We start from the raw sequence: 57253 nt of genomic DNA on the forward strand, positions 1-57253 counted from the left end.
CCCGTCCACATCCACGTCGCCGAACAGGTCAAGGAGGTCGAGGATTGCCTCGCCTGGTCCGGCAAGCGTCCGGTCGAGCTGCTGCTGGATCGCCTGCCGGTCGACGAACGCTGGTGCCTCGTCCACGCGACACATGTCACCGACGCCGAGAGCACCGGCATCGCCGCGCGTCGCGCGGTCGTAGGCCTCTGCCCCATCACCGAGGCCAATCTCGGCGACGGACTGTTTCCCGCGCAGTCCTTCATGGCGCGCGGCGGCCGGTTCGGCGTCGGGTCGGATTCCAACGTCCTGATCGATGCCGCCGAGGAGCTGCGTCTCCTCGAATATGGACAGCGCCTCGCCTTGCGCACGCGCAACGCCCTGGCCCGGGCTGCGACGCCCTCCGTGGGACGCACCCTGTTCGACGCGGCGCTTGCCGGTGGCGCCCAGGCGCTCGGAGCACCGTCCACGATCGCCGTCGGACAGTCCGCCGATCTGGTGAGCCTTAGAGCCGACGCCCCGGCGCTCGTGCATCGCCAACACGATCGGTGGCTCGATGGCTGGATCTTCGCAGGCGGACGCCAGACGGTGGACTGCGTCTGGCGGGCCGGTGCCAGGCTCGTGAGCGACGGCCGGCACATCCATCGCGAGGCGGTCGGCCGGCGCTACCGGCAGGCGCTGAACAAGGTGCTGCACGCTTCATGACGACCGCGCCCCAGTCGCTTCATCAGAAGATCCTCGGCGACCTGCAAGGCAAGATCCTCTCGGGCAAGCTGGCGCCCGGCGCCCGCATCGCCACCGAGCACGAGCTGGCCGAAGCCTACGACTGCTCGCGCATGACGGTGAGCAACGTGCTGGCCAAGCTGGCGCGCGCCGGCCTGGTCGAGCGCCGCCGCAAGGCCGGCACCTTCGTCACGCGGCCGCAATCGCAGGCGGCGGTCCTGGAAATCCACGACATCAAGGCGGAGGTGCTGGCGCTGGGCCAAGCCTATCGCTTCGAACTGGTTTCCCGCGACACAAGGCGAAGCACCGCAGCGGATCGCGAGCGCCTCGGGACCAGGTCGACCGGTCGGGTCGTCGATCTCGTCGTCCGCCATTTCGCCGACGACAGTGTCTTCTGCCTGGAAGAGCGTCTGATCAATGCAGAGGCAGTGCCTGAGGCGGCCCAAGAGCGCTTCGACGACATCGCCCCGGGACGGTGGCTGCTCGACAGTGTCCCCTGGACCGCGGCGGAGCATCGCATCGGCGCCAGCAGCGCCGGTAAGGAGCGGGCTGCACTCCTGTTGGTGGCCGCTACGACGGCCTGCCTGATCGTCGAACGCCGCACCTGGCGCGCCGCGGTGACCGTCACCCACGTCCGGCTCACCTATCCCGGCGATTCGCACCAGCTGGTCGCCCGTTTCACGCCCACATCCGTGTAACGCCGGCGGGAAATGGCCCGTATCCTGCTCCGGCGGCGCCAAGGAGCGTGACATATGTCGGAAAGTGGCTGGCAGGTCGGGATCGACATCGGAGGAACCTTCACCGATCTGGTGGCCCTGCTGCCGTCGACCGGCGACGTGCGCTCGATCAAGGTGCCGACCCAGCGCAACGATCCCGTCGCCAGCATCCGCGCCGCCCTCGCGGCCGCCGACCTCTCCGCAGAGGCCGTTGACGATCTCGTCCATGGGACGACGCTCGTCACCAATGCGATCGTCGAGGACAGGGTCGAGCCCGTCGCCCTGGTGGCAACCGCGGGCTTCGAGGATGTGCTCGATATCGGCCGGGCCGGGCGCCAGCATCTCTATCGGCTCGACCTGCCGCCGCGACGCGAGGCGCAGGTGCCGCCGGAACGACGCATCGCCCTGGCCGAGCGCATCGACTTCACCGGTGCTGCGGTCCTGACGCCCGACGCCACCGCGATCGACGCGGTGGTGATGCAGGCAAAGGCGATGCGCATCGAGAGCATCGCCGTGTCGCTGCTCCACGCCTATGCCAATGCCGACCATGAGCGCGCCGTCGGTGCCGCACTGGCAAAGGCCTTTCCCTTCGTCTCGCTATCGCACCAGGTCAATCCGGAGACGCGCGAATTCGAGCGCACGGCAACCACGGTCCTCAACGCCTCCGTCATGCCCATCGCGGCGCGCTACCTCGATCGCCTGCAACGCGACGTAACGGGCGCCCGGCTCCACGTGATGCATTCGGCCGGCGGCATGGCCTCGCCCGAGGCCGCTGCGAAGCGGCCGCTGTCGATGGCGCTGTCCGGCCCGGCGGGCGGCATCTCGGCGGCGGCCAGCGTCGCGTCATCACTCGACCTGGAGAAGGCGCTGACCTTCGACATGGGCGGCACGACGACCGACGTCTGCCTCATCCTGAACGGCGCGGCCGAGATCTCCACCGATTCCAAGCTCGCCGGCCGGCCGGTGCGACAGCCCATGGTCGCGGTCGAATCGATCGGCGCCGGCGGCGGATCGCTGGTGACGCTCGGGACTGGCGGCCTTTCCATTGGCCCGCAAAGCGCTGGTGCGGAGCCAGGCCCAGCCGCCTACGGGCGCGGCGGAACCTTGCCGACGGTCACCGACGCCAATGCGGTCCTGGGCTATCTCGATCCGACGCGACGCCTGGGCGGCGCCATCTCGCTCGACGTCGCCGCGGCCGAAGCCGCTCTCGCGCCGCTCGCCGCACGGCTGGGCGTCGGCATCGTCGAGCTGGCGCTGGGCGTGCAGCGCGTGGCCAACGCCGCGATGGTGCGGGCGCTGGCAAGGGTCACCGTGGAACGCGGCGTCGACGGGCGGCAATGCACGCTTCTCGCCTTCGGCGGCGCGGGGCCCATGCATGCCGTGGGCCTCGCGCGCGAATTCGGCATCGCCGAGATCGTGGTGCCGCGCTTCTCCTCGGGCTTCTCCGCCCTCGGCTGTATCGTCGCCGACATGAGCTACACGCAGCAGCAATCCGTGCGGATGCTGAACATCGGCTGGGAGGCGGCCCGCTTCACCGCGCTCCATGACGACATGCTCGCCACGTTGATGGCGCCGCTGCACAGCCACGGACATGGCGCCGACGAGATCGACGTGGAGCGCACCGCCCTCGTCCGCTATGTCGGCCAGAGCTACGCCGTCGAGGTGCCCTTCGCCCAGCCGCTCGACCTCGAACGCCTCGGCCGCGATTTCCGCCAGCGCCACCACGAGATCTACGGCTACGCGACCGAAGAGCATTGGGAGATGCAGAGCCTTCGGATGCGCGCCCTGGTCGCGCGACGCACGACCTTCGCGCCGCTCGGCATCCCGGGCGAAAGCGCCGTACCGACCTCGATCGCTCCCTGCTGGTTCGAGCCCAGCGCGCCGCATCAGACTCCGCGTTACGATCGCGACCGACTGCCGACCGGCACGCGCATCGCCGGACCGGCGATCGTCGAGGATGCCTGGTCGACCATCGTCGTACCGCCCGGTTACACGCTGAACCCGGATGCGATGGGCCATCTCTGGATTCGCGAGGATGCACGATGAGGAACAGCGTCGATCCCTTCACCGTCGAGGTGATCCGGCATGCGCTGACGGCCGCCGCCGAGGAGATGTCGTTCGTGGTCATGCGCTCGGCCCGCTCGCCCCTGCTGCGCGAGGCCGGCGACCTGTCGTCGGCCCTCACCGACCACAAGGGCGACCTGATCGCCCAGGGTCGCGACATTCCGATCCATCTCGGTGTCATGAGCTTCACGGTGAAGAAGTTCCTGGAACGCGTGCCGGCCGAGCGGCTGCGGCCGGGCGACGTGTGGTTCCTCAACCTGCCCGAGGTCGGCGGCAATCATCTGCCCGACGTGAAGGCGATTCGGCCGATCTTTCTCGAAGGCCGCCTCTTCGCTTTTGCCGTCAGCCTCGCCCATTGGGGCGACATTGGCGGCGCCTGGGCCGGCAGCTATTTCGCCGCCGCCACGGAGACCTGGCAGGAAGGCGTGCGGATCCCGCCGCTGCGCCTGTTCACCGCCGACGGTATCGACGAGGAGAAGCGCGACTTCCTGCTCGCCAACCTGCGCGGACCGGCCGAGCGCGAGGGCGACCTGATGGCCCAGATGGCCTCGACGCGTGCCGCCGAAGGACGGTTGCTGCGGCTGGGCGAGGAACATGGTGCCGCCACCCTGCGCGCCGCCCTGGACCGGCTCGACGATCTCTCGGAGGCGCAGATGCGGGAGGCGATCGCCGGCCTGCCCGATGGCATCTACGAGGGCGAGGATTTCCTCGACGATGACGGACCGGGCGGACAACCCGCGGCCATTCGTGTGCGGGTGGAGATCGCGGGCGAAACGGCGAAGTTCGATTTCTCCGGCACCGACGACGCCGTCGCGGGGCCGCTCAACACCACGCCGTTCGTGGCGATGGCGGCGGTCTACTATGCGATCAAGGCGGTGGCCGGCCCGGAGATCCAGCCCAATGGCGGCTGCTATCGTCCGCTGGAAATCCTCACCCGACCGGGCTCCATCCTCGAACCCGGCATCGACAAGCCGGTGGTCGGCGGCAACCACGAGACCTCGCAGCGCGCGGTCGACGCCATCATGCGGGCGTTCGAGAAGGCAGTCCCTGAGCGTCTGACCGCGGGCGGCTCGACCACCGCGGGCCTGCTGATCTTCGGCGGCACGCGGCGCGACGGCGCCATCGGCACCTTCTACGAGACACATGGCGGCGGCGAGGGCGCCCGCACGGACCGCGACGGGGCGCCGGTGGTGCGCGTCCACCTCACCAACACGATGAACACGCCGGCCGAGATCGTCGAATCGGAATACATGATCCGGGTTGACGAACAACGGCTGAGGCGCGGCTCCGGCGGCACGGGCCGTCATCGCGGCGGCGACGGCATGCGCCGTGCTTATACGGTGATGGAAGACGGGCTTTCACTCACCACCATGTTCGAACGGCGCGTGATCGCGCCCTACGGGCTGCAGGGCGGCGCCGACGGCGCGCCGTTCCGGGTGACGCTCCATCGCGCCGCGGGCGGCAGCCGCGAACTTTCGGGCAAGGAGAACCTCACCCTGGCCAAGGGCGACCGGGTGGTTATGGAAACGTCGGGCGGCGGCGGCTACGGCACGCCTGCCGGGGAGTGAAAAGATGACCTCCGTGAAAGAAGAGTTGCTGTTGCGGCGTGCCATCGACTGCCGCGTGTCGCGCATCTCGCCCGCCGATACCAACAAGTTCGCGATGCTGGTGGATCCGCTTTCCGACCGGACGCCCTTCGTCTCCGCCGTCGAAATCTTCGAGGTCGGCGGCAGGACACCGCCGCACTTCCATGCGACGGCGCACGAGATGTTCTACGTGCTGAGCGGGACCGGCTGCTGCCGCTGCGACGACGGCAGCGTCCGCGAGATCGCTCAGGGCGACGCGCTGGTGCTGCCGCCCGGCCGCGAGCATGTGATCGAGAACACCGGCGCCGAACGGCTCTATTGCCTCACGGTCATGGTGCCCAACGAAGGGTTTGCCGAGATGATCCGCAACGGCCAGCCGATGGCGCTGGACCAGACCGATCGCGCCGTCATTACTGGCCTTTAGGCTAGAGTCTCTTCGTCTTGAATTGCCAACATCCCTCATTCTGAGGAGCCGTGCGCAGCGCGGCGTCTCGAAGGATGGGCAAGAGACGCGGTGCGCGTGCCCACCCTTCGAGACGCGCTCCTGCGGAGCGCTCTTCAGGGTGAGGTTGTTCTTGAGATGGTCAGTGTGATTCTTCCTCGGCCGGAAAAATTCCAGTCTCCTCGCCCGTCGCCATCCGGCTCCAGTCCAGCTCGACCTGTTTGACGTCGTAGGCCAGCAGCGATTCCCAGTGGCGCTGAAGGTCGCCGGCAAACAGGCCGCGCGTGACGCCGGCCACCACCTTCGGCACGGCGGTCGTCATGGCGTTGATGCTGCTGCCCGAGGGACCGAAGCTCAGGGTCGAGCCGATGCCGAAGACATGAATGTCTGCCAGCCACGGCGCCTGGCCGGGCCTGCGTTCCAGCAAGGCATAGTCGGGGCCGAGATAGGGATAGGCTGCGAGAAGCTCGTCCTCCTCGCCCGGCGGCGGCGTGTAGCGATCCTTCCACAGCGCGATCTTATCGGCGAAGGCAGCGAGTTCGGGACGCTGCGCCACATCCTGGCGGATACCGGTGCCGCAGATCGCATAGTCCGCCACGAACGGGCCGCGCGTCGTTTCGAGACGGATGCGGTCGCCTTCCATGCGGGCATCGGTCCAGGCGCGACCGAGTTCCATGGTGAAGTTCGGGAAGGCCATGACGCGCTCATAGGTGCCGGCCGGGAATCCTTCGCGGGCGGTCAGGATGTTGCCCATGATCCGCCATCGCCATTCGTCGGGCATCTCGCCGATATGCTTTAGGAAGCCGGCGAAGGTGAGCCAGCGATAACGCTGCACGACCGACGGCATGGCGCGGCGCACGAAGAGATGCACGTCGGCGCCGTGCTCGAGCGCGACCGCGGCATTGTCCATGGCGGAGGCGCCGGAGCCCAGCACGGCGACGGTCTTCCCGCGCAGGCGCTCGAAGTCGATCATCTCGCAGGTATGGGCGCGGCGGTCCGGCGGCAGCGCCCGCACGAAATCGGGCATCCACCATTCACCGGTGCCGTCCTGGCCGGTGGCCAGCACCAGCTTGCGCGCCGCCAGCACTTCGCCGGTCGATAGCGTGACCAGCAGGCAGTTGCCGCCATCGTCGAGCCGGCCGGGTTCGATTGCCGTGGCGGCCACGTCGTTGCGCACGGGAATGTCGAGCACGTGGCGATACCATTGCAGATAGTCGTGCCACGCGCCGCTCGGGATGAGATGCAGGCCCGCAAAGCTGCCGGGACCCTTGAGCGCATCGTACCAGGCCTCGAAGGTGAGGCTGGGAATGCCGAGGTCGGGGCCGGTCTGGTCCTTGGGGCTGCGCAGGGTCGGCATACGGGCGAAGGTGACCCACGGCCCTTCCTTTCCCGCCGGCGCGCGATCGATCAGCAGGATGTTGTGCACCCTGTCGCGCATCAGCGCGAAGCCGATGCACAACCCGGACTGGCCCGCGCCGACGATCAATACGTCGAGCGCCGGCTTGCCTCGGTGGAATCGTGGCGTCATCCACTCCGTACGGGGATGTGCGGTCATTTCGAGGTCGCGCTTCACGCGGGCTTCGAGGGAAGAGAGATCGCCTGCTGTCATGACATCACGCCGTCTTCAAGAGCTCCGTGCGCTGCGGATCGAAGTAGGGCACCGCGTCCAGCAGAGTGCGCGTGTAAGCCGCCTGCGGCCGCTGGAAGACCTCCTGGCTGCGCCCCGCTTCGACAACCCTGCCAGCCTGCAACACCACGAGGTCGTCGCACAGCATCCGCACCACGTTCAGGTCATGGCTGACGAACAGCAGTCCAATCCCATCCTCCCGGCGCAACCGGTCGAGCAATTGCAGGATCACCGCCTGCACCGACACGTCGAGCGCGGCCGTCGGCTCGTCCAGGAGCAACAGGCGCGGGCGTGGTGCAACGGCCCGAGCGATGCCCACCCGCGCCTTCTGGCCGCCGGAGAGCTGGTGCGGAAACCGCTCGAGCAGGTCCAGCGGTAGCCCGGCCCGGCCGGCGGCCTCGCGCACCCGCGTCTGCAGCGCCGGCCCGTCGCGCAGCCCTTCGAGCCGGCGCAGCGGATGGGCGATGCTGTCGAACGCCGTGTAGCGCGGATTGAGACTGTCGTTGGGATCCTGGAACACGATCTGGATGTCTCGGCGGCGTGGCGAGAGATGGAACTCGCGCGCTGGGATGCGCGCGATCGATTCGCCGTCGAACACGATGTCGCCGTCGTCCGGATCGATCAGCCGGCAGATCAGGCGCGACAGGGTGCTCTTGCCCGAGCCGGATTCGCCCACCAGGCCCAGGGACCCTCCGGGCGGAATCTGGAACGAGACGTCGTCGACCGCCCGGGTCGGGCCGCCGAACGACTTCACGACATGCACCAGTTCGAGCAGCGGCGGTGTGCCCGGCTTGCGCTCGCGCGGCGCCGCGACGACCGGCGGCGTATCCCGCGCCAGGCCGGGCGGCGCGAGATCGGTCAGGGTCGAATCCCGGGTCGGCGAGGCGGCCACCAGGCGCTTCGTATAGGGATGGGCCGGCGCCTCGAACAGCGCCACAGTCTCGCCCTGCTCGACCACGCGACCCGCTTCCATCACCGCGATCCGGTCGCACCAGCGGGCGGCGAGGCCGAGATCGTGCGTGATGAGGATCATCGCCATGCCGCGTTCGGCCTGGATGCGGGCCAGCAACTCCATGACCGTCTGCTGCGTCGTCACGTCGAGGCCCGTCGTCGGCTCGTCGGCAATCAGCAGCACGGGCTCGCAGGCGATGGCCATGGCGATCATGATCCGCTGGCACATGCCGCCCGACAGTTCGTGCGGATAGGCGTTGAGCCGCGCCTCCGGATCGCGGATCAGCACCGCGCGCAGCAGGTCGAGCGCCTGAGCCCGCGCATTGGCGCGCGACAGCTTGCCGTGGGCGGCCAGCACGTCGACGATCTGCTGCTCCACCGTGCGGATCGGATTGAGCGCCGCACGTGGGTTCTGGAAGATCATCGAGAGCGCGGAGCCGCGCAGCCGCCGCAGGTCGGCGTGTCCCGCATGCGTGATGTCGCGCCCCTCGAACATCACGCGGCCGCCGGTGATCCGGCCGGCGCGGTCGAGCAGGCGCATCACGGCGAGCGAGGTGACGGACTTGCCCGAGCCGCTCTCGCCCACGATGCCCAGGGTCTCGCCGGCCTTGAGCGCGATGTCGATGCCGTGCAACGCCGTGACGGTGCCGTGACGCGTCGAGAAGGCGACCTGCAGATTCTCGACCCGCAGCAGGTCCTGTGTCATGTCCGCATCCGCGGATCGAGGATGTCGCGCAGCCCGTCGCCCAGCAGGTTGAAGCACAGGACCGTCAGCATCAGCGCGAGGCCCGGCATGGCGACGAGCCACCACTTGCCCGTGGTGATGAAGCGCGCGCCCTCCGCGACCATGATCCCCCATTCCGGCGTCGGCGCCGTGACCCCGAGGCCGATGAAGGAAAGGCCGGCGGCGTTCAGGATCGCCCAGCCGAGGTTGAGCGAGATCTGCACCGCCATGGCTGGCAGGATGTTCGGCAACAGCACACGCAGCACGACCGAGAGATGGCTGTCGCCGCAGGCGCGCGCCGCCTCGACCCAGCCGGCATTGCGCCGCACGTTCACCTCGGCGCGTGCGAAGCGGATATAGAACGGCAGGTTGATGACCGCGGTGGCGATGACGATGTTCTCCACCCGGTTACCCAGCGCGGCGACCATGGCCATCGCCAGCACGAACAGCGGAAAGGCCATGAGCACGTCGACGAACCGGCCGACCCAGCGGTCGAGCCGTCCGCCGCGATAGCCACAGAAGCCGCCGATGACGGCACCCATGGCGAAAGACAGGCTGACGGCCGAGACCGCGATCATCAGGTCGAGGCGCGCCGCCCAGATGATGCGGCTCAATATGTCGCGGCCGAGCTGATCGGTGCCGGCGAGATGCGACCACGAGGGCGGCCGCAGCGCCTGCGGCACGTTGGAGGCGACGGGATCGTAGGGCGCCAGGACGGGCGCGAGGATCGCGACCAGGACCAGCAGAAGCGTGCCCGTGGCCGCCAGCGCCGTGACCGGGTTCGAGCGCAGCACGTAGGCGATGTGACGCCCGGTCGAGGAGCCATTGAGGACGAGCTCGCTCATGCGACGGAGACCCGCGGATCGGCGATGCCGTACAGGACGTCGATGGTGACGTTCACCATGACGAAGATCATCGCCATCAGGAGAACGAAGGCCTGCACCGGCGCGTAGTCCGAGGCGAGCAGCGCGTCGAGCGCATAGGAGGCGACGCCCGGCCAGGAGAAGACCTTCTCCACGAGCACGTTGGCGCCCAGCATGGTCGAGAACACGATTCCGGTGATGGTCAGCACGGGCAGCAGCGCGTTGCGCAGCGCATAGGCCACGATGATGCGCAGCCGCGACAGGCCCATCGCGTGCGCGGTGCGAATGAAGTCGCTGCCCAGCACCGCCAGCATCGAGGCGCGCGTCATGCGGGCGAGCGGTGCCAGCACGAACAGCGCCATGGTGCAGGCGGGCAGCAGGAGCTGCGAGAAGGCCGCCATCCACCCTTCCCAGTCACCCTTCAGGGCGAAGTCGATCAGGAAGAATCCGGTGATGTCGGGCGGAGCCGAGGCGAAGATGTCGATGCGGCCCGTTGGATCGGGCGCCCAGCCCAGCAGATAGTAGAAGGCATAGATCAGCAGCAGGCCCGACACGAAGGTCGGCACGCAGGCCCCGAGCGTGCACAGCATACGCACGACATGGTCGATCGCGGTACCCGGCCGCAGCGCCGCCGCGACGCCCAGCGGGATGGAGAACATCAGTGCGATGAACAGCGCCGTGCAGGTGAGCTCGAGCGACGCCGGCAGGCGGCGCGTCATGTCCGATATGACAGGCTGGCCCGTCGTCATCGAGCGCCCGAGATTGCCCGTGGCGACCTCGCCCAGATAACGCACCAGCTGCACCGGGATCGGCCGGTCGAGCCCCATGCTCCGGCGCAGTTCCTCGATCTCCTCCTTGCCGGCGGAGGGGCCGGAGGAGAAGAACACCGCCGGGTCGCCCGGCAGCACCCGCATCAGCACGAACGTGACGACCACCACGCCGAACAGGGCAGGAATCGATGCCAGCAGGCGTCGACCCACCCGGCGCAGGATGCCGGTCAGCAAGGCGCTAGACCCGCTTGAGGTCGCGGAAATCGGCCTGGCGGTAGAACTGGTAGGTATAGCCGTCCACCGATTTGGCCATCACGGCGTCATGGTTGGGCTGCCACAGCATGATCAACGGCGTCTCCGCATTGAACAGCTCGATCATCTGCTTGCAGCCCTCCTCGTACTTCGCCTTGTCCGTCTGGTAGCGGGCGTCGAGCGTCAGATCCTCCATCTTCTTGCTCTTGAAGCTCGCGAAGTTCCAACGCTGGTCGCGCGTGAAGTAGAGATAGAAGAAGTAATAGGTATAGGGCAGCCAGGCGGTCGCGCCGTCGGTGAAGAGCGGCATCTTCTTTTCGGATTCGAGCGTGTTGAACTCGGCATCCGGCTTCTTCTGGATCTCGACCTTGATGCCGATCTTGCCCAGGGACTCCTTGACCAGCGCCGCCATCGGCTCCGCCGTCGCCGCCTGGCCGGCGGTGAAGGCGAAGGTCGTGGAGAAGCCGTTCGGATGCCCCGCCTCGGCCAGCAGCGCCTTGGCCTTCGCCAGATCGGTCTTGTTGGGAATGGCCTGCGGGAAGCTCGCATCCGGCGGCACGGTGGTCCAGGTCGCGTCGTAGAGCTTGGTGCCGCGACTGAAGATCGCCGCCTTGTACATGTCCTCGTAGGGCAGGGCCATGGCGACGGCCTGGCGGACCTTGAGATTGTCGAACGGCGCCATCTGCGTGTTCATCGAGATGTGCGTGAAGCCGTTGGTCTGCGGGATCGACACGACCTTGGACTTGGCCGATTTCTCGATGGTCGGGAGATCGCTGGCCGCCAGATCGATGGCGAGGTCGGCATCGCCGCGCTCGATCAGGTTGGCGCGCGTCGCGGCTTCCGGCACCGTCTGGATGATGATGCGCTTGAAAAACGGCAGCGCGCCGCCGGCGCCGCCGACCCACTTTTCATTGCGCCGAAGCACGGTGCTCTCGCCCGGCTTGTGGCTGTCCACGATGTAGGCACCGCTGGCGGCGGTGTTCGTCTTCATCCACTCCATCGCCCACGGGTCGTCGGCGGTCGCAAGCTTCTTCGCCAGCTTGCTGTTGATCATGATGGCGTAACAGACGCAGAGGTTCGCGAGCGCCAGCCGGTCGGGCTTCTCGAGCGTCACGGTCACGGTCTGCGGATCGACGATCTTGAACTGATCAGCCTTCGTCAGCGAGCCGGTCGTGAACTGCGGCGCCGCAAGGGACTTCGCCGTGACATGCCGGTCGAGCGACCACTTCACGTCTTCCGCCGTCACCGGCGTGCCGTCGTGCCAGGTCGCATCGCTGCGCAGGGTGATGGTGATGACCTTGTTGTCGGGGCTGATGCTGTAGGACTTGGCCAACTCGCCACGGATCGTGTCGGGATCGAATGCCCAATTCTCACCCACCTTCTTGCGGCCGAAGCTGAACAGCCGATCATAGACGTTCATGCTGAGGCCGAATGCCTCGCGTGTCGCGCCGGGCATTGTCGTGTCGAGCGTGTTGATGGTCGCGCCCGTCACATAGCGCAGAGTCTCGGCGCGGCTCTGGGCCGCCGCCGGAAACGCGCCGCCCGCCAGAAACGCTGCACCCGCCGCACCCTGCAGAAGAACTCGCCGCTTCATATCGCCACCATTCATCGGATGAAAGGACGCCGTCCGCAGATCCCGTGTCATCGCCCAGAAGCGCCCCTCGACGCTCCGACGATGACTGCACCCCCAAATGCCGACCCGTCATCACGGGTCGCGAAACGCGAACAGTCTTTGCGGCTTCGACGCAATTCCCATGCCACCGAAATGGCTACCGGAGGCTAGCGGTTCGCGCGGGCGACGGCGGCGTTCAGCAGGAGGTTGGCGCCGGGCACCGAGCGCGTGAGCTCGATCGCCTCGTTCACGTTATGGCTGATGCCCTCGAAGCAAGGCGTGAAGATCATCGCCGTCGGTGCCATGGTCGCCACCGCATAGGCATCGTGACCGGCCTGGCTGCGCATCTCGCGGTAGGGCAGGCCGAGTTCCTTCGCGGTTGTCTTCAACAGTTCGATGCATTCCGGGGCGAACAGTTCGCTTCCCCAGCTCCAGCCTTCCGCGACCTCGATCTCGACATTCGCCTTCTTCGCCGCCGCCGCGATCGCGGCATCGACCTCGGCACGCATCGCCTTGAAGCGGTCGGCATCGATGTGACGGAAGTCGATGGTGAGCTTGACCTGTTCGGCGTAGGTGCCGGCCAGGTTGGGAAAGCTTTCGATGCGGGTCGTCGTGGTGCGGCCTTCGTCCGCGGCATAGGCCAGGCCGATGTCGTTGACCGCGGCGATGACGTAGCCGGCGCCGACCAGCGCGTTGCGCCGCTGCGCCATCGGCGTGCCGCCGGCATGGCCGGTATCGCCGTTGATGGTGAGCCGCAGCGCCTGGGTCTTGTAGCCGCCGACCACGATGCCGACGTCGCAGCCCTCGCGGTCCAGCACCGGCGCCTGCTCGATATGCAGCTCCAGATAGGCGTCGAATTCACGGCCCACCGGCGCGGAACCGGCATAGCCGATCTCGTCGAGCGCCTTCTCCACCGTGATGCCGGCATCGTCGGTGGTGGCCAGCACGCTCTCCAGGGTCAGCACCTTGGCGAAGGCCATTGAGCCCATCATCGGCGGATTGAAGCGTGCACCCTCCTCGTTGGTCCAGCAGATCACCTCGATACCGCGCTTGGTCTGAAGGCCGCGATCGTTCAGCGTGCGAACGACCTCGAGGCCGCACAGCACGCCCAGGATGCCGTCGTAGCGGCCGCCGCAGATCTGCGTGTCGAGATGGCTGCCGATCGCCACCGGCGGCAGCGACGGATCGGTCCCCGGCCGGCGCGCGAAGATGTTGCCGAGACGATCGACCTCGACGGTGCACCCTGCCGACTTCGCCCACTCGACGAACAGGTCGCGCATCTGCTTGTCCTCGGCCGACAGAGCCAGGCGGCGCAGGCCGACGTCGCGGAAACGCCCGATCTCGGCCGATCGTTCGAGGCTGTCCCACAGGCGCTCGGGGTTGACCTCCAGGACGTTTGCGACCATGCGGCGCTCCTTTTGCATGCGGCTTTCTGAACAGGCGATGGCATTCTACCAAGAAGCATGCCAGCCCTTCGAGAGCAGTGACCCCTCATGGACAACGAGTACGATTACATCATCATCGGCGGCGGCTCGGCCGGCGCGGTCCTGGCCGCACGCCTGAGCGAGGACCCGTCGCTGCGCGTGCTGCTGCTCGAAGCCGGACGCGACTTCCGCACCGCCGAGACACCGCATCACCTGCGCATCCCCAATCCGCTGCGCGCCATCGGCGACGACAACTACCGCTACCCGAAGCTGATGGCGCGCCGCACCGAGCGGCAGGAGCCGAAACTCCTGTGGCGCGGCCGCGCGATCGGCGGCAGCTCGACCATCAACGGCCAGATCGCCATCCGCGGCATCCCCGGGGATTTCGAGGACTGGGCGTCCATGGGGGCTGCGGGCTGGGGCTGGGAGGCCTGCCTCCCCTACTTCCGCAAGCTCGAAACCGACGTCGATTTCGGCGATGCGCCCTATCACGGCAACCAGGGGCCGATTCCGGTCTATCGCGCGCCCGTCGATCAATGGGGCACGGTCGACCGCGCCCTGAGGGAAGCCGCCCTCGGCCTGGGTTATCCATGGTGCGACGACCACAACGCCCCGACGGGCACGGGCGTCTCGCCCTACGCGATCAACAGCCGGCAGGGCCTGCGCATCTCGACCAATGACGGCTATCTCGAGCCGGCGCGCGGCCGCGCCAACCTCACGATCGTGGGCGAAGCCGTCGTCGACACGCTGCAATTCGAGGGCAATCGCCCGCATGTCAGCGGCGTTCGCGTGAACGTCGGTGGTGATGCGCGCAATGTTCGGGCCCGCCGCGAGGTCATCCTGTCGGCCGGCGCCATCCATTCGCCGGCGATCCTGCAACGCTCCGGCATCGGTCCGCGTGACTGGCTTGGTGCGCTGGGGATCGAGGTCGTGGCCGACCGGCCGGTCGGCAAGCACCTGCTCGATCATCCGATCCTCGGCCTGATGCTGGACCTGCGCGACGATGCACGGGTGAGCACGCTGATGCATCGCCACACCAACTGCTGCCTGCGCTATTCCTCGGAGCTCGCGGGCGCCGGCGTCAACGACATGATCATGATCGCCGGCAACCTGCGGCCGGAGGAGGATGGCGGCACAGCGCGGGCGCGCCTCGCCGTCTCCGCCTTCCAGGCCTTCAGCGAAGGCACGGTCCGCATCACCACCCGCGATCCTTCGGTCGACCCGCAGGTCGACGAGCGCATGATGTCGGACGAAAGCGACCTCGCCCGCATGCGCGACGGCGTGCAACGGATGCGGGACCTCTGCCTGCAGCCTGCCTTCAAGGCGATCTCGACGCGGGTCGCGTACGGCACGACGGGACGCTCGATCGATGACCCATTCGAGCCTCAGGCGCTCGACGATTGGATGTTCGCCGAATGCTCCGACGCCCAGCATGCCAGCGGCACCTGCCGCATGGGCGCGGCAGGCGATCCGCGCTCGGTGGTCGATCCGGAATGCCGCGTGATCGGCGTCTCGGGGATGCGCGTCGTCGACGCCTCGATCATGCCGACCGTCGTGCGCGCCAACACACACTTCACGACGGTCATGATCGCGGAAAAGATGGCGGACGAGCTGAAGCGATCCCGTCCGCAGAGCGGTACCTAGCCCGGGAGTGCCTTCGACCGGGCGCGGTTCTGGGCGTCGGTGCAGTTCTGGCCCTTGAGCGGAGCGCGGATCTTCCAGCACATCGTCTCGTCGTCCCTGGTGACGCCGGAGTTGCAGTAGAAGACATCCTTCTTCTTCTGCAGCCAGACGCCGCCCGGAACCGCCGCCTTGATCTCATAGCTGTCGGCCAGCAGATCCGACGTCGACAGGCCTGGTTGCTCCTGGTGCTGCGACGCACATGTCGCTTCACCCGGCATCACCGAAGATTGCGGCATGACTGCAGATTGTTGCGCGACCTGCGGGCCGGTCGTCTCTGTGAATCCGGCCGTCTGGGCATATGCAATGGCGGCAATCGATAAAACAGCAGCCACCACACCCGAAACAATGAATTTCGTGTTCGTTTCCATGTGTCTAGACCCCAGATTTCCGAGCCGGCGCCCCACGCGCCGACCGGAACTCGTTACTCACTTCCCACATTCTATAATTGCATCATTACAGCAACCTTTCAAGTGGCATTCCCGATGAAAGAATATGCAGGGTCAGGCAAGGCTCTTGGAGGCGATCTCGAAGACGTCGCGCGACAGGCCGGGCTCGGCGACGATGCGCTGGAGTTCGCGCTTCATCAGATCCTGCCTGATCGCGTCGTAGCGGCGCCACGAGCCGAGGGGGCCCAGCAGCCGGGCCGCGATCTGCGGGTTCAGCCTGTCGGTGGCGAGGACCTGGTCGGCGAGAAAGCGATAACCGGCGCCCCCGGCCTGATGGAACTGCACCGGATTGCCTGACGCGAAGGCGCCGATCAGCGAATAGACGCGGTTGGGGTTCCGGCGGTCGTAGGACGGATGGTCGACGAGGCGCTTCACGCGCTCCAGCGTTCCCTCGGTCGGCGTGCGCGCCTGGATGCCGAACCACTTGTCGAGGACCAGCGCCTCCCCCTTCCAGCGTTCGTAGAATGCCGCCAGCGCCGCCTCGCCTTCGGCGCCGCCGAGCTCCGCCAGGACGGTCAGGCCCGTAATGGACTCCGTCATGTTGCCGGCGCCCTCGAAATAGGCGACCGCCCGCCGCCGCGCCACATCGCCCTTGTCGGTCGACAGATATGAAAGCGCCGTGCTGCGCAGGCGACGACGTCCCACCTCCCCGGGCGTGAAGCGGTAGGGACCGGACGCGTGGTTGGCGTCATAGACCGAGCCCCAGCGGTCCGCGAGCTGGTCGGACAGAACCGAACGAACGCGCTGCTGCACGGCCCACAGCCCGTCGATGTCGATCTCCGGCATCAGCTCACCCAGGAAGGCGAGACCGGGCAGCGTGACGGCGTCGGCGATGAAGGAGCGGTCAAGCCGCTGGTCGTCGAGCGTACGGCGGATGGCGTCGACGAAATGGTCCGGCACGACCATCGGCTTGTCGGCCTTGCGCGCCTCGACAAGCTCGAGGATCAACCGGGCGGCGAGCTGCTGGCCGGCTTCCCAGCGCGCGAAGGGATCGCTGTCGTGCGCCATCAGGAAGGTCAGTTCGTCGTCCGAGCGCGGTGCGTCGAGCTTCACCGGTGCGGAGAAGCCGCGCAGCAGCGAGGCGACCGGCGCCTCGGGTATATCCTCGAAGACGAAGACATCGCGCGTGTTGCGGACATCGAGCACGCGTGTCGTGCCGCCCGCCGCCGCCTCGCCAGCAAGCTTCAGTGGCAGGTCGCGCCCGGCGCCATCCAGCAGCCCGACGGCGAGCGGGATGTGCATCGGCTTTTTCTCGGGCTGCCCGGGTGTCGGCCGCAGACGCTGGCCGACCGTCAGCGTGTAGCGCTTGCCGGCCGCGTCATAGCTGCCCTCGACACGGACGTCCGGCGTGCCGGCCTGCGCGTACCACAGGCGAAACTGCGTGAGATCGACGCCCGAGGCATCTTCCATGGCGCTCGCGAAATCGTCGCAGGTGACGGCCTGGCCGTCATGGCGCCGGAAGTAGAGGTCGATGCCTTTGCGGTAGCGTTCGGGTCCCAGCAGCGAATGCATCATCCGCACCACCTCCGCCCCCTTCTGGTAGACGGTCGCGGTGTAGAAATTGTTGATCTCGATGTACGAATCGGGCCGGACGGGATGGGCCATCGGCCCGGCATCCTCCGGAAACTGGCCGGCGCGCAGACGGCGGACATCGCCGATACGGGCATCGGCGGCCGAGCCCATGTCGGCCGAGAATTGCTGGTCGCGGAAGACGGTCAGCCCTTCCTTGAGCGAGAGCTGGAACCAGTCGCGGCACGTGACGCGATTGCCGGTCCAGTTGTGGAAGTATTCGTGGGCGACGACGGCCTCGATCGAATGATAGTCGAGATCGGTCGCGGTCTCGGGATTGGCCAGCACGAGCTTCGAGTTGAAGACATTCAGCCCCTTGTTCTCCATCGCGCCCATGTTGAAGTCGTCGATGGCGACGATCATGAACGTGTCGAGGTCGTATTCGAGGCCGTAGACATCCTCGTCCCACTTCATCGACTTCTTGAGCGATTCCATCGCATGGCCGCAGCGCCCGACGTCGCCGGGGCGGACGTAGATGCGCAGCGTCACCTCGCGGCCGGAGCGCGTCGTGAATCGGTCCTCGAGGCATTCGAGCGGCCCCGCCACCAGCGCAAACAGATACGACGGCTTTGGAAATGGATCTTCCCACCGGGCGAAGTGCCGGCCGTCTCCGAGATCGCCGCTGTCGACCAGATTGCCGTTGGACAGCAGCACCGGGGCCAGCGCCCGGTCGGCCACGATGCGCGTCGTGTAGCGCGCCATCACGTCCGGCCGGTCGAGGAAATAGGTGATGCGGCGAAAGCCTTCGGCCTCGCACTGCGTGCAGAAAAGATCGCGCGACTTGTAGAGGCCCGTCAGCTCGCTATTGTCCTGTGGACGAAGGCGCGTGGTGATCTCGAGCGCGAAACTCTCGGGAACACCGCGAACGGTCAGGGTCTCCGGCGTCACCTCGTGGGCCGCCGGCATGCCGTCCAGACGGATCGACACGAACTCCATCTTCTTGCCGTCGAGGATCAGATCCGCAGGCTGCGACGGCGCCGCCGGATTGCGCCGAACGGCCAGTCGCGCGACGACGCCGGTGGTCTCCGTCCCAAGCTCGACATCGAGGTCGACGGTTTCGATCAGGAACGGCGGCGGCGTGTAGTCGACACGTCGAATCGTCCCAGGCTGCGTGGTCATGTCCTTGCTGATATCCATGGTTTCTCCATACGACGGCCGCGCCGCTCGACGAAATCGCACTTGCCCCGGTGACGGTTGGCCGCAATCCTGAGGGATGGAAGGCGACCTTCCCACGGGAATCGCGCGCTCTTGGCACGGCATCGTGCCGCAAACCCGCCACATGGCCTCTTTAGGCCTACTAGCCGGCTTCTCTTGGATGCGGATGACGATTGGAACTTTGGCAACACGGACTTTCGGCGTCGGATTGGGACTGCTGCTCCTGTCCGGCTGCGACGTGATGCGCGCGGCGCGCGACGATCTCGCGAGCCTCAGCGCACCGAAGCCGCCGCCGCCCGCAGCCCCCGTGCGCAAGACCGCGCCACAGCCGGTCGCTGCCGCACGGCCTGCGAAGCCGGTAACGGCCGCGGCCGCGGCTGATGTCGCGGCGGCACCTGCGCCGGCCACCACAGCGGCACCGGCGCCGGTGCTAACCGGCTATCGCGAATCCGAGTTGCGAGCCCTGCTCGGACCGCCGACCAGCGTGGAGGATCGCCCTCCCGGCAAGCAGTGGCGCTACCGCAACGGCAAGTGCACTCTCGACATCCAGCTCTATCCGGATGTCGAAACCAAGCAGTACGGAACCCTCGCGTACAAGGTGAAGAGCGATGACGACACAGACGAAGGACGACGCCTCTGCCTGGCCCAGCTCCAATCCCGGATACAGGCCGGACGCTGAAGGTGACGCCGGGGTCGAAACCGGCCGGCGGGTCCGCATCGCCTTCGTGGAGGACGATGACGATTTCCGCGAGGCCGCGAGCGGCGAACTCGGGGACTACGGCTTCGACGTCGCCGCCTTCCGCGACGGCACCGGCCTGGTCGAATTCCTGGAAACGGCCGGCGACATCGAGATCGTCGTCCTCGACTGGGGCCTGCCACGCGTCTCGGGCATCGACCTCCTGCCCAAGCTGCAGCGTGCCGGCATCAACCTGCCGGTGGTGTTCCTGACGGGACACAGCGAACCCAACTACGAGCAGCTCGCGCTGGATCGCGGCGCCATCGACTTCGTCGACAAGTCGCGCGGCGTGCCGATCCTTGCCCGCCGCCTGCGGCTCATCGCGGATCGCGTTGACAAGCCGATGTCGGCAGACGGCGAAGGCAATTTCCATTGCGGCCGGCTGTTGCTGAAGCCCACGGTCAGCCGCGCCTTCTGGGACGAGACCGACCTCAATCTGACGGTGACGGAATTCAAGATCGTGCATACGCTTGCCGCCAACGTCGGCAGCTATGTGAGTTACCGGGCAGTCTACGACTGCATGCACTATGTCGGCTTCATCGCGGGGAGCGGTGAGAATGGCTACCGAACCAACGTCCGCTCCTGCATCAAGCGCATCCGCAACAAGTTCCGGGCCATCGATCCCGAGTTCGCCGAGATCCAGAACTACCAGTCGTTCGGCTACCGCTGGGGCAAGGACTAGAGCAGTATGAGTTCACGCCACCTCGGTAGATCCCGTCGTCTCGACCGGAGCACCGAAGGTGCGGAGTGGAGAGACCTTCTCTCGACCACACGCCGGCAAATTGTAGAGAGAAGGTCTCTCGACTCCGCGCTGCGCGCTCCGGTCGAGACGACGGAGCCTCTCCATGGCAAGCCTTAGGCCAAGTCGCGGACGCCCGGTGCTGCGCCGGCTTGCCGCGTCGCTCACGCTGAAGCTGGTGGCGCTGATCGGCCTGTTCGTGGCGCTGCCCATCGTCCTTTATGGCCAGTTCGAAAGCGCCGACGGCCAGATGCAGGTCCTGGTAACGCGCGCCGTCCAGGACCGCAGCGCGTTGATCGCCGAGGCGCTGACCCCGGTGCTGCGCGAGACGGACCCGTCGGAGCCGATGAACCTCAACCGCGCGCTCGAAAGGTATGCGAGCAGCGGCACGGTCCTTAAGCTGATGTACCAGCCGCCGGCCGCGCGCACGGCGAGCCGCTTCTACCTGGTGGCGTCGGCGCCACCTCTGGCACCGGAGGCGGTGACGGCGGAACTGGAGGAACTCGGCCAGCGCGGTATCCTGCAACGCCTGTCGGAAGCCTGTACCTGGAACGCCTCCGACGAGATGCGCTACAGCCGTTCCGACGGAACGGTCGAGCTGCTGACCTCGATCGTCCCGATACGCGTCCGCGGCAACTGCTGGATCCTGACGACCACGCACGTCGCCTCGGATTTCCTCAACACGTCGATTGGCCGGCCCTACTGGCAGACGCGCGAGATCCGCATCGCCGCGGCGATCTATCTGGTCGGCGCCTTGCTGGCCGTGCTGGTGGCGCTGGGCATCCGTCTCAGCCTGCGCCGTTTCCGCAACGTTGCGGACGAGATCGCGCTGGGCCGAGCAGCCGACGCGACCTTCGTCCAGCGCAACACCGTTCCGGAACTGTCGGGAGTCGCCCGCGACTTCGACCGGCTGGTGCACGAACTTCGCCGCGTGTCGCGCGAGATCCGCCAGTCGGCCGAGGATAATGCGCATTCCTTCAAGACGCCGCTCGCGGCCGTGCAGTCAGCGCTGCGTCCCGTGCGCCGCGCCGTGCCGGAGGACGACCAGCGCGCCCGCCGCGCGCTCGAGATCGTCGACTCCTCGCTGGCGCGACTGCTGAACCTGGTGAATGCCGCCCAGCGTCATGACATGGGGACGGCCGACCTGATCGATGCGCCGCGCGTGCCGGCCGACCTCGCGCTGCTCGTCGAGGATGCGGCACGACACTCTCGCGAAATTCTCGCAGCCCGCGACATCGGCCTCGTCGTGAAGCTCGATCGCGGCGCCATCGTGCGCACGGCGGCAGGCATGATGGAGATCGCCCTGCAGAACGTGCTGGAGAACGCCATCAGCTTTTCGCCCACCGGCTCGAAGATCGCCATTTCGCTACGCGTCTCCGCCGATACCGTCGAATTGACGGTCGATGACGAGGGGCCGGGCATCGACGCCGAGAAGATCGACAGCGTCTTCCAACGCTACTTCTCTTTGCGCCCCGAGGATGGCATAGGCAGCGACCGCGCCGTCGAGCATTCGGGCCTCGGGCTCTGGATCGTGCGGCGCAACGTCGAGGCATTGGGTGGTCAGGTCGTCGCTGCCAACCGTCCCGGCGGCGGGCTGTCGATCAGGATGGTGCTGCCGCGGTTCGTCATTCACTAGCCGGCTTTCGAAAGGTCAGGAGATCATGAGCGCCGTCACCGCAGCCAAGAGAGTGAGCACGCCGCAGATCCGCGCCCGCAAGGGCGGCGAGCCGATCGTGTGCCTCACCGCCTACACCACGCAAATGGCGCGCTGGCTCGATCCGCATGTCGACCTGCTGCTGGTCGGCGATTCGCTGGGCATGGTGGTCTACGGCTTCGACAGCACGCTTCCCGTCACGCTCGACATGATGATTGCCCACGGCTCGGCCGTGATGCGCGGCTCCAGTCGCGCCTGCGTGATCGTCGACCTGCCCTTCGGCAGCTACCAGGCGAGCCCGGAACAGGCCTTCCACAGTGCCGCACGCATCATGTCCGAGACCGGGGCGAGCGGCGTGAAGCTCGAGGGCGGCGAAGTCATGGCGGAGACAGTGCGCTACCTCGTGCAGCGCGGCATCCCGGTCTGCGCCCATGTCGGGCTGATGCCGCAGGCCGTGAACGTGGCCGGCGGCTTCAAGGCCACCGGACGTTCCGACGAGGAAGCCAGGCAGGTGACGCGCGATGCCGAGGCGATGGCCGAGGCCGGCGCTTTCGCGATTGTGCTGGAAGGCACGCTGGAACCGGTGGCCGCCGCCATCACGAAATCGCTGCCGATCCCGACCATCGGCATCGGCGCCTCGCCGGCCTGCGATGGCCAGATCCTGGTGTCGGAGGACGTGTTCGGCCTGTTCAGCGATTTCACCCCGCGGTTCGTGAAGCGCTATGCCGACCTTGGAGTAAAGATCTCCGAAGCCGCCGCCGCCTATTCAGCCGACGTGAAGGCTCGACGTTTTCCCGCGATGGAGCATTGCTTCCTGCCCAAATCCGGTGGTCAATCCAGACCGTAAGGGAGGAATCAACCGGATGGAGAGTTTCGACTACGTGATCGTGGGTGCCGGCTCGGCGGGCAGTGTGCTCGCGAGCCGGTTGAGCGAGGATCCCAACGTCACGGTCTGCGTGCTCGAGGCCGGTCCACGCGACTGGCATCCCTTCATCCATATCCCGGCCGGCTTCATGTACACCCTGGTCGATCCCAAGGTGAACTGGCTCTACAAGTCCGAGCCCAGCGAATGGACCGGCGGCCGCGCGATCGCCGCGCCGCGCGGCAAGACTCTGGGCGGATCGAGCTCGATCAACGGCCACATCTACAATCGCGGCCAGCGCCTCGATTTCGACGGCTGGGCGCAGCGCGGCAATCGCGGCTGGGGTTATTCAGACGTGCTCCCCTATTTCCGCCGCAGCGAACACCGCATGGCGGGCGATGCCGATCCGACCTTCCGCGGCCGCGAGGGTAACCTGCCGATCACCGATCTCGAATGGCGCGATCCCCTGTGCGAGGCCTTCATCGAAGGCGCGGTGGAGCAGGGCATCCCGCGCAACCCCGACTATAACGGCACGAAGCAGGCGGGCGTCAGCTACGTCCAGCGCATCATCCAGAACGGCCGCCGGGTCAGCGCCGCCCGCGGGTACCTGCATCCCGCCATGTCGCGGCCCAACCTCACCGTGCGAACCCATGCGCAGGCGACGTCGATCATTCTCGAGGGCAAGCGCGCCATCGGCGTGCGCTATCGCAAGGGCGGCCGTAACGGCACGCCGATGGAAGTCCGCGCCCGGAAGGAAGTCATCCTGAGCGGCGGCACGGTGAACTCGCCGCAGCTCCTGCAGCTCTCGGGCATCGGACCTGCGCCTTTGCTGAAGTCGCTGGGCATCGAGGTGAAGCACGAGTTGGCGGGCGTCGGCGAAAACCTGCGCGATCACTACGCGCCCCGCTTCGTCGCGCGCGTGAAGAACGCGACCAGCATCAACGAACGCTCAAAGGGATTGCGCCTCGCCGGCGAGGTCCTGAAATACGTCACGACGCGCAAGGGCCTCCTGACACTCAATCCGACGCTCATCTACGTCTTTTGGAAATCCGACGAGAGCATCGAGAACTATGACCTGCAGCTCACCTTCACGCCGGCGAGCTACAAGGAGGGCGTGCAGTCGACGCTCGACGATTTCCCCGGCATGACCATCGCTTCGTGGCAGCAACGCCCGGATTCGATCGGCTACGTTCGCGCCCGCTCCGCCGATCCGTTCGAGCATCCCATCATCCAGCCGAACTACCTGGGCGCCGAGAGCGACCGTCGCGTGCTGTTGGCGGGCATGAAGCTGGCGCGGCGCCTGCTGGGCTCGAAGGCTCTCAGCAAATATTACGATCGTGAAGAGTTCCCTGGTGCCGAGAAGCAGTCGGATGCCGACCTGATGCAGGCCGCCAAGGAACGCGGCACCACGACGTTCCATCTGATGGGCTCCTGCCGCATGGCGCCCGAGACCGACCCGACCGCCGTCGTCGACGACCAGCTCCGCGTGCGCGGCATCGAGGGACTGCGCGTGGTCGATGCCTCGATCATGCCGACCATGCCGTCCGCGAACCTCAACGCCTCAGTCCTGATGATCGCCGAGAAGGCGGCCGACATGATCCGCGGCAAGCCGGCGCTCGACGCCGTGATGCTGAAGGACTGATGGCCGAAGAGGCCGCCATCGACGCCCTCTCCGCGCTGGTCCCGGCGACCCTGCGCGCCCTGCACGCCATCGAGTTCGCGGCGCGCCATCTGTCGCCGCATACCCTGCCGCAGATCCTCGAAACCCTGGCCGGCCGCAACGACGATCTCGCCCCGGCCCTCGCCGGCTCGCGCGCCCTCGATTGGCCGGGGCGGCTGGCCCCTGTGCGCGACCATCTGGAACGGGCGGCGGTGTTTGCGGGTGAGGCCATTTCCGGATTGCTTGTTGCCCCTGAAGCGGCGCAGCCCATCGTCGCCGCCTATCGCGCGCTGCGGGGCTATCCGCGGGCCTGCGAGGCGCTCTATCCGCTGTCACCCTATCTGAGACCCATCGGCAATTTCTTCCTCGAACAGTCCGCGCGCGACGATACCGATCTGCAGGCGCGTCTGGCCGCGTCCGACCCGACGCGCGAGGGGGTGGGCTTCATGCACATTGCCGGCCCGTCCGGCACGCGCGGCGCCTTCTCGCTCTACGTGCCGGAGTACTACGACCCGGCGAAGAGCTGGCCGCTGGTCGTGGCGCTGCATGGCGGCAGCGGCAATGGCGGCGCCTTCCTGTGGAGCTGGGTGCGCGAGGCGCGCACGCGCGGCTTCATCGTGCTGGCGCCTACGGCATCCGGCGCCACTTGGTCGCTGATGGAGCCGGAGATCGACGGGCCACGCATCGATCGCATGGCCGAGGACGTGGTCAACGACTGGAACATAGACACCACGCACCAGCTTCTGACCGGCATGAGCGACGGCGGCACCTTCACCTATGTGATCGGCCTGCGCGGCGATTGCCGCTTTACCCATCTCGCGCCGGTCTCCGCGAGCTTCCATCCCATGCTTATGACCTTCGCCGATGCCGACCGCGTCCGCGACCTGCCCGTCCATATCGTGCATGGAACGCAGGACTGGATGTTTCCGCCGGAGATGGCGCAAGGCGCGCAGCGCGCGCTGCAACAGGCCGGCGCCGATGTGATCTATCGCGAGATTGCCGACCTCTCGCACACCTATCCGCGCGACGAGAATGCGCGGATCCTGGACTGGTTCCTGCCGGCGCGGACTTAGGGGCGACGCCCCTCATCCACACCGACCGGTGAAAGAACGCCGGTCGTGACCGGCGGCAGCGGCGCCTTCCCCGCGAGCCGCAGGGTGCGTTCCAGCAGCAGTTCGTAGATCGGCCGTCCGCCCAATGCCTGCGATACGGCATTGGCCGTCACGCAGGTCACGATCAGCGGCAGGATGAGCGCGTAGCCGCCGGTCAGTTCGGCCGCCAGCACGACGCCGACCAGTGGCGCGCGAATAGAGGCGGAGAACAGCCCGCCCATCGCGGCGATGGCGAAGGCCGCGCCCGTCAGCGGCGGCAGCGGCACGGCCATCTGCAGCAGCGATGCCGCGATCAGGCCCACCGTGGTGGCAAGCGTCAGCAGAGGCGCGAAGATGCCGCCGGGGACACCCACCGGATAGCTCACCATGACTCCGACGAACCGCAACAGGCAGAGCAGCAGCAGAATCTGGATCGGCAGGTTGGCGTTGACGAGGCCGGGAATCAGCAGCTCGCCGCCTCCAACGGCCAGAGGCAGCACGAGCGCCAGAGCGCCGATCGCAGCACCGACCACGAGCGCCGGCACGAACGGCACCTTGCGAAAAGTAGCCGCCACCCAGTCGAGCAGGAAGAGCAGCGTGCGGTTGAAGACGATGCCCAGTCCGCCCAGGAACACGCCGAGCACGAGGAACGCCGGCAGCATCGACAGCGGCATCTCGGCATTGTCGAGCTTGAGCTGCGGCGCGGTACCGCCCACCAGTTCCATTCCGACGGCGCTGGCTGTCGAGGCGATGATGACGGCGGTATAGGAGCGCAGCGTGTAGCGGAACTGTTTGCGCGTCTCTTCGATCACGAAAAGGATCGCGGCCAGCGGCGCATTGAAGGCCGCCGCGAGGCCGGCCGCCGCACCGGCGGCGAGCAGGCCGCGCAACTCCGCCTCCGAGAGCTTCATGCGCTCCGAGACGGCCTGCGCGATCGACGCACCCATGTGGATGGTCGGACCCTCGCGGCCCGCCACGAGCCCGGACGACAGGGCCAGCACGCCGCCAACGAATTTCACCGGCAACACGCGCCGCCAGCGAACGTCGCGCAATCCTTCCATCGCTCCTTCGATTTCCTGGACGCCGCTGCCGGCCGCCTCGGGTGCGACAAGGCGCGTGAGAAAGAAAGCCGCGACCAGTGCGACGGCGGCAATCGCGGCGGCGGCCGCAAAGGTGAGAGCCCCGTGTCCGAGGTACGCTACCAGCCAGGACGGCCACCGGACCAGCGTATCGACGACGAGATGGAAGGCCGCGCCCAGGACACCGGTGGCGAGCCCGCAAAGGCCTGCCAGAAAGTACAAGGCGCCATCGGAGATCGATTGCTCTGTCGGCCGATCCCCTGAAGTCACACAAACCCTCCCACGGTGCGGCGCAATAATGCCCGGCAAAGAGAGCGTGTCAAAGCGTCAACGCGTGAAGACGACGTCGGCAAGGTCGCTGCGCACTTCCCAGTGATGACGCTCGAGTTCGGGATCGAGATGCTCCTCGGCCGGGAAGCCGAGGCACAGGTAGGCGACGAGGTTCCAGCCAGCCGGCACATCGAGCGCCCGCGTCACCTTCTTCGGATCGAGAATCGAGACCCAGCCCATGCCGATCCCGTCGGCACGCGCGGCCAGCCACAGGGTCTGGATCGCCGCCACCACGGAGTAATGCAGCGTCTCCGGCATGGTCTGCTGGCCGAGACCGCTGCCGGTGTGCGTCCCGTCATCCGAGAAGACGGCGAGATGGACAGGCGCTTCCTTGAGGCCCGCGAGCTTCAGGCCGGCATAGATCGCGTGCTTCTCGCCCGCGTATCCCGCGAGCGCCTTCTCGTTCGCCTGCGTGAAGCTCTCCACCACGGCGCGGCGGCGCTCTGCCGATTCGACATGCACGAACCGCCAGGGCTGGCTGAGGCCGACCGACGGGGCATGACTGGCCACTTCCAGCAGCGCGTCGATGCGTTCGCGCGCCACCGGATCGGTACGGAAGCGGCGCACGTCGCGCCGCCAGAGAACGAGTTGACGGAATTCGGCCCGGAAGGCCGCGTCGAAAACCGGATGCGTCATCAACTCCACCGAATGAACGAAAGAACGAGGATCGTCATACCCCTCGCAGAGGGATCATGGCAGCGGAGGGTCGCGGCAATCCTCTCCGGCGCGCGGGGACGCCGGATTCAGCCGATCAGGCCGGCCGCCTCGATGGCAGCAACGCCGCCCGCCACCATCACGAGGCAGCCGGCGATCATCAGCGCGGTCCGTTGTGCGGGCCACTTCGTTGCGCCAAGCGTGATCGCACAGGAGGCGACGCCCAGCGCGGTCTGGGCAACCAGCAGGCCCGCGACGTAGGCGAGGATCGGCACGGCATCGGCGCCCACCAGTACGGAGCCCAGGGAATAGCCATGCACGAGGCCCGCGACGGCGAATACGATCGACGCCACCTTGGGACTGAGCGGTTGTCGCAGCAGGATGAGGACGCCGATGACCATCGTCGTCAGCGCCACGAAGGCGCCCTCGCCCGGGATGTCAAAGGGACTGAGCTGTATCGCCACGCCGACGATGGCGGCCAGCCCGAAGGCCAGCACGGGCACGATGCCCCGCGCGGCGATACCGACCAGGATACCGATGCCGATCATGGCAGCCAGATGATAGATGCTGATCACAGGCAGGCCCACGCCCTGCATGAAGCCTTCGGCGAAGGTTTTCGGCAGCTCGTCCTCGACAGCCGGCTGGGCGAGTGCCGACACTTGCCACACAGCAACCAGCACGCCCGACGACAGCCCCCAGAATCGCTTCGAAACCGACATCAACTTCCCAAGTCTTTCCTCGGACATGTTTATTGGGGCGCCTGTTCGTTCCAGATAGAGCCCTGCGTTCACACCCGTCAATCCGTTATTCGCATTTTAAATGAAATTTGCACACGTCAGTGTGCTCCTCTTTCGGAGATCCATGCAAGCGCGCGTACTGATGATCCAGGGGACCGGCTCCGATGTCGGCAAATCGCTGCTGGTCGCGGGCCTCGCCCGGGCCTTTGTGCGGCGGGGCCTCCGGGTGCGGCCGTTCAAACCGCAGAACATGTCCAACAACGCCGCCGTTACGGCCGATGGTGGCGAGATCGGCCGTGCCCAGGCGCTGCAGGCGCGCGCCGCTCGCGTGCCCCCCAGCGTCCACATGAACCCCGTTCTGCTGAAGCCGCAGAGCGATGTCGGCGCCCAGCTCGTGGTACAGGGCCGGGTCGTGGGCAATACCTGGGCGCGCGACTACCAGAGAATCAAGGCGGGCCTTCTTGATTCCGTGCTCGACAGTTTCGGCCGTCTCAGCGCCGAAGCCGATCTGGTCCTGGTCGAAGGCGCCGGATCGGCCTCCGAGGTCAATCTGCGCACCGACGACATCGCCAACATGGGCTTCGCGCGGGCTGCGGGCGTGCCGGTCGTGCTCGTGGGCGACATCGACCGCGGTGGCGTCATTGCGAGCCTCGTCGGCACCAAGGCCGTGATCGATCCCGAGGACACGGCGATGATCGAGGGTTTCATCGTCAACCGGTTCCGCGGCGATCCGAGCCTGTTTGCCGACGGCATGACGCTGATCGCAGATCGGACCGGCTGGCCGGCGCTCGGCCTCGTGCCCTACTTCCCGGAGGCCGTCCGGCTCCCCGCCGAGGATGCGCTCAGCCTGCCCGCCCGCACGGCACAAGGCGGCATCGCGAAGATCGTCGTGCTGGCCTATCCGCACCTCGCAAACTTCGACGATGTCGATCCGTTGCGCCAGGAGCCGGGCGTCGACGTCGTGTTCCTCCGGCCCGGCCAGCCGATCCCGGGCGATGCCGCGCTGGTCATCCTGCCCGGCTCCAAGGCCACCATCGCCGATCTCGACACCCTGCGCGGGGCCGGCTGGGACATTGACCTCAAGGCGCATCTGCGGCGCGGCGGGCACGTGCTGGGCATCTGCGGCGGCTATCAGATGCTGGGACGGCGCATCGCCGATCCCGAGGGAATCGAAGGCCCACCGGGCAGCGTCGATGGGCTGCGCCTGCTCGACGCGGAGACCGTGCTGGGCGGCGACAAGGTCCTGACCGAGGTCACCGGCAGGACCACGGCCGAGGGCGTGCCGTTCAAGGGCTACGAGATGCATGTCGGCCGCACAGTCACGTCCGCGCGCCCGCTGCTCGAACTCGACGGCGGCGGCACTGACGGCGCGATGGACGCGAGCGGCCGGGTCGCCGGCTGCTACATCCATGGCCTGATGGCAGACGACCGGCAGAGGCGTCACTGGCTGCAGCGCATCGGCGCCGCGAGTTCCGGTTTCGACTACGAGGCGGGAATAGAGGACACGCTCGACCGGCTGGCCGATCATCTCGAAGAGCATGTCGACTGTGCGCGGCTCCTCGACATCGCACGTGCGCCCGGAATCGGTGCTACGAAGTAAGCGAACTCATTTAGAGGACTTCGTGACCCATCCATCGCGCAGGACCTTCATCGCCGGCGGTGCCGCTTTCGCGGCCAATGCCGCTTGCGACACGCCCGCCCAGGCGCAGACGGCCCGCATCACCGGCGGCACCGAATCGGCCTTCCCGTCCGCCGAGGCACCGGGCTCCAGCGACGGCGGCTACAACATCCTCTTCATCCTGACGGACCAGGAGCACTACATGGGCCCGCGCTGGCCCATACCGCTGCCGGGACACGAGCGGCTGCGCACGACGGGAACGTTCTTCGAGAATCACCAGATCGCGGCGGACATGTGCTCGGCCTCGCGCGCGGTGATCTATACCGGCCTGCACATGCCGCATAACGGCATCTTCGACAATGCCGGCGTGCCCTACATGAAGAGCCTGGATCCCAGCCTGCCGACCATCGGCAAGATCCTGCGCAAGATGGGCTACTACACCGCCTACAAGGGCAAGTGGCACCTGAACGGCGCCATGGCGATGGAGAACCACGCGGGCGACATCAAGGCCCTGTTCGAGACCATGATGGATCGCGACTACGGCTTCTACGACTATACCGGCGTCGGCGATTTCATCGAGGGCGCGCAGGGCGGCTACCAGTACGACCAGATCACGGCGGCCCAGGCCATCCAGTGGCTGAAGGCCAAGGGCCGGCCGATGACCGATCGGAAGCAGCCCTGGTATCTCGCGGTCAATCTCGTGAACCCGCACGACGTCATGTGGGTGAACACCGACAGGCGCGGCGAGACGCCGGTCCAGGCCGTCGAGGCCAAGCTCAAGATCGACCATCCGCCGAACGATTCCTTCTACCGGCGGGAATGGAACGACATCCCCCTGCAGAAGACCTGGCAGCAATCGCTCGATACACCCGACCGCGTGCCGGCGCATCGCATCTACAAGGGTGCCAATGCCATCCTGACCGGACTGATCCCGCAGGAGGAATGGCGCATGCGGGTCCGGCAAAACTATTACTTCAACGCCATCCGCGATGCCGACCAGCAGCTCGTGCAGGTGCTGGAGCAGCTCGACCGGTTGGGACTCACCGACAAGACCATCGTGATCTTCACGTCAGACCACGGCGAACTGCTGGCCAGCCACGGCGGCCTGCAGGGCAAGGGCACGACGACCTACCGCCAGCAGAACCACGTGCCGATGCTGGTGGTGCATCCGGAGATCAAGGGCGGCCAGCGTTGCCTCGAGCTCACCTCGCACCTCGATTTCGTGCCGACCATCGTCGCGCTGACGGGCAAGTCGACGACGCCGGTGGCCGACACGATGACGCGGATGAAGGGACAGGATTTCTCGCCCCTGCTGCGCCAGCCGGCCAATCCCGCCTTCACGCAGAAGCGCGGCGGCACCCTGTTCTGCTACAGCCAGCTCATGGTGCACGACGCGAATTTCACGAAGGAGCTCTACGAGACCCTGCTCGACAAATCGATCGGGCGCTCGGAGCTGTTCCAAAAGATCGAGTCGTTCCCCGTCGACTGGAAGCTGCGCGTCTGCATCCGCTCGATCGTCGATGAGCGCTACAAGTTCAGCCGCTATTTCTCGTTCCGCGGCTTCAACACGCCGACGACCCTGGAACAGCTCCGCGCCAACAACGACCTCGAACTCTACGACCTGGTGAAAGATCCCGACGAGATCGTGAATCTGGCCCACGACTTCGAGCGCAATCGCGACCTGATTGCGATGATGAACGCCAAGCTGAATGCGTTGATCGCCCGTGAGATCGGCACCGACGACGGACGCTTCATGCATCTCGACCGGTGGATCGACTGGAAGGATGCGCGGCCGACCGTCGTCAATCTTTGAGGCAGGACAGAGAAAGATCCTTCGCCGCGCTCAGGATGACACCAGCTTTTGGTTAAGCGCACTGCGCAAAATCCAACAACAGTGTCATCCTGAGCGAAGCGAGAATCCTTAAGTCCCGCAGAACGTCCTGTAGACGCCCTGATCCGGCGGTGCCGGCTCGGCATAGGCCTCGAGACCCGGCCGCTCCTCGAACGGCTTCGCCAGCACCGTGAGCAGTTCCTCGAACGGCGCGTAGTCTTCGCGTTCGGCCGCTGCGGCCAGGGCAAGTTCGACGCGATGGTTACGCGGAATATAGAGCGGGTTCACGGCATGCATCGCCGTCCGCCGGCTTGCAGCATCCTGCGATTCGCGAGCCAGGCGCTCGCGCCAGCGCGGCAGCCAGTCGTCGAACGCTTCCGGCTTGTTATCGAACAGGCGACGGACCCCGGCGTCGGCCGCCGGATCGGCGGCGGCGTCGCCCAGGCGGCGGAAGGTCAGCGTGAAATCGGCCTGGCCGTCGGTCATGGCGTTGAGCAGGTCCTGCGCCAGCGCCGCATCGCCCTCTTCCTCGCTGAACAGGCCGAGCTTGCGCCGCAGCCCGCCGATCAGCGCCGCAACATAGTGCTGGCGGAAGGTTCCCAGCACCTCGTTGGCGATGGCCAGCGCCTTGTCGCTGTCCTCGGCCAGCAAGGGCAGCAGCGTCTCGCCGAAGCGCGCCAGGTTCCAGTGCGCAATGCTCGGCTGGTGGGCGTAGGCATAGCGGCCCTGCTGGTCGATCGAGCTGAACACCGTCTCGGGGTTGTAGGCGTCCATAAAGGCGCAGGGGCCGTAGTCGATGGTCTCGCCGGCGATCGAGCAATTGTCGGTGTTCATCACGCCATGGATGAAGCCCACGAGAAGCCAGCGGGCCACCAGCGCCGCCTGCCGGGCGATCACCGCCTCGAACAGGACCCGGTAAGGCTCGGCGGACTCGCGGGCCTCCGGATAGTGACGCGCGATCACATGATCGGCGAGCAGGCGCAGCGCCTCCGTGTCACCGCGCGCGGCGAAGAACTGGAAGGTGCCGACGCGGATGTGGCTGGAGGCGACGCGTGTCAGCACGGCGCCCGGCAGCTCGCCGTCGCGCCAGATCGGCTCGCCGGTGGTGACGGCGGCCAGCGAACGCGTCGTCGGGATGCCAAGTGCCGCCATCGCCTCGCTCACGATGTATTCGCGCAGCACCGGACCCACTGCGGCGCGGCCATCGCCATTGCGCGAGAAGGGCGTCGGCCCCGAGCCTTTGAGCTGGATATCGCGGCGCCGGCCGTCGCCGTCCACGACCTCGCCCAGCAGGATGGCGCGGCCATCGCCGAGCTGCGGCACGAAGTTGCCGAACTGATGCCCGGCATAGGCCAGTGCAATCGGCTCCGATCCCGGCGCCACGCGGTTGCCCGCCAGCATCTCCACGCCCTCGGGAGACGCCAGAGCTCCGGGATCGAGGCCAAGCTGCAGGGCCAGCGCCTCGTTCAGCTTCACCAGACGCGGCGCCGCCACCGGCGTGGGCACCAGCCGGGCATAGAACCGCTCCGGCAGCTTCGCATAGCTGTTGTCGAACGGCAGACCCGGCAAGGCGTCCATGTTCCTACTCGTCGTAGCGCGCTGTGGTGATGCCGCTCATGCGGTCGTAGTAGAGTGAGATGTTCTTCAGGGTGCAGAGGTTCAAGTACCCCCAGACCGCCGGCGGACCGCCATCAGCGAACGTGACCTTCAGGTCGCCCATGCACCAGTCGGTCGGCGCGCGGTAGTACACCTCGCGGGCCTCGCCCGGCCGAATGGCCGGAGGCCGCAGGAAGTTTGGCCCCCACATATTGAGCTGGGTCGGCGAAACCGAGAGCTGGGAGATCGGATATTCCATCGAATTCTTCAGCCGGAACATGGTTTCCTGGGCGGCGGCCTGCCCCGCGAATAGGACCAGGGCGACAAAGGCCAGACAGCGCAACTTGGACAAAACAACCTCACAGCGATCGATGGGTTGCGGGCGACTCTGTCGCAGATCGCCGAACCGCGCTAGAGGGGAAGCATGACGCTGCTGATCAGCCATCCGTCGTTCCTCGAGCACGATACCGGCGACTATCATCCGGAGCGGGCCGACCGGCTGCGCGCGGTGACCGCGGCCCTGGCGGACGAGGAATTCGATGGCCTCAGCCGTCTGATCGCGCCCGCCGCCACGATCGAGCAGCTGACGCGAGTCCATCCACGGACCTACGTCGACACCATCCTGGGTATCCGCCCGCCGCCCGGCGAGCTGGTCCATGTCGATGCCGATACCGTGATGAGCGCCGGCAGTGCCAATGCCGCACGCCATGCCGCCGGCGCGGTCGTGGCCGCCGTCGACGGCGTGATGGGCGGACAGGCCCGCACAGCCTTCGCGGCCGTCCGGCCGCCCGGTCATCATGCCACGCCCGACGTGCCCGGCGGCTTCTGCCTGTTCAGCAATGCCGCGATCGGCGCCCTGCATGCGCGTGCGGCCCACGGCCTCCGGCGCATCGCCCTGGTCGACTTCGATGTCCATCATGGCCAGGGCACGCAGGCGGTGGTCGAGACCGACCCCGACCTGTTCTACGCCTCGACGCACCAGTATCCGCTCTATCCCGGCACCGGCTCGCCGCGCGAGCGCGGCATCGACGGCAATGTCGTGAACGTGCCCCTGCCCGCCGGCAGCGGCAGCGCCGCCTTCCGGGCCGCCTGGGCCGACCGGCTGCTGCCGGCCCTCGACGGCTTCGCGCCCGAACTGATCATCGTCTCGGCGGGCTTCGACGCCCATCGCCGCGACCCGTTGGCCCAGCTCGACGTCGAAACCGAGGACTACGCTTGGCTGACCGAGGAGCTTTTGGCCATCGCCACGAGGCACGCGAGGGGGCGTGTGATATCAGTCCTTGAAGGCGGCTACGACCTCGCCGCCCTTGCCGAATCGGTGGCGAGCCACGTGCGGACATTGATGCGCGGGTAAAACGACTTGCGCCTGTAACAGTGGCAGGCGAATTTCCACGCGCGTGAAAAATAACAGCTGCTGCATCTTTCTCGGCACTCTCCTCTGGGTCGCCGCCTCCGTGTTCGCCAGCCCATCAATGGCCGCTGGCGGCGCTCATATCGTTGACGATTCCGAAGTCGAGACACCCGGCACCTGCCATGTCGAAATGTGGGTCGCCGACTTCGTTCCGGGCGACGGCTACGGCAACATCGCGCCGGCCTGCACGACCCTCGAGATGCCCTGGCTCGAGATCGGGGCGGCCTACGCCCACTACTGGGATCAGGTCATCTCCGGACCGCTTATCGGACCTCAGATGAAGATCAACTTCCAGCCCGCATCGAAGGGCGTGGGCGTTGGACTGAGCCTCAACGCCGGCGTCAATGCGCGGACCGGGGAGCTGGGCCTCGCCGGCCTGATCGGGCTCGTGACGATTCCCGTGACGGAAAAGTTCAGGATCAACGTCAACGGCGGATGGAGCTATCTGAACAGCGACCATCCCACCGCCTTCTTCTGGGGCGGCCAGGTCGAGGTCGACGTCGGCTGGGACGTCACGCTCATGATGGAGGCGTTCGGTCGCCAGCCGGGCATCATCGGCAACCAGATGGGGCTGCGCTACACGCCGGCTGCCCACCCGAGGTTCGATTTCGACCTGCTCGTGGGCACCACTTACGACACCCTAAGCACGAAGTTCTTCACGCTGGGTGTAACCGTCAGGTTCTGAAATCGTCGCAGGGCGGCAACGTTGCCCGCGTGATATCGAGCGGGCAATGACGGCGAGAACATCCCTCTTCGAGGCACGGCCTCGCGGTCCGGCAGGCACGGCTATCGCCGCGATCGCTGCTGTCCTGCTCGCGGCGATTCCCGCACGAGCCGACGAGCCCGCCGCGTCGCGCTCGGGCTTCTATGTCGGCGGCCATGTCGGCTACCTCTTCGGCAACGCCACCGCCACCTTCGCCGATCCCGTTCCCGGCTCGACCGCCGGCGGCACCACGCCTTACGGCACCGTCTTCGGCGGCGTACAGGCCGGCTACGAGCAATACCTTCCCGCCCGCCTGATGCTGGGCCTCGAACTGGACATGTCCTTCGCCGGCGCGCAGGACCTGGGGCAGGTCATGTCTTATCGAGCGACGCCCACGGCGACCGCCAACCAGCAACTCGAATTTCTCGCAAGCCTGCGCGGCCGCGTCGGCTACGCGATCGACCGGTGGACCCCCTTCGTGACCGGCGGCATCGCCTGGGCGAGCGTTCGCTCCGAGCGGATCGACCTCACGACCGGCAACGACGACGCGACACCCGGTAATGTGAGGGCGGGCTACGTGCTGGGGGCCGGCCTCGACTATCGAATGGATTCGAAGTGGTCGGCGCGTGCGGAGTACCTCTACACCAGCCTGCCCTTGAACGGCTTCACCTTCGCTTCGCCGTCGCGCTACGATTCGCTCTACGATCTGCACCGGGTCAGGCTCGGCCTGAACTACAAGTTCGGCGCGCCCGACAAGGATCCGGACGACAAGCCCGACCGCGGCCCCGGGTCGTGGGAGATCCATGGCCAGACGACGTTCATCTTCCAGGGCTATCCGCCGATCGCCGCGGCCTATTCGGGCGCCAACAGCCTGCCGGCGGACGGACAGAGCCGCGAGACCTGGACGGTCTCCGCCTTCCTCGGCGTACGGCTCTGGGAGGGCGGCGAACTCTACTACAATCCCGAACTGTTGCAGGGTTTCGGCGTCGCCAACACCACGGGCGCCGGCGGCTATCCCAACGGCGAGGCGCAGAAGTCGAATTTCCCCTACCCACGCTATAACACCTCGCGACTGTTCCTGCGCCAGGAGATCGGCCTGGGGGGCGAGCGCGAAAAGGTCGAGAGCGAGTACGGTCAGCTTTCGGGCGAGCGCGACGTCTCGCGCGTCACGCTGCAGATCGGCAAGTATTCGGTGAAAGACATCTTCGACGGTAACACCTACGCCGAGGACCCGAGGATCGACTTCCTCAACTGGTCGATCTGGGCGTCCGGCGCCTTCGACTATCCCGCCGATCGCCTCGGCCTGACCTGGGGCTTCACCGCCGAGCTCAACCGCCCGAGCTGGGCCGTGCGCGCCGGCTACTTCCTGGTGGGCAACCAACCCAATGCCAACACGTTCGACACGGCCCTGTTCGTTCGCGGCGGCTATGTCGGCGAGCTCGAGCTGCGCTACCGGCCGTTCGACCGGCCAGGCGCAGTGAGGCTCGGCACCTGGATGAACAGCGCCTTCTCGGGCTCCTACAACGAGGCCGTCGCGCTGGCGGCCCTGACGCCCGGCCTGACGGCCGACGACACGATCGCCCAGACGCGGCGCGGCCGCACCAAGTACGGTCTCTACCTCAACCTCGAGCAGGAGATCACCGACGATGTCGGCCTGTTCGGCCGCTTCAGCTGGAACAACGGCGCGTCGGAGATCATGGCCTTCACCGACATCGACACCAGCATCTCCTTGGGCGCTTCGATCAAGGGCACGCGCTGGACCCGGCCCGACGACCGGATCGGCATCGCGGGCGCGCTCAATTCCCTCTCGGCCGATCACAGCAACTATCTGGCGGCCGGTGGCCTGGGCGTGCTGGTCGGCGACGGCGCTCTCACCTATGCCTCCGAAGCCGTCCTGGAAGCCTACTATGCCTTCCAGATCACCAAGGGTCTCGTCGCCACCGCCGACTATCAGCTCCTGCTCAACCCGGCCTACAACGCCGTGCGCGGCCCGGTGAACGTCTTCAGCGGACGCCTCTCGGCCCGCTTCTGAGGGTCTACTTCTGGTCCATGCGCCAGATACCGTCCCATCCGGCCGGGGCACCGTCGCGCAGGAACCTTTCGCACCGGCCGATGAAGACATGGCAGGGCGGGTCCTCCTCGCGTATCGCCGAGGCGGCCCGGAACCCGGCCAATGCGTCCTCGAAGCGGCCGGCGACATAGGCCTCGCGGGCCGTCTCCCACGCGGCGAGGAACGATGCGTGCTCGGCGCGGCTGGCGGCTTCGCCCATCGGCTCATAGACGTCGTGCGGTTCCGTGGTGCCGACGGCCACCACGCGGTCGACGTGTCGCCATACGAACAGGGCCGAGGTTGGGCCGGCGACTTCGCCGCTCGCCAGGATCTCGGTGCCGTAGACCTTGTTCATGCCTTCGAGGCGCGAGGCCTGGTTGGCGACCTGGCCGACCAATGTGTAGTTGATGCGCTCGCGCGCGCCGACATTGCCCACGACAGCCGGTCCCGTATGCAGGCCGAAGCGCGTGCGGAAGCCCGGCCGGCCCCGCTCGCGCCATTTCTCCGAAAGAGCGCGGCCCGCGGCGGCGGCCTGCAGCGCGCCGCGACAGGCGTTGGCGATGTGCTCCGGATCGGTCTCCGGCGCATTCCAGAAGGCCATGATGCTGTCGCCGATATATTTGTCGATCGTGCCGCGATTGGCGGAGATCGCCGAGCCCAGCGCCTCGAAATAGCGCGACAACCGGCTGGTCAGCAGCTCCGGCTCCATCGTCTCGGTGAGGAGCGAGAAGCCCTCGATGTCGGAGAACATCACCGTGACCTCGCGACGTGTTCCGCCGACACCGCTGCTCTCCGGCGACCGCATGATCTGCTGCACGAGGGTCTTGGAGACGTAGCGCCCGAAGATCTCCAGCCCGGCGCGCATGTTCTCGACCGCGTCGGACAGGCGGGCGATCTCGGTGATGCGGCTCTGCATGGGCTGCTGGTCCGAGAAATCGAGCTGGCGGATGCGCTCGGTCTTGAGGGCGATGCGCGCGATCGAACGCGAGAGGATCAGCGATGCCGCCAGCGCCCCGATTGCGGCGAGCGCCACGGCGATGGCCGCAGCGGCTGCGGCCCGTTGCAGCAGCACCCGCGACTCGGCGGTCAACTCGCGTACCGGCACCGCCGCTCCGATCACGAAGCTCTGCCCCAGCAACGGCGGCATGCGGTGGACGATCACGCGATACGCATGGCCCCCCGCTTCTACCTGGCGGTCGATCTTCGTGTCAGTGGCGATGGACTCACCGACGGCCTTGTGCAGGGTCTGCCGTACCAGAGCATCGGCCGACAGACAGCCCGGCAGCGTCGGCGCGCATGGCTCGGATTCGATCTCGACCCCGCCACCGGAATGGCCCACCACGATCACCGAATTGGCTGTGATCTTGTAGGCGGTCAGAAGCTCCGACAGCGTCCGGAGCGTGAAATCGAATCCCACGACGCCGATACCGGCGCGCAGCGGGATGCCGGCGGAAATGCCGGCGTCGGGTGTCTGGGCGAAGCGATAGGGCTCGGTGAGGATCGCCTGCCCTGCCTTCATCGCCGCGACGTACCAGGGCCGGGTGCGGGCATCGAAGCTCGTCGTGGTCGTCCGGGCGGGGCCGTGGCTGCCGTCCGGCAGATAGAACCAGTAGGTTTCCGTCCGCGGCGACGCCCCCGCCTCGATCACCCGCACGATGATCGACTCTCCATCCGGCGCATCCAGGTCGATGCGCTGCTGGATGCTGAGGGATTCCGGCCGCCCGGCATAGATGAAACTGCCGTCGGTATAACCGACGAAGGCCGACTGAACCGCCTGGTGACGTTGCAGCAGGGCGATGAGCTGATGCCGCCGCTCCTCGTCGGTCAGCGGATTTTCCGTGGCGTTGAAGCTCGGACCGTAGGCCAGGGCCTGACCGACGGATACCACCACATGCAGACCCTCGGTAAGGAAGTCTTCCACCGCCGATTCGAGATGGGACACCCTCTGGTCGGCGCTGCGCTGTTCGAGCAGGTCAACGGACCGCCAGCCGAGCCACAGCAGCACGCTCGTGAGCGGCACCACGACCAGGGCCATCAGCATCAGGATCGTGATGCTGAACGGGATCGACCGCCGCAAGGGCTTCACATCTCGCAGAAACGCGGAAGCCGCAAAATCAGGCCTTCACCGCATTCCACTTGCAGCCACCGTCCTGGCTCTGCGCGACCAGAGTGGGCGGCGTGGCGCCGAGATCCGCCGTGTAGATCAGGTTCATCCGACCGAGATTGAAGGTGCCCTGATACACGTTCGGGCGAATCGGCTTCATCTTCACGTCGATGCCACCGGCCGACTTCAGCTCGACCTGACCGTTGACGATCGTGAATGTGTGGTCGCGCGTGAAGGACGGGTCGGCCTGGATGCAGCCGGAGATGTTGTTGGGGTTCTGCTTGAACGAGAACTTCACCTCGACGTTTTGCTGGGCGGCGGCCGCGAGCGGCATGAAGCCCGCCAGGACGAGTGGGGCCAGTCTCTTGATGAACATGCGGGATCGTCCTTAATTGGGCACGGGCTAGAATACCAGTGTACAGGGTCCAGTCCGCCCCGTCAGTCCTTGCCGCGCAGCAGGCCGTATGCGCCGCCCGCAATGACGCCTCCCAGCAGCGGCGCCACCCAGAACAGCCAGAGTTGCGACAGGGCCGCGCCGCCCACGAACAGCGCCGGCGCCGTGCTGCGCGCGGGATTCACCGCCGTATTGGTAACGGGAATGGTCACCAGGTGGATGAGGGTGAGCGCGAGACCGATCGCAAGGCCCGCCACCGCCGGGCTGACGCGCTTGTCCGTGGCGCCGAGGATGATGGTCACGAAGCCGAAGGTCATGACGACTTCGATGACCAAAGCGGAGACGAGCCCGTACTTGCCGGGCGAGTGATCGCCATAGCCGTTGGTGGCAAAGCTTCCGATCTCGGCCCCGGCCTTGCCGGTCGCGATGACATAGAGGATGGCGGCGCCCACGATGCCACCCAGCACCTGCGCGACCACATACTGGACGACCTCGCTGAAGGGAAAGCGGCCCGCCACGGCCAAGCCGACCGTCACCGCCGGGTTGAAGTGGCCGCCCGACACGCCGCCCACGGCATAGACCATCGTGAGCACGGTGAGGCCGAAGGCGAGCGCCACACCGGCAAAGCCGATACCGAGTTGTGGAAAGCCGGCGGCAAGCACGGCGCTGCCGCAGCCGCCCAGCACCAGCCAGGCGGTCCCCAGAAATTCTGCGTAGAGACGATTGCTGATCGGCATGTTCTCTCCCCGAGTGGCCGAGGCGAGTCTACGCCTCCTTCGATTATTCTCCCAGCCCATGCGCAAAGCCGGGAGGACATTTGCTCTGCCGTTCGACGTTTCCCGCAGTGCAACAAGCGAAGCGTCACGGAACGGAAACCTCCCGTTCACGGAAGCACCCTAGCGTGCCGGCCTCGTCGTCCCCGGGGTTTCACGTCATGTTTTTGCGCCGCCGCGCTCTGATCGCCGCATCCGGCCTCGCCGCCACCAGCTTCGGCCTGCCGCGCATTGCGCTCGGCCAGGCCGACCGCCGGCCCGTCATCACCATCGCCGTGCAGCAGATCGCCAACAGCGCCGCGCTGGAGCCGTTGCGCGAGCAATCCAACGTCGGCCAGCGCGTGTTCTCCTTCATCTTCGAGCGGCTGATCATGCAGAACCTGCTCGCCAAGCTGGAGGAGGTGCCGGGCCTCGCCGAAAGCTGGAAGCGCATCGACGACCGCACCGTCGAGTTCACCCTGCGTAAGGGCGTGAAGTTCCACAACGGCGACGAGATGACCGCCGACGACGTGGTCTTCACCTTCAGCCGCGACCGCATGTTCGGTCCCGACTACGACATCACCTCGAACAAGACATTGTTCACCTCGGTCCTGATCCGCGATGCGGTGCAGGGCAAGAACCTGCCGCCGGAAGTGCCCGCCGTGGCCAAGCGCTTGTTCCCGGCGCTGGAAAAGGTCGAAGCCGTCGACAAATACACGGTGCGCTTCGTCAACCGCACGCCCGACGTGACCATGGAGGGCCGCATCGGGCGCCTGGGCAGCGACATCGTCTCGCGCCGCGCCTACGACGAGGCCAAGAGCTGGCTCGACTGGGCGCGCGCCCCGGTCTCGACCGGCCCCTACAAGGTGCGCGAGTTCGTGCCCGACCAGTCGCTGACCCTGGACGCGCACGATGACTATTGGGGCGGCCGCCCGCCGCTCAAGAGCGTGCGCATCATGGTGGTGCCCGAGGTCGCGACCCGCATCAACGGCCTGCTGGCCGGCCAGTTCGACTTCATCTGCGACGTGCCGCCCGACCAGATTCCCGGCATCGAGAAGAACCCGAAGTTCGAGGTGCTGGGCAGCACCATCGTCAATCATCGCATCACCGTGTTCGACAAGAACCATCCGCGCCTCGCCGACCCGCGCATCCGCCAGGCCTTCACCCATGCGATCGATCGCCAGGCGATCGTCGATGCGCTGTGGTCGGGCCGCACCCGCGTGCCGGCCGGCCTGCAGTGGGAGTTCTACGGACCGATGTTCGTCGAGAACTGGACGGTCCCGGCCTACGACCCCGCCAAGGCCAAGGCGCTACTGAAGGAAGCCAACTACAAGGGCGATCCGATCCCGTACCGGCTGCTCAACAACTACTACACCAACCAGGTGTCGACCGCGCAGGTGCTGGTCGAGATGTGGCGCGCGGCCGGCCTCAACGTGCAGATCGAGATGAAGGAGAACTGGCAGCAGATCTTCGACGGCAACAGCCCGCGCGCGGTCCGCGACTGGTCCAACAGCGCCGGCTTCAACGATCCGATCTCCTCGCTGGTCGCCCAGCACGGGCCGCAAGGCCAGCAGCAGCAGGTCGGCGAATGGACCAACGACGAGATGAACCGACTCTCCACCGCGATGGAGATCGAGACCGACATGGGCAAGCGCAAGGCGATGTTCAAGCGGATGCTCGAGATCTGCGAGCGCGAGGACCCGGCCTATACGGTGCTGCACCAGAACGCGACCTTCACGGCCAAGCGCCGGGACATCAAGTGGAAGGCCTCGCCGTCTTTCGCGATGGAGTTCCGCAGCAACAACTTCTCGATCTGAGGGCGACACGATGACGGCGCCCCTCGTCGCGGTACGCGACCTCACGGTCGATTTCGCGGGCGATTTCACAGGCGGTGCGCAGGCCTCGCGCGCCGTCGACGGCGTGAGCCTCGACGTCGCGCCAGGCGAGGCGCTGGGCATCGTGGGCGAATCGGGCTCGGGCAAGAGCGTGACCTGGCTGGCCGCGCTCGGTCTCCTGCCCACCAAAGCGCGCGTGACCGGATCGGTCCGCCTCGACGGACGGGAACTGGTCGGTGCGGCGCGTAGCGATCTCGAACAGGTACGCGGCAAGTGCATCGCCATGATCTTCCAGGACCCGTCGAGCTGCCTCAATCCGGTGCATCGTATCGGGCGGCAGCTCACCGAAGCGCTCGGGCTGCATCGCGGCCTCACCGGGCGCGCCGCCGAGGCCCAGGCCCTGCGCCTGCTCGACCAGGTCGGCATCGCCGATGCCCGCCGGCGTCTTATGGACTATCCGCATCTCCTCTCCGGCGGTCTGAACCAGAGGGTCATGATCGCCATGGCGCTGGCCGGCGAACCCGACCTGCTGGTCGCCGACGAGCCCACGACGGCGCTGGACGCCACCATCCAGGCACAGATCCTCGCCCTGCTGGGCAGCATCCGCCGTGACACCGGCATGGCGCTGATCCTGATCAGCCATGACCTGGGCGTCGTCGCCGAGAATGTCGACCGCGTGGCGGTGATGTATGCCGGGCGCCTCGTCGAGGAAGCGCCCGGCGCCGATCTGTTCGGCGCGGCGCGTCATCCCTACACGCAGGGCCTGCTGGCGGCGCTGCCCGCGCTGACCGGCCCGCGCCGCCGGCTGGCCGCGATTCCGGGCACCGTGCCGGAGCCGGGCAAGGTGCCTGCCGGGTGCCGCTTCTCGCCGCGCTGCCCCGTCGCCGAGACGAAATGCGCGACGGTGCCGCCGCCCTCACGCATCGTCGGCTTCCGGCATGCCGCCGCGTGTCACCGACGTCTCGAGCCGGGCGCATCTGCCTGGATCCAGAGACAGGCCGCGGAATGAGCGACCTGCTCCAGGCCACCGATCTGCGCCGTCACTATCGGGTTCGCACCGGCCAGGGTCTGTTCGCGCCCAAGGCCGTGCTGCGCGCCGTCGACGGTGTGTCGCTGGCACTGCGGCCGGGCCGCACCCTGGGCCTTGTGGGCGAGTCGGGCTGCGGCAAGTCGACGACCGGCAAGCTGGTGCTGGGACTGGTGCCGCCGACCTCCGGCACGGTGCACTATCGCGGACAGACGCTGCCGCCGGTCGGTACGCCGGCCTGGCGCGGGCTGCGCCGGCACATCCAGATGGTCTACCAGGATCCGCTGGGCGCGCTCGACCGCCGCCTGCCGATCGGCACACAGATCGAGGAGCCACTGGTCATCCATGCAAAGGCAGCAGGGGCCGCGGAGCGCCGCGACCGCGCGCTGGCGACGATGGAATCGGTCGGCCTGCAGCGGCACCAGTACGAACGCTATCCGCACGAATTGTCCGGCGGCCAGCGCCAGAGGGTCGTGCTGGCGCGTGCCCTGATGACGGAGCCGGACCTGCTGGTCTGCGACGAGCCGATCTCGGCGCTCGACGTCTCCATCCAGGCGCAGGTCGTCAACCTTCTGCTCGATCTCCAGGACCGGCTTGGCATGGCCTATCTCTTCATCAGCCACGATCTCAAGGTCGTGCGCCAGGTGAGCCACGACGTCGCCGTCATGTATCTCGGCCGCATCGTCGAGCAGGGCGAGGCCGAGAGCCTCTTCGCCGCGCCGGCCCATCCCTATACGCGCGCCCTGGTGGCGGCGATCCCGGCCGTCGATTTCGGCGGCGGATCGAAACGCGAGCGGATGCTGCTGCAGGGCGATCCCCCCAATCCGGTGAACGTGCCTTCCGGCTGCGCCTTCCACACACGCTGTCCTTTTGCCACCGCACAGTGCCGAGCCGAAGCACCGACGCTCCAGCCCCTGGCCCGCGGCCGCATGGTCGCCTGCCACCGCGTCCACGAACCCGCCCTGCAGGTTGCCGCCTGATGCTGATGTTCGCCACCTCGCGCCTGCTGCGCGCAGGCCTCACGATCCTGTTCGTCATGACCTTCGCCTTCGTGGTGCTGCGGCTCTCGGGTGACCCGGCGCTGCTCATCATGTCGGTCGACGCGCCGCCCGAAGCGATTGCCGCCTTCCGCGAGTCCTGGGGCCTCAACCAGCCGATCTGGGAACAGTACCTGTCCTATATCGGCCATGCCCTCACCGGCGATTTCGGCAAGTCGATGCGCGACGGGCGGCCCGCCATCCAACTCGTGATGGAACGGGTGCCTGCGACCCTCGCCATCACGCTGCCGGCTCTGGCGCTCAAGATCGGGCTCGGCATTCCCGCCGGCATCTATGCCGCCCTGCATCGCAACTCGATGGCCGACCGGCTGACCATGGCGGCCTCGGTCGCGGGCTTCACCATGCCGAGCTTCGTTCTGGCGCTGCTGCTGGTCCTGGTGTTCGCGGTACAACTCGGCTGGCTGCCGGCCAGCGGCAGCAGCGGGCTCGCCTCCGCCATCCTGCCGATCATCACGCTGGGCACCGGGGGTGCCGCGATCATGGCGCGCTTCACGCGCTCGGCCATGCTGGAAGTGCTTGGCCAGCCCTATATCCGCGCCGCCTCGGCCAAGGGCGTGACCTGGCATGCCGTCGTGACCCGGCACGCGCTGCCCAATGCCGCCATCCCGACCGTCACCATCATCGGCTTCATGGTGGGCAGCCTGGTGGCCGGCGCCGTCGTGGTCGAAAGCGTCTTCTCCTGGCCGGGCGTCGGCCGGCTGCTGGTATCGGCCGTGGCCAATCGCGACCTCGCGGTCGTGCAGGCCATCCTGATGGTAATCGCGGCCTGGATGGTGATGGCCAACCTCACCGTCGACCTCGCCTATGGCTGGCTCGATCCGCGCGTGCGCGGCACGGCCGCCGCGCACTAGGAGGAGCAACATGGCCATCGCCGAACACGCGGCTGCTCCTACCCTTCGCCGCCGCCTACCCGCCCTGCCGCTCGGCGTGACCCTGGCCTTGGCATGGCTCGCGCTGATGATCGTGACGGCGCTGGGCGGGGATTTTCTCGTGCCCTATTCCATCACCGCGCTCGATCTCAAGGCGCGGCTGGCGGCGCCGGCCCTGATGGGCGGCACCTGGGCCCATCCGCTGGGTACCGACGAACTCGGCCGCGACGTGCTCTCGCGGCTCATCATGTCGATCCGCATGAGCCTGCTGATCGCCTTCTTCGGCACGATCATCGCGGCAACGCTCGGGACGGCGCTGGGCTTTCTGGCCGCGCACTTCCGCAGGGCCGTCGAGCAGGTCGTGCTGATGGCCATCGACTTCCAGGCCAGCATGCCCTTCATGATCATCGCGCTCGCGGTGCTGGCCTTCCTGGGCAACAGCCTGCCGCTGTTCATCGCGCTGATGGGCTTCCATTCCTGGGAACGCTATGCCCGCATCTCGCGCGGCCTTACGCTCGCCGCCAACGAGCAGGGCTATGCCGCCGCGATCCGCCAGCTCGGCGCGAGCCCGGCCCGCATCTACGGCCTGCACATCCTGCCCAACATCGCCTCGACCCTGATCGTCTCGATGACGCTCACCTTCCCCGAGATCATCCTGCTGGAGAGCGGCCTGTCGTTCCTCGGCCTCGGCGTCCAGCCGCCGCTTGCCTCTCTGGGCAATATGGTGGGCTATGGCCGCGAATACATCAGCCATGCGCCCTGGATCATGCTGGCCCCGGCCGCCACGATCGTGCTCACGACCCTGTCGATCAGTCTGCTGGGCGACTGGCTGCGCGACCGGCTGGATCCGACATTGCGCTGAAGACCCTCAAGCCTTCTTCTTCCCCTGCGGATAGATCGTCTCGCCGCGCTTCAGCATCTCGACGAAGGAAGCGATCTTCTTCTTTCGTCCGGCTTCCGTCTTCATGTTTTCAGTCCGGAAGATGAGCGCGAAGCGGTTCTGGGCGCTGAGCGTGGCCAGCATGGCCTTCGCCCTGGGCGCGGCGTCGATGGCCGCCTGCAGATCGTCCGGCAGCTTCGAGTCCTTGCTTCGATAGGCACGGTCCCAGCGGCCGTCCTGTTTGGCCGCCTCGACCTGCTTGAGACCGTGCTCGGTCATGCGCCCCGCCTCGACCAGCCGGGCGACGTTGTCGACGTTGATCTGGCTCCAGACGCTCTTTCGGCCGCGCGGCGTGTAGCGTTGCAGAAAGCTCGTCTCGTCGAAGCCCTTGCGGATGCCGTCGATCCAGCCCCAGCACAGGATGACGTCGATCGCTTCCCTAGGGGTGATCGACTTCAGGCCGGAGCCGACCTTGCGGATCCTGATCCAGACTTCGCTTTCCGTGTCGTGATGCTCGGCCAGCCATTTGTAGAAGCTGGCTTCCGTCGCAAACTCGCGGACCTTGTCCGGGTCGACTGTGACCGGCGCCATCAGCACACCCGGTAGCGTTCGACGGCATCCCGATCGAGTTCGATGCCGAGGCCGGGACCTTCCGGCAGCAGGATGTGACCGGCCTCGAGACTGAGCGGCGTCTTGAGGAGCTTCGTGCGCAGTTCGTTGTCGCTCATGTCGTATTCCAGCATCGAGGGGTGCGGCGGATGCTCGGTGTGCGGCGTCGCCGGCAGCGCGGCAAGGAAATGGCAGGCCGTCGCGAGACCCACGGCGCCGCCCCAGACATGCGGTGCGACCCGCAGATTCTGCGCATGCGCCAGCGCCACGATGCGCTTGGCCTCGGTGATGCCGCCGACCCCGGGGATGGAGGGCTGCACGATGTCGATGCAGCGCCCGTCGATCAGCGCGCGGAAGTCGCGGACTGTATGGTGGGCCTCGCCAGCCGCCAGCGCGATCGGCGAGCGTGCCCGCAGCTCGGCGTAGCCGCGGAAGTCGCCTGGCGGCAGAGGCTCCTCGATCCAGTGGATATTGAACGGCTCGATCGCGCGGGCACATTCCAGCGCCACGTCGGCCGTGTAGGCCCCGTTGATGTCGACCAGAAGCAACTTGTCGGGTCCCAGCGCTTCGCGCGCGAGCTTCACGCGCTCGACGTCGCTCCGGATGCCGCGGCCGATCTTGATCTTGGCGCCGGCATAGGGATGGGAAGCCGCCTCCGCCATCATGTGTTCGAGCTGGCGATCGGGATCGTCGGAAAAGAAGCCGGTCGAGGCATAGGCCGGGAAACGGGTCGCGCCGCAGCCGCCGATCAGGTCGCAGACGCGCACGCCGAAGCCGCGGGCAATGGCGTCCCACAGCGCCACGTTGATGCCCGCGAGACACGAGGTAAGCTGGTTTCCGACTCCCAGATGATAGATCGCGTTGCGCACCCTCGCCTCGACATGATCGAAGTCGAAGACGCTGCGGCCCACGAACATCGGCTCGAGCATGCGGAAATACTCCCGCGTCACATGAGGATTGCCGAAGGCCTCGCCGATTCCCGTCACGCCCTGGTCGGTCTCTACCTCGACCAGCCCGCCCTGGCGGCGGAAGCCGCCGCTGCGCGACATGCCGTAGGCCTTCTCCGGCGCGAAGGAATACTCGAGTCCGATGAACGAAAGACGGCGGATCGTCGGCATGGCAGCTCCTGCAAATCCCGCGCTATGGTGGGCCCCAAAGCAAATCGGAGGCAACCGCTCATGACTATCCCCAAAACGCACCGTCGCGTCGTCCTCGTGCGCCGCCCGCCCGGGGAACCGGCCGAATCCGACTTCCGCGTCGAGGAAGTGCCGGTGCCGGAACCGCGCCACGGCGAGGTGCTGGTCAAGGTCCACTATCTCTCGCTCGATCCCTACCAGCGTGGCCGCATGCGCGATGCCGCCTCCTACGCATCGCCCGTCGGCCTCGGCGAGGTGATGACCGGCGGCACGGTGGGCGAGGTCGTGGCCTCGCAGCATCCGGACTTCAAGGTGGGCGACATCGTCGAGGATCGTCTCGGCTGGCAGGAATATGCAATCGGCGGCGGGCCGGCCCTGCGCAAGGTCGATCCCTCGCTGGCGCCGATCTCGACCGCCAACGGCGTGCTGGGCATGCCGGGCATGACGGCCTATTTCGGCCTGCTGCATGTCGGCCAGCCCAAGCCCGGCGAGACGGTCGTCGTCTCCGCGGCATCGGGCGCCGTCGGCCAGGTGGTGGGCCAGATCGCGAAGATCATGGGTTGCCGGGTCGTCGGCATCGCGGGCGGCGCGAAGAAGTGCGCCTTCGTGAAGAACGAACTCGGCTTCGATGCCTGCATCGACTACAAGGCGGAAAAGGACCTCGACGTCGCGCTGCGTGCCGCCTGTCCCAACGGGCCCGACGTCTATTTCGACAATGTCGGCGGCGAGATCACCGACGCCGTGCTGCGCAACATCAACTTCTTCGGCCGGGTGGCGCTGTGCGGCTCGATCTCGCAGTACAACGCCACCGGCGCGTCGATGGGACCGCGCCTGCTCGGCACCTTCGTCGGCAAGCGCGTGATGGCGCGCGGCTTCATCGTCACCGACTTCGCGCAGCACTACGGGCCGGCGATGCGCCAAATGGGCGAATGGATCCGCGACGGCAAACTCAAGTACCGTGAGGACATCGTCGAGGGCATCGACAAGGCGCCGCGCGCCTTCATCGGTCTGCTGCGCGGCGAGAACTTCGGCAAGATGCTGGTCAAGCTCGCATGAGCTACGACGCACCCTTCGCCGGCCTCAAGGTGGTCGACCTGAGCCAGGGTATCGCCGGCCCCTATTGCGCGATGCTGCTGGCCCAGCACGGCGCCGAGGTGATCAAGGTCGAAGGAATGGGCGAGGGCGACTGGGCGCGCACCCTAGGCGTCCACTACGGCAACCACAGCGCCTTCTCGATCATCGGCAACATGGGCAAGCGCAGCCTGTCGGTCGATCTCAAGAGCGACGCCGGCAAGGAGATCGTCTGGCGTCTGCTCGAGGGCGCCGACATCTTCCTCGAAGGTTTCAGGCCGGGCGTCATCAAGCGTCTGGGCTTCGACTATGGAACGGTGTCGGCGCGGGTGCCGCGCCTGCTCTATGTGTCGATCTCGGGTTTCGGCCAGACCGGGCCGCTGGCCGAGCGGCCCGCCATGGACCCGGTGCTTCAGGCCTATACCGGCATGATGGCCGAGAATCGCGGCGAGGATGGCATTCCCCACCGCGTGCCGGTGATCGTGGTCGACATGTCGACCGCGCTCTATGCCTTCCAGGCCGTGAGCGCCGCACTCTACGCACGACGCGACGAGACCAAAGGACGCTACATCGATGTCAGCCTGATGCAGTCGGCGACGGCGCTGCAGTCGATCCGGCTGATGGCCTGCCATCTCGAAGGCGGCACCATGAAGCCGGGCGGCGTGCCCGGTGGTGTGTTCAAGACGGCGGATGGCTGGATGTCGATCCTCGCCCTGAAGGACAGCGACTGGCAGAGCCTCTGCCGGCTGATGGACGTGCCCACGCTGGCGCACGAGGACCGCTTCGCCACGCCGGCGGCGCGTCTCGCCAACGAAGCGGCGCTCTATGCGATCATACGCCCGATGATCGAGGCCAAGCCCTCCGCGCACTGGAGCGAGATGCTCACCGAGGCCAAGCTGATGCACGAGCGGCTGAACAGCTACGCCGACTTCATCGACCAGCCGCACGTCAAGGAAACCGGCCTGATCCACTGGCTTGAACAGGCCGGCGTGCCGGCGAAGGTGCCGGTCCCTGCCCTGCCCGGCATGCTGCCGCCGGAACCGGGCACGGCCCGCGCCGAAGCACCCGTACCCGGCCAGCACAGCCGCGCCATCCTGAGCGAACACGGCTACACCGCCAGCGAGATTGATTCCCTGCTGGCCAACGGCACCATCGCGACGACGGGGTAAGGACATGCAGAAGAAGGCCGTCGTGATCGGTGCCCTGGGCGTCATCGGCCGCTACATCGTGGAGCGCCTGGTGGCCGAGGGCGACTGGCAGGTCGTCGGCCTGTCGCGCCGGCCGGAGATGGACGGGCCACGCTACCGGCACGTCTCCGTCGACCTGCTCGATCTCGACGACGTGGCGGCGAAACTGAAGGACCTGCGCGACGTCACACACATCTTCTACGCCGCCTTCCAGCCCGGCACTGGCAACGCGGCGGGCTATGCCTCGGTGATCGCGCCCAATCGCGACATGCTGGTGAACTCGGTGACGGCCATCGCCAAAGCATCTCGCAGCCTGCAGCGCGTCGTGCTGGTCACCGGCACCAAGTATTACGGCACGCATCTCGGGCCGCTGAAGACGCCGATGCGCGAGACCGATCCCCGTCACATGCCGCCGGATTTCTATTTCGACCAGATCGACTGGCTGACGGGCTTCCAGCGCGGCAAGCGATGGAGTTGGACGGAGCTAAGACCCCAGACATTGTGCGGCTTCGCGCCCGGCACGGCGATGAGCATCATGCCCGCCATTGCCGTTTATGCCGCGATCTCGAAGGAGCTCGGCTTGCCGCTGCGCTTTCCCGGCAAGCCGGGCGCCTATGGCACGATCTACCAGGTGACGGAATCCTCGCATTTCGCCAGCGCGGCCGTGTGGGCAGCCACCGAGAAGCGCGCCGCCAACCAAGCCTACAATATCACCAACGGCGACTATTTCCGCTGGCGCAACGTCTGGCCGCGCATCGCCCAGATCTTCGACATGCAGGTGGGCGAGCTGCAGACGATCAGCCTGACCCAGCAGATGGCCGACAAGGCCGAGCTGTGGGCGGAGATGACGAAGAAGTACCGGCTGAAGAAGTTCGACTTCGGCCAGCTCGTGGCCTGGCCGTTCGCCGACTATGTCTTCGGCTCGGACTGGGACGTGATGTCCGATGTCACGAAGAGCCGGCTGCACGGCTTCCACGAGGTGGTCGACAGCGAGGCCATGTTCGAGCGCCTGCTGACGCGCTTCCGCAAGGAGAAGATCGTGCCCTAGCGGGCGACCGGACGACCGATTACAAGGGGAACGGCCCGGACATTGCGTCGGGTGTGACGGCTGCTGGGGGCGCCGTCATTTGGGGGAGCAATGCGTAGATGAGTGAGTCGTCCAGCCTCCTGCCGCCCGAGCCGTGGCCGCAGCGTATTTCGCGTATCCTCGCCTGGGTGGGCGGCGCCATCATTCTCGTCGGCTGCAGCGGTCTCATCACCATCGACGTCATCACCCGCTACCTCTTCAAACGCGGCATGGTCGAGAGCTTCGAAGTGTCGGGTTATGCCCTGGCCGCCTGCATCGGCCTCGGACTCGGGTTCGCCACCACTTCCAAGACGCATATCCGCGTCGACATCCTGCTCGATGCCTTTCCGCGATCCGTCCGCGTCGCCTTCGACCTCCTCGCGTCCCTGTCGCTGGCGCTGCTGGCCGTCGCACTCGCCTGGTTCTGCTGGGGCACACTCGCCCAGTCGATGGCGATGAACGCCAAATCGGTTTCGGCTCTCCAGACTCCGATGGCCCTGCCGCAGTCGATCTGGTGGATCGGCATCTTCTGGTTCGCCTGTGTCGCCGTACTGCTGCCCGTCCAGGCCGTGCTTCGCCTGCTGGCGGGCGACGGTCCCGGTTTCGACGCACTGATCGGCAGCCTGCGCGTCACCGATGAAATCAGCCAGGCCGGCGTGGAACAGGCGCCGCCCGCGATCGGAACGCCGCGATGATCGGCACAGCCTTCACGCTGCTGGTCGTCCTGGTGGGTATCAGCCTGCCGGTCGCCGTCGCGCTCGGCCTGATGGCCTATGTCCTGTCCGAGCGCTACGCCTTCTTCCCGATGACGGGGGCGATCGGCGAGCTCGCCTGGAACTCTTCGAACGACTTCATCCTGATCGCCGCGCCGATGTTCATCATGATGGGCGAGCTGATGCACCGTTCGGGCATGAGCGAGCGCCTGTTCGCCGCTCTGACGCCGTGGTTCTCGCGCATCCCCGGCCGCCTCATCCACACCAACATCGCCGCGAGCGCGATCTTCGCCGCCACCTCGGGCTCCTCGGTGGCCACGGCCGCGACCATCGGCACGGTGGCCATCCCGAACATGGACAAGGGCGGCTACAACCGGCCGCTGTTCCTCGGTTCGATCGCGGCGGGCGGCACCCTGGGCATCCTGATCCCGCCCTCGATCAACATGATCATCTATGCCGTGCTGACTGACACGTCGGTGGCCGATCTCTACGCGGCAGGCTTCATCCCGGGCTTCATGCTGGCGGGACTGTTCTCGCTGATGGTGCTGGCGCTGTGCCTGTTCCGCCCGCAATGGGCCGGTCCCCGGCAGGACACGGCGAACCTCTGGCAGGAGCGGATCTCCGGCCTGAGGAACCTGCTGCCGCCGCTCGGCCTGTTCCTCGTCGTCGTGGGGTCGATCTATGCCGGCATTGCCACACCGACCGAGGCTGCGGCGCTCGGCTTGATGGCGACGCTGGGCCTGGTCGCGGCCAACGGCCAGCTCACGTTGCCGGTCCTGCTACGGGCCTTCGAGGGCACCGTGCGGACGACCTGCATGGTCATGCTGATCGTGATCGCGGCCTTCTTCCTGAACTTCGTCATGGTGTCGATCGGCCTCGTCAAGGCCATCACGGACTCGGTGCTGGCGTTGGGCCTCTCGCCGCTCGGTATGCTGATCGCCATCGTCGCGTTCTACCTGGTCCTGGGCTGCTTCATGGAGACGCTGTCCATGATGATCGCCACCACGCCGGTGGTGGTGCCGGTCATCGTGGCGCTGGGCTACAGCCCCGTCTGGTGGGGCATCGTCTTCGTCATCCTGATGGAGGCCGCGTTGATCACCCCGCCGGTCGGACTCAATCTCTACGTCGTCCAGGCGGTGCGGCGCAGCGGCGCCTTCTACGACCTCTGCATTGGTGCGCTGCCGTTCGTCGCCATGATGATCGTCATGATCGGCATCCTGATTGCCTTTCCGCAACTGGCCCTGTGGCTGCCGGCCCTTCTGAAGGCCTGACCACTCAAAGGAGGATTTCATGTTCCTGAAGCAATTCATCGCGGCGGCAGCTCTAGCCGGCTCGTTTGCCTTCGGCAGCGCCATGGCGCAAACGCCGCCGGCCCTGCCCTCGACCTCGTTCAATGTCGTGGGCAGCATCGGCGGCCTGTCGATGTACACGAGCCGCGAAGTGCCTTTCTGGACGGTGACGGTGCCGAAGGAATCGGGCGGCGCGATCAAGGTGCAGGTCAAGCCCTTCACCGAGCTGGGCTTCAAGGGTGCGGAGATCTTCCGCCTCGTCTCCAGCGGAACGCTGCAGTTCGCCACCACGGTGCTGAACTACAATTCCGGCGAAGTGCCGATGAATGAAGCCGCCGACCTGGTTGGTCTCGTGGGTTCCGTCGAGGAGCTGGAGAAGGTCATCGACGCGATCCGGCCGGCCTATGCCAAGTTCCTGGAAGAGAAACACGGCATCAAGCTGCTGGGTTTCGGCTCCTACCAGGCCCAGGTTCTGTACTGCCGCGACGCCTTCGTCACGATCGCCGACCTGAAAGGCCGCAAGATCCGCGCGTCGGGCGCCTCGCAGCAGGCCTTCGTGACCCATATCGGCGCCTCGCCGCTCAACATCGCGTTCGCCGAGGTCCAGCCCGCGCTCGCCAGCGGCGTGGTCGACTGCGCCATCACCGGCGCACTGTCGGGCTACAAGTCGAAGTGGCACGAGTCGGCGAAGTTCATCTCGCCCATGCCGGTCAATTTCGGCGTGGCCGCCCAGCTCGCGAATCTGAAGTGGTGGAATTCGCTCGATCCGAAGGTCCAGGCCTTTCTGCAGACCGAGCTCAACAAGCTCGAGAAGTCGATCTTCGAACAGGCCCGGACCGAGACGCAGACCGGTATCAACTGCAACACCGGCACCAGCCCGTGCAGCGAGGGCACGCCCGCCAACATGAAGCTGGTGCCGGTCACGCCGGCCGACGAGGCCCTGCGCAAGGACGCGCTCACCAAGGCGATACTGCCGTCCTTCGCCAAGCGCTGCGGCGCGGACTGCGTCAAGACCTGGAACGACACGGTCGGCAAAACGGTGAACATCACCCTCGCACCATGAGGGGTGGGACCGTGATCACACTGCTGACGCCGGCGAACTACCTCCGCACGCCGTGGAAGAACGGCGGCGGCACGACCGTCGACATCGCCTTTTCGGGCGATGTCTGGCGGTTCGGACGTACGCCGATCGTGAAGGCGGGGCCCTTCTCCGACTACACCGGCTTCGACCGCGTGCAGGTCCTGGTCTCCGGCAGCGGACTGGTGCTGGAGACGCCCGGGGGCGAGATCGACGTGCGACAGCCCTTCCGGCCTGTACGCTTCGCCGGAGAGACGCCGATCGTGAGCCGCCTGGAGGCGGGGCCGGTGGAAGTGGTCAACCTGATCGGCGCGAGAGCGCAGGTGAGAGTCGACATCGCCGTCCTCGATGAAGACCGTACCCTTGTCCTGCAGCCCGGCACGCATATCGCCTACAGTCCCCACGGCGATGCGACCGTGGCGGTCCAGGATGCGAGTCACGACCTTGCGGCAGACCACGCGCTGCGGCTGGACATCACCGCGCCGACGCGGTTGAGCGGCCTGGTCGGGTGCCTGCTGGTCGGCAGCATCACCGCCGCCTAGCGCCGCCCGGGCGCTACAATGTCCCCACACGGATGCACGCGCTGATGTATGCTGCGCCGAAGCCCTGTGTCATGGGCACGCCAGCCTGAGGAAACCATGCGCGTCCTGCTCGTCCTACTGTTCGCCCTCACCGCAGGCAGCGCCGGGGCCGCCGACCTCAAGCTGCTGACCGCCGGCGCCTACAAGCCGGCCGCGCTCGAGATCGTCGCGGACTTCGAGAAGAAGACCGGCCACAAGGTGACGATCGACAGTGGCACCACCGGCACCCTGCAGAAGCGCGTCGCCGCCGGTGAGTATTTCGACGTGGTCGTCATGCCACCGATCCCGATGGCCCAGTTCCTCGGCAACCGCATCGACGAGAGCAGCGCCAAGGAACTGGCTCGCGCCGGCGTCGGCATGGCCATCAAGCAGGGCGCGTCGGTGCCCGACATTTCCGAGCCCGACGGCTTCAAGAAGGCGCTGCTGGCGGCGCGCGCCGTCGCCTACATCGACCCGGCCTCCGGCGGGTCGAGCGGCATCTACGTCGCCCAGCTCTTCCAGCAGATGGGGATCGCCGACCAGCTCAAGCCGAAGAGCGTGCTGGTCCAGGGCGGACTGGCGGCGGAGCGCATCGTCGACGGCAAGGCCGATATCGCGCTCCAGCAGAGCAGCGAGCTGATGGGCGTACCGGGCGTGCAATTCGTCGGCCCGATCCCGCTGATGCTGCAGAACTACACGATCTATTCCGGCGGCGTGTCCGTGGCCTCCCGCAACCGCGCCGCCGCCGACACGCTCCTGCTGGCGCTGGCCAACCCAGAGAACGGCAAGATCCTGAAGTCGAAGGGCCTCGATAGTCCTTGAAAGAAGGACCTTTAACTCGGATGACCGAAAGCGCACGTCCACCTGCTCCGCCCCTCGTCGTGGAGCGATGGTTCAATACCGACCAGCCGATCACGCTCGAGAGCCAGCGCGGCCGCATTGTCGTACTGCATGCCTTCCAGATGCTGTGTCCCGGCTGTGTCGCCAATGCGATCCCGCAGGCGCGGCGGCTGAATGAAATCGCCGGATCGATCGACGGGCTGGTCGTGCTGGGTATCCACACCGTGTTCGAGCATCACGCAGCGATGACGCCGGTATCGCTCGAAGCCTTCCTGCACGAATACAGGATCACCTTCCCCGTCGCCGTGGACCATGCCTCGACCGACGGGCCGATCCCGCAGACCATGGCAGCCTACGGGTTCCGCGGCACGCCCTCGACCGTCATCATCGATCGCGAGGGCCGCATCGCGCGCCACAGTTTCGGGGCCGAGGACGATCTCGCCCTCGGCCTGATCCTGGGCAACCTGCTCAGCGCGCGGACTTGATCTCCACCAGCGCCTCTTCCCAGGCGCGGATCGTGTGATCGATGTCGGCCTGGGTGTGCGCGACGCTGACATAGTACTTGCTGTCGCCCTTCATGATGCCACGGGCGCGCAGGGCCTGGTTGAAGCGCTTCAGGATCGCGGTGTCGGCCTTCAGCGTGTCGCGATAGTCCTTCACCGGTTGGTCGGTGAAGATGATGTCGAACAGCGGCGGCTCGCCGATCACCTGCGCCTTGAAGCCGTGCTTCTTCAGCAGCTCCGACAGCGCGTCCATCAGCCTGCGGCCGTTGGCGAAGACCCCCTCGTAGGTGCCGGGTCGCTTCAGGACTTCCAGCGTGGCGAGGCCGGCCACGGCCGCCACCGGATTGCCCGAGAGCGTGCCGACCTGGAAGATGAAATCCTCGTCGGTCATCGCGAGGCGATCGAAGTGCTTCATGATGTCGGCGCGGCCGGCGATGGCCGCCAGCGCGAAGCCGCCGCCCACGATCTTGCCCAGGGTGCAGAGGTCCGGCGTGACGCCGTAATATTCCTGGGCGCCGCCATAGGCGAAGCGGAAGCCGGTCACGACCTCGTCGAAGATCAGCGGGATGCCATGCTCGGCCGTCACCTCGCGAAGCGCCTGCAGGAAGCCGGGCTTCGGCGGGATCAGGCGCTGGAACGGCTCGACGATGACGCCGGCCAGCTCGTCCTTCTGCTCCTCGATCAGGCTTCGCACCATGTCGATGTCGTTGAAGGCCGCGACCACCATCTCGTCGGCCACCGACTTCGGGATGCCGGCCGAATCGAGCGTGCCGCGCGGGAAGTTGCCGGGGTTCTTGGGCGCCAGCGACACCAGCGCATAGTCGCTCATGCCGTGATAGCCGCCCTCGAACTTCAGGATCTTGTCGCGCTTGCGGAAGGCGCGCGCGGCGCGCATCGCATAGAGGTCAGCCTCGGTGCCGGAGCAGACGAAGCGCACCTGCTCGG

At 66.9% G+C, this 57253-nt stretch carries 50 protein-coding genes (2 of these 50 running past the window's edge); 31 read left to right on the top strand and 19 right to left on the bottom strand.

Annotated features, from left to right (window positions below):
- The 5 genes in view from Q0Q48_RS13460 to Q0Q48_RS13480 are tightly spaced (at most 54 nt apart) and all read left to right on the top strand, a layout consistent with a single transcriptional unit that may run on beyond the window.
- A protein-coding gene (locus Q0Q48_RS13460; protein ID WP_295138375.1) for a formimidoylglutamate deiminase crosses the window boundary here: on the top strand, positions 1 to 684 show its final stretch. 684 nt of this gene lie to the left of the window's left edge; only the last 684 of its 1368 coding nucleotides appear in the window; its start codon lies off the left edge, out of view; its stop codon occupies positions 682 to 684.
- The gene (gene hutC / locus Q0Q48_RS13465) at positions 681 to 1400 is read left to right on the top strand and encodes a histidine utilization repressor (RefSeq protein ID WP_295138377.1); all 720 of its coding nucleotides are present in this window, start codon (positions 681 to 683) and stop codon (positions 1398 to 1400) included. The genes Q0Q48_RS13460 and hutC overlap by 4 nt, the downstream gene beginning before the upstream one ends.
- A 54-nt stretch (positions 1401 to 1454) precedes the next feature.
- Positions 1455 to 3464, top strand: coding sequence for a hydantoinase/oxoprolinase family protein (locus tag Q0Q48_RS13470; RefSeq protein ID WP_295138379.1), 2010 nt, complete (start codon positions 1455 to 1457; stop codon positions 3462 to 3464).
- Positions 3461 to 5050 (top strand): hydantoinase B/oxoprolinase family protein, encoded by a 1590-nt coding sequence (locus Q0Q48_RS13475; protein ID WP_295138381.1) that lies wholly within the window; start codon positions 3461 to 3463, stop codon positions 5048 to 5050. Before Q0Q48_RS13470 ends, Q0Q48_RS13475 begins: the two co-directional genes overlap by 4 nt.
- 4 nt (positions 5051 to 5054) lie before the next feature.
- Positions 5055 to 5492 carry a cupin domain-containing protein gene (locus Q0Q48_RS13480; RefSeq protein ID WP_295138382.1) on the top strand — a complete coding sequence of 146 codons (438 nt, stop codon included), beginning with the start codon at positions 5055 to 5057 and terminating at the stop codon, positions 5490 to 5492.
- A gap of 160 nt (positions 5493 to 5652) precedes the next feature.
- Here Q0Q48_RS13480 and Q0Q48_RS13485 read toward each other — a convergent pair whose 3' ends face one another.
- The 6 genes from Q0Q48_RS13485 to Q0Q48_RS13510 all read right to left on the bottom strand — a co-directional run bounded on the left by Q0Q48_RS13485 (position 5653) and on the right by Q0Q48_RS13510 (position 13715).
- Complete coding sequence (locus Q0Q48_RS13485) at positions 5653 to 7119, bottom strand: NAD(P)/FAD-dependent oxidoreductase (protein WP_295138383.1); 1467 nt, start codon at positions 7117 to 7119, stop codon at positions 5653 to 5655.
- Between the two features lie 4 nt (positions 7120 to 7123).
- Entirely contained in the window at positions 7124 to 8794 is a 1671-nt protein-coding gene (locus Q0Q48_RS13490) for an ABC transporter ATP-binding protein (RefSeq protein ID WP_295138385.1), read from the bottom strand.
- On the bottom strand, positions 8791 to 9657 hold the full coding sequence (locus Q0Q48_RS13495) for an ABC transporter permease (RefSeq protein WP_295138387.1): 867 nt from the start codon (positions 9655 to 9657) through the stop codon (positions 8791 to 8793). The genes Q0Q48_RS13490 and Q0Q48_RS13495 overlap by 4 nt, the downstream gene beginning before the upstream one ends.
- Positions 9654 to 10679, bottom strand: coding sequence for an ABC transporter permease (locus Q0Q48_RS13500; protein ID WP_295138389.1), 1026 nt, complete (start codon positions 10677 to 10679; stop codon positions 9654 to 9656). The genes Q0Q48_RS13495 and Q0Q48_RS13500 overlap by 4 nt, the downstream gene beginning before the upstream one ends.
- 4 nt (positions 10680 to 10683) lie before the next feature.
- Entirely contained in the window at positions 10684 to 12291 is a 1608-nt protein-coding gene (locus Q0Q48_RS13505) for an ABC transporter substrate-binding protein (RefSeq protein ID WP_295138391.1), read from the bottom strand.
- Between the two features lie 185 nt (positions 12292 to 12476).
- On the bottom strand, positions 12477 to 13715 hold the full coding sequence (locus tag Q0Q48_RS13510; protein ID WP_295138393.1) for a Zn-dependent hydrolase: 1239 nt from the start codon (positions 13713 to 13715) through the stop codon (positions 12477 to 12479).
- Between the two features lie 87 nt (positions 13716 to 13802).
- Here Q0Q48_RS13510 and Q0Q48_RS13515 point away from each other — a divergent pair, with 87 nt between their 5' ends.
- Positions 13803 to 15377, top strand: coding sequence for a GMC family oxidoreductase N-terminal domain-containing protein (locus tag Q0Q48_RS13515; RefSeq protein WP_295138395.1), 1575 nt, complete (start codon positions 13803 to 13805; stop codon positions 15375 to 15377).
- Here Q0Q48_RS13515 and Q0Q48_RS13520 read toward each other — a convergent pair.
- Together Q0Q48_RS13520 and pepN are read right to left on the bottom strand one after the other, a co-directional pair.
- Positions 15374 to 15784: a hypothetical protein gene (locus Q0Q48_RS13520; RefSeq protein WP_295138397.1), complete on the bottom strand. Its 411-nt coding sequence runs from the start codon at positions 15782 to 15784 to the stop codon at positions 15374 to 15376. The two genes, Q0Q48_RS13515 and Q0Q48_RS13520, sit on opposite strands and share 4 nt — an antisense overlap.
- A gap of 132 nt (positions 15785 to 15916) precedes the next feature.
- The gene (gene pepN / locus Q0Q48_RS13525) at positions 15917 to 18568 is read right to left on the bottom strand and encodes an aminopeptidase N (protein WP_295138399.1); all 2652 of its coding nucleotides are present in this window, start codon (positions 18566 to 18568) and stop codon (positions 15917 to 15919) included.
- Positions 18569 to 18767: 199 nt separating this feature from the next.
- Here pepN and Q0Q48_RS13530 point away from each other — a divergent pair, with 199 nt between their 5' ends.
- The 6 genes from Q0Q48_RS13530 to Q0Q48_RS13555 all read left to right on the top strand — a co-directional run bounded on the left by Q0Q48_RS13530 (position 18768) and on the right by Q0Q48_RS13555 (position 25310).
- Entirely contained in the window at positions 18768 to 19265 is a 498-nt protein-coding gene (locus Q0Q48_RS13530) for a hypothetical protein (protein ID WP_295138401.1), read from the top strand.
- Positions 19195 to 20004 carry a response regulator transcription factor gene (locus Q0Q48_RS13535; RefSeq protein ID WP_295138403.1) on the top strand — a complete coding sequence of 270 codons (810 nt, stop codon included), beginning with the start codon at positions 19195 to 19197 and terminating at the stop codon, positions 20002 to 20004. Before Q0Q48_RS13530 ends, Q0Q48_RS13535 begins: the two co-directional genes overlap by 71 nt.
- Positions 20005 to 20167: 163 nt before the next feature.
- Entirely contained in the window at positions 20168 to 21697 is a 1530-nt protein-coding gene (locus tag Q0Q48_RS13540) for an ATP-binding protein (protein ID WP_295138405.1), read from the top strand.
- Positions 21698 to 21722: 25 nt separating this feature from the next.
- Entirely contained in the window at positions 21723 to 22562 is an 840-nt protein-coding gene (panB, locus tag Q0Q48_RS13545; RefSeq protein ID WP_295138407.1) for a 3-methyl-2-oxobutanoate hydroxymethyltransferase, read from the top strand.
- A gap of 16 nt (positions 22563 to 22578) precedes the next feature.
- On the top strand, positions 22579 to 24219 hold the full coding sequence (locus Q0Q48_RS13550; RefSeq protein WP_295138409.1) for a GMC family oxidoreductase N-terminal domain-containing protein: 1641 nt from the start codon (positions 22579 to 22581) through the stop codon (positions 24217 to 24219).
- Positions 24219 to 25310, top strand: coding sequence for a phospholipase (locus Q0Q48_RS13555; protein ID WP_295138411.1), 1092 nt, complete (start codon positions 24219 to 24221; stop codon positions 25308 to 25310). The genes Q0Q48_RS13550 and Q0Q48_RS13555 overlap by 1 nt, the downstream gene beginning before the upstream one ends.
- On the opposite strand, the gene clcA is transcribed toward Q0Q48_RS13555, so the two are convergent.
- From clcA to Q0Q48_RS13570, 3 genes are all read right to left on the bottom strand, one after another.
- Positions 25307 to 26677, bottom strand: coding sequence for a H(+)/Cl(-) exchange transporter ClcA (clcA, locus tag Q0Q48_RS13560; RefSeq protein WP_295138413.1), 1371 nt, complete (start codon positions 26675 to 26677; stop codon positions 25307 to 25309). The genes Q0Q48_RS13555 and clcA overlap by 4 nt on opposite strands.
- A 57-nt stretch (positions 26678 to 26734) precedes the next feature.
- Positions 26735 to 27373 carry a 5,6-dimethylbenzimidazole synthase gene (gene bluB, locus Q0Q48_RS13565; protein WP_295138415.1) on the bottom strand — a complete coding sequence of 213 codons (639 nt, stop codon included), beginning with the start codon at positions 27371 to 27373 and terminating at the stop codon, positions 26735 to 26737.
- Positions 27374 to 27480: 107 nt separating this feature from the next.
- Positions 27481 to 28110, bottom strand: coding sequence for a HupE/UreJ family protein (locus tag Q0Q48_RS13570; RefSeq protein WP_295138418.1), 630 nt, complete (start codon positions 28108 to 28110; stop codon positions 27481 to 27483).
- A gap of 142 nt (positions 28111 to 28252) precedes the next feature.
- Here Q0Q48_RS13570 and Q0Q48_RS13575 point away from each other — a divergent pair, with 142 nt between their 5' ends.
- Together Q0Q48_RS13575 and Q0Q48_RS13580 are read left to right on the top strand one after the other, a co-directional pair.
- Positions 28253 to 29728 (top strand): cobyric acid synthase, encoded by a 1476-nt coding sequence (locus tag Q0Q48_RS13575; protein WP_295138420.1) that lies wholly within the window; start codon positions 28253 to 28255, stop codon positions 29726 to 29728.
- Positions 29729 to 29750: 22 nt separating this feature from the next.
- Positions 29751 to 31559: a sulfatase-like hydrolase/transferase gene (locus Q0Q48_RS13580; RefSeq protein ID WP_295138422.1), complete on the top strand. Its 1809-nt coding sequence runs from the start codon at positions 29751 to 29753 to the stop codon at positions 31557 to 31559.
- Between the two features lie 108 nt (positions 31560 to 31667).
- Here the strand turns inward: Q0Q48_RS13580 and Q0Q48_RS13585 are convergent, their stop codons facing one another.
- Both Q0Q48_RS13585 and Q0Q48_RS13590 read right to left on the bottom strand, forming a co-directional pair.
- Positions 31668 to 33155, bottom strand: coding sequence for a protein adenylyltransferase SelO (locus Q0Q48_RS13585; RefSeq protein ID WP_295138424.1), 1488 nt, complete (start codon positions 33153 to 33155; stop codon positions 31668 to 31670).
- A gap of 4 nt (positions 33156 to 33159) precedes the next feature.
- Entirely contained in the window at positions 33160 to 33525 is a 366-nt protein-coding gene (locus Q0Q48_RS13590; RefSeq protein ID WP_295138426.1) for a hypothetical protein, read from the bottom strand.
- A 72-nt stretch (positions 33526 to 33597) separates the two neighbouring features.
- Here Q0Q48_RS13590 and Q0Q48_RS13595 point away from each other — a divergent pair, with 72 nt between their 5' ends.
- From Q0Q48_RS13595 to Q0Q48_RS13605, 3 genes are read left to right on the top strand one after another with little or no spacing between them, the layout of a single operon-like run.
- Entirely contained in the window at positions 33598 to 34527 is a 930-nt protein-coding gene (locus Q0Q48_RS13595; RefSeq protein ID WP_295138428.1) for a histone deacetylase family protein, read from the top strand.
- Between the two features lie 43 nt (positions 34528 to 34570).
- Positions 34571 to 35269 (top strand): hypothetical protein, encoded by a 699-nt coding sequence (locus Q0Q48_RS13600; protein WP_295138430.1) that lies wholly within the window; start codon positions 34571 to 34573, stop codon positions 35267 to 35269.
- Positions 35270 to 35315: 46 nt separating this feature from the next.
- Positions 35316 to 37319 carry a carbohydrate porin gene (locus Q0Q48_RS13605; RefSeq protein ID WP_295138432.1) on the top strand — a complete coding sequence of 668 codons (2004 nt, stop codon included), beginning with the start codon at positions 35316 to 35318 and terminating at the stop codon, positions 37317 to 37319.
- Between the two features lie 4 nt (positions 37320 to 37323).
- Here the strand turns inward: Q0Q48_RS13605 and Q0Q48_RS13610 are convergent, their stop codons facing one another.
- From Q0Q48_RS13610 to aqpZ, 3 genes are all read right to left on the bottom strand, one after another.
- Positions 37324 to 39414 carry an adenylate/guanylate cyclase domain-containing protein gene (locus Q0Q48_RS13610; RefSeq protein WP_295138434.1) on the bottom strand — a complete coding sequence of 697 codons (2091 nt, stop codon included), beginning with the start codon at positions 39412 to 39414 and terminating at the stop codon, positions 37324 to 37326.
- A gap of 37 nt (positions 39415 to 39451) precedes the next feature.
- On the bottom strand, positions 39452 to 39817 hold the full coding sequence (locus Q0Q48_RS13615; protein ID WP_295138436.1) for a hypothetical protein: 366 nt from the start codon (positions 39815 to 39817) through the stop codon (positions 39452 to 39454).
- Between the two features lie 62 nt (positions 39818 to 39879).
- Entirely contained in the window at positions 39880 to 40566 is a 687-nt protein-coding gene (gene aqpZ / locus Q0Q48_RS13620) for an aquaporin Z (protein WP_295138824.1), read from the bottom strand.
- A gap of 203 nt (positions 40567 to 40769) precedes the next feature.
- Here aqpZ and Q0Q48_RS13625 point away from each other — a divergent pair, with 203 nt between their 5' ends.
- From Q0Q48_RS13625 to Q0Q48_RS13645, 5 genes are read left to right on the top strand one after another with little or no spacing between them, the layout of a single operon-like run.
- The gene (locus Q0Q48_RS13625) at positions 40770 to 42404 is read left to right on the top strand and encodes an ABC transporter substrate-binding protein (RefSeq protein WP_295138438.1); all 1635 of its coding nucleotides are present in this window, start codon (positions 40770 to 40772) and stop codon (positions 42402 to 42404) included.
- A 10-nt stretch (positions 42405 to 42414) separates the two neighbouring features.
- Positions 42415 to 43431 carry an ABC transporter ATP-binding protein gene (locus Q0Q48_RS13630; protein ID WP_295138440.1) on the top strand — a complete coding sequence of 339 codons (1017 nt, stop codon included), beginning with the start codon at positions 42415 to 42417 and terminating at the stop codon, positions 43429 to 43431.
- Positions 43428 to 44429, top strand: a complete 1002-nt coding sequence (locus tag Q0Q48_RS13635; RefSeq protein ID WP_295138442.1) for an oligopeptide/dipeptide ABC transporter ATP-binding protein — start codon at positions 43428 to 43430, stop codon at positions 44427 to 44429. The genes Q0Q48_RS13630 and Q0Q48_RS13635 overlap by 4 nt, the downstream gene beginning before the upstream one ends.
- The gene (locus Q0Q48_RS13640) at positions 44429 to 45358 is read left to right on the top strand and encodes an ABC transporter permease (RefSeq protein ID WP_295138444.1); all 930 of its coding nucleotides are present in this window, start codon (positions 44429 to 44431) and stop codon (positions 45356 to 45358) included. The genes Q0Q48_RS13635 and Q0Q48_RS13640 overlap by 1 nt, the downstream gene beginning before the upstream one ends.
- A gap of 10 nt (positions 45359 to 45368) precedes the next feature.
- Positions 45369 to 46238, top strand: coding sequence for an ABC transporter permease (locus Q0Q48_RS13645; protein WP_295138446.1), 870 nt, complete (start codon positions 45369 to 45371; stop codon positions 46236 to 46238).
- Positions 46239 to 46244: 6 nt separating this feature from the next.
- Here the strand turns inward: Q0Q48_RS13645 and Q0Q48_RS13650 are convergent, their stop codons facing one another.
- Together Q0Q48_RS13650 and Q0Q48_RS13655 are read right to left on the bottom strand one after the other, a co-directional pair.
- Entirely contained in the window at positions 46245 to 46847 is a 603-nt protein-coding gene (locus tag Q0Q48_RS13650; protein WP_295138448.1) for a YdeI/OmpD-associated family protein, read from the bottom strand.
- Positions 46847 to 47983 carry a mandelate racemase/muconate lactonizing enzyme family protein gene (locus Q0Q48_RS13655; protein WP_295138450.1) on the bottom strand — a complete coding sequence of 379 codons (1137 nt, stop codon included), beginning with the start codon at positions 47981 to 47983 and terminating at the stop codon, positions 46847 to 46849. The genes Q0Q48_RS13650 and Q0Q48_RS13655 overlap by 1 nt, the downstream gene beginning before the upstream one ends.
- 60 nt (positions 47984 to 48043) lie before the next feature.
- On the opposite strand from Q0Q48_RS13655, the gene Q0Q48_RS13660 reads away from it, so the two are divergent.
- The 9 genes from Q0Q48_RS13660 (at position 48044) to Q0Q48_RS13700 (ending at position 56290) form a co-directional block, all read left to right on the top strand.
- Positions 48044 to 49057 carry an NADP-dependent oxidoreductase gene (locus Q0Q48_RS13660; protein WP_295138452.1) on the top strand — a complete coding sequence of 338 codons (1014 nt, stop codon included), beginning with the start codon at positions 48044 to 48046 and terminating at the stop codon, positions 49055 to 49057.
- Complete coding sequence (locus tag Q0Q48_RS13665; RefSeq protein ID WP_295138454.1) at positions 49054 to 50241, top strand: CoA transferase; 1188 nt, start codon at positions 49054 to 49056, stop codon at positions 50239 to 50241. Before Q0Q48_RS13660 ends, Q0Q48_RS13665 begins: the two co-directional genes overlap by 4 nt.
- Positions 50242 to 50245: 4 nt before the next feature.
- Positions 50246 to 51307, top strand: a complete 1062-nt coding sequence (locus Q0Q48_RS13670; RefSeq protein WP_295138456.1) for an SDR family oxidoreductase — start codon at positions 50246 to 50248, stop codon at positions 51305 to 51307.
- A 98-nt stretch (positions 51308 to 51405) separates the two neighbouring features.
- Positions 51406 to 52020, top strand: coding sequence for a TRAP transporter small permease (locus tag Q0Q48_RS13675; RefSeq protein WP_295138458.1), 615 nt, complete (start codon positions 51406 to 51408; stop codon positions 52018 to 52020).
- On the top strand, positions 52017 to 53309 hold the full coding sequence (locus tag Q0Q48_RS13680) for a TRAP transporter large permease (RefSeq protein ID WP_295138460.1): 1293 nt from the start codon (positions 52017 to 52019) through the stop codon (positions 53307 to 53309). Before Q0Q48_RS13675 ends, Q0Q48_RS13680 begins: the two co-directional genes overlap by 4 nt.
- 19 nt (positions 53310 to 53328) lie before the next feature.
- The gene (locus Q0Q48_RS13685) at positions 53329 to 54390 is read left to right on the top strand and encodes a TRAP transporter substrate-binding protein (protein WP_295138462.1); all 1062 of its coding nucleotides are present in this window, start codon (positions 53329 to 53331) and stop codon (positions 54388 to 54390) included.
- Between the two features lie 11 nt (positions 54391 to 54401).
- Positions 54402 to 54947 (top strand): HutD family protein, encoded by a 546-nt coding sequence (locus tag Q0Q48_RS13690; RefSeq protein ID WP_295138464.1) that lies wholly within the window; start codon positions 54402 to 54404, stop codon positions 54945 to 54947.
- A 96-nt stretch (positions 54948 to 55043) separates the two neighbouring features.
- Entirely contained in the window at positions 55044 to 55787 is a 744-nt protein-coding gene (locus Q0Q48_RS13695; RefSeq protein WP_295138465.1) for a substrate-binding domain-containing protein, read from the top strand.
- 20 nt (positions 55788 to 55807) lie between these two features.
- On the top strand, positions 55808 to 56290 hold the full coding sequence (locus tag Q0Q48_RS13700) for a redoxin domain-containing protein (protein ID WP_295138467.1): 483 nt from the start codon (positions 55808 to 55810) through the stop codon (positions 56288 to 56290).
- Here the strand turns inward: Q0Q48_RS13700 and Q0Q48_RS13705 are convergent.
- A protein-coding gene (locus tag Q0Q48_RS13705; RefSeq protein ID WP_295138469.1) for an aminotransferase class III-fold pyridoxal phosphate-dependent enzyme crosses the window boundary here: on the bottom strand, positions 56274 to 57253 show its 3' portion. It continues 313 nt past the right edge of the window; 980 of the gene's 1293 nt are visible here — the last part of the coding sequence; its start codon lies off the right edge, out of view — the gene reads right to left on this strand; its stop codon occupies positions 56274 to 56276. The two genes, Q0Q48_RS13700 and Q0Q48_RS13705, sit on opposite strands and share 17 nt — an antisense overlap.

This window comes from uncultured Reyranella sp., from assembly GCF_945957355.1.
Classification (GTDB): domain Bacteria; phylum Pseudomonadota; class Alphaproteobacteria; order Reyranellales; family Reyranellaceae; genus Reyranella.

Excerpts from the sequence above, each read along its gene's own strand:
- hutC (WP_295138377.1), top strand. The coding sequence starts at position 681 with ATGACGACCGCGCCCCAGTCGCTTCATCAGAAGATCCTCGGCGACCTG.
- Q0Q48_RS13470 (WP_295138379.1), top strand. The coding sequence starts at position 1,455 with ATGTCGGAAAGTGGCTGGCAGGTCGGGATCGACATCGGAGGAACCTTC.
- Q0Q48_RS13475 (WP_295138381.1), top strand. The coding sequence starts at position 3,461 with ATGAGGAACAGCGTCGATCCCTTCACCGTCGAGGTGATCCGGCATGCG.
- Q0Q48_RS13480 (WP_295138382.1), top strand. The coding sequence starts at position 5,055 with ATGACCTCCGTGAAAGAAGAGTTGCTGTTGCGGCGTGCCATCGACTGC.
- Q0Q48_RS13485 (WP_295138383.1), bottom strand. The coding sequence starts at position 7,119 with ATGACAGCAGGCGATCTCTCTTCCCTCGAAGCCCGCGTGAAGCGCGAC.
- Q0Q48_RS13490 (WP_295138385.1), bottom strand. The coding sequence starts at position 8,794 with ATGACACAGGACCTGCTGCGGGTCGAGAATCTGCAGGTCGCCTTCTCG.
- Q0Q48_RS13495 (WP_295138387.1), bottom strand. The coding sequence starts at position 9,657 with ATGAGCGAGCTCGTCCTCAATGGCTCCTCGACCGGGCGTCACATCGCC.
- Q0Q48_RS13505 (WP_295138391.1), bottom strand. The coding sequence starts at position 12,291 with ATGAAGCGGCGAGTTCTTCTGCAGGGTGCGGCGGGTGCAGCGTTTCTG.
- Q0Q48_RS13510 (WP_295138393.1), bottom strand. The coding sequence starts at position 13,715 with ATGGTCGCAAACGTCCTGGAGGTCAACCCCGAGCGCCTGTGGGACAGC.
- Q0Q48_RS13515 (WP_295138395.1), top strand. The coding sequence starts at position 13,803 with ATGGACAACGAGTACGATTACATCATCATCGGCGGCGGCTCGGCCGGC.
- Q0Q48_RS13520 (WP_295138397.1), bottom strand. The coding sequence starts at position 15,784 with ATGGAAACGAACACGAAATTCATTGTTTCGGGTGTGGTGGCTGCTGTT.
- pepN (WP_295138399.1), bottom strand. The coding sequence starts at position 18,568 with ATGGATATCAGCAAGGACATGACCACGCAGCCTGGGACGATTCGACGT.
- Q0Q48_RS13535 (WP_295138403.1), top strand. The coding sequence starts at position 19,195 with ATGACGACACAGACGAAGGACGACGCCTCTGCCTGGCCCAGCTCCAAT.
- Q0Q48_RS13540 (WP_295138405.1), top strand. The coding sequence starts at position 20,168 with ATGGCAAGCCTTAGGCCAAGTCGCGGACGCCCGGTGCTGCGCCGGCTT.
- panB (WP_295138407.1), top strand. The coding sequence starts at position 21,723 with ATGAGCGCCGTCACCGCAGCCAAGAGAGTGAGCACGCCGCAGATCCGC.
- Q0Q48_RS13550 (WP_295138409.1), top strand. The coding sequence starts at position 22,579 with ATGGAGAGTTTCGACTACGTGATCGTGGGTGCCGGCTCGGCGGGCAGT.
- Q0Q48_RS13555 (WP_295138411.1), top strand. The coding sequence starts at position 24,219 with ATGGCCGAAGAGGCCGCCATCGACGCCCTCTCCGCGCTGGTCCCGGCG.
- bluB (WP_295138415.1), bottom strand. The coding sequence starts at position 27,373 with ATGACGCATCCGGTTTTCGACGCGGCCTTCCGGGCCGAATTCCGTCAA.
- Q0Q48_RS13570 (WP_295138418.1), bottom strand. The coding sequence starts at position 28,110 with ATGTCGGTTTCGAAGCGATTCTGGGGGCTGTCGTCGGGCGTGCTGGTT.
- Q0Q48_RS13575 (WP_295138420.1), top strand. The coding sequence starts at position 28,253 with ATGCAAGCGCGCGTACTGATGATCCAGGGGACCGGCTCCGATGTCGGC.
- Q0Q48_RS13585 (WP_295138424.1), bottom strand. The coding sequence starts at position 33,155 with ATGGACGCCTTGCCGGGTCTGCCGTTCGACAACAGCTATGCGAAGCTG.
- Q0Q48_RS13595 (WP_295138428.1), top strand. The coding sequence starts at position 33,598 with ATGACGCTGCTGATCAGCCATCCGTCGTTCCTCGAGCACGATACCGGC.
- Q0Q48_RS13605 (WP_295138432.1), top strand. The coding sequence starts at position 35,316 with ATGACGGCGAGAACATCCCTCTTCGAGGCACGGCCTCGCGGTCCGGCA.
- Q0Q48_RS13615 (WP_295138436.1), bottom strand. The coding sequence starts at position 39,817 with ATGTTCATCAAGAGACTGGCCCCACTCGTCCTGGCGGGCTTCATGCCG.
- Q0Q48_RS13625 (WP_295138438.1), top strand. The coding sequence starts at position 40,770 with ATGTTTTTGCGCCGCCGCGCTCTGATCGCCGCATCCGGCCTCGCCGCC.
- Q0Q48_RS13630 (WP_295138440.1), top strand. The coding sequence starts at position 42,415 with ATGACGGCGCCCCTCGTCGCGGTACGCGACCTCACGGTCGATTTCGCG.
- Q0Q48_RS13635 (WP_295138442.1), top strand. The coding sequence starts at position 43,428 with ATGAGCGACCTGCTCCAGGCCACCGATCTGCGCCGTCACTATCGGGTT.
- Q0Q48_RS13640 (WP_295138444.1), top strand. The coding sequence starts at position 44,429 with ATGCTGATGTTCGCCACCTCGCGCCTGCTGCGCGCAGGCCTCACGATC.
- Q0Q48_RS13645 (WP_295138446.1), top strand. The coding sequence starts at position 45,369 with ATGGCCATCGCCGAACACGCGGCTGCTCCTACCCTTCGCCGCCGCCTA.
- Q0Q48_RS13650 (WP_295138448.1), bottom strand. The coding sequence starts at position 46,847 with ATGGCGCCGGTCACAGTCGACCCGGACAAGGTCCGCGAGTTTGCGACG.
- Q0Q48_RS13655 (WP_295138450.1), bottom strand. The coding sequence starts at position 47,983 with ATGCCGACGATCCGCCGTCTTTCGTTCATCGGACTCGAGTATTCCTTC.
- Q0Q48_RS13660 (WP_295138452.1), top strand. The coding sequence starts at position 48,044 with ATGACTATCCCCAAAACGCACCGTCGCGTCGTCCTCGTGCGCCGCCCG.
- Q0Q48_RS13665 (WP_295138454.1), top strand. The coding sequence starts at position 49,054 with ATGAGCTACGACGCACCCTTCGCCGGCCTCAAGGTGGTCGACCTGAGC.
- Q0Q48_RS13670 (WP_295138456.1), top strand. The coding sequence starts at position 50,246 with ATGCAGAAGAAGGCCGTCGTGATCGGTGCCCTGGGCGTCATCGGCCGC.
- Q0Q48_RS13675 (WP_295138458.1), top strand. The coding sequence starts at position 51,406 with ATGAGTGAGTCGTCCAGCCTCCTGCCGCCCGAGCCGTGGCCGCAGCGT.
- Q0Q48_RS13680 (WP_295138460.1), top strand. The coding sequence starts at position 52,017 with ATGATCGGCACAGCCTTCACGCTGCTGGTCGTCCTGGTGGGTATCAGC.
- Q0Q48_RS13685 (WP_295138462.1), top strand. The coding sequence starts at position 53,329 with ATGTTCCTGAAGCAATTCATCGCGGCGGCAGCTCTAGCCGGCTCGTTT.
- Q0Q48_RS13695 (WP_295138465.1), top strand. The coding sequence starts at position 55,044 with ATGCGCGTCCTGCTCGTCCTACTGTTCGCCCTCACCGCAGGCAGCGCC.
- Q0Q48_RS13700 (WP_295138467.1), top strand. The coding sequence starts at position 55,808 with ATGACCGAAAGCGCACGTCCACCTGCTCCGCCCCTCGTCGTGGAGCGA.